The sequence below is a fragment of the Aminobacter sp. SR38 genome, from assembly GCF_014843375.1.
In the GTDB taxonomy this organism is placed as follows: domain Bacteria; phylum Pseudomonadota; class Alphaproteobacteria; order Rhizobiales; family Rhizobiaceae; genus Aminobacter; species Aminobacter ciceronei.
On the sequence record NZ_CP062112.1, the window covers coordinates 4,090,172 to 4,147,842 of the forward strand.

General features: G+C 64.7%; 51 protein-coding genes, 1 pseudogene and 1 riboswitch (2 of these 53 running past the window's edge). Of the genes and pseudogenes, 32 read left to right on the top strand and 20 right to left on the bottom strand.

Going from position 1 to position 57,671, the window contains the following annotated elements:
- Positions 1-1,492: the 5' portion of a TMAO reductase system sensor histidine kinase/response regulator TorS gene (gene torS / locus IG197_RS20095; RefSeq protein ID WP_192314527.1), read on the bottom strand. Its footprint begins 1,433 nt before the window's first position; only the first 1,492 of its 2,925 coding nucleotides appear in the window; its start codon is at positions 1,490-1,492; its stop codon lies off the left edge, out of view.
- A 111-nt stretch (positions 1,493-1,603) separates the two neighbouring features.
- On the opposite strand from torS, the gene torT reads away from it, so the two are divergent.
- Both torT and IG197_RS20105 read left to right on the top strand, forming a co-directional pair.
- Positions 1,604-2,680 (top strand): TMAO reductase system periplasmic protein TorT, encoded by a 1,077-nt coding sequence (torT, locus tag IG197_RS20100; RefSeq protein WP_192314530.1) that lies wholly within the window; start codon positions 1,604-1,606, stop codon positions 2,678-2,680.
- Between the two features lie 113 nt (positions 2,681-2,793).
- Positions 2,794-5,166 (top strand): DUF1989 domain-containing protein, encoded by a 2,373-nt coding sequence (locus tag IG197_RS20105; protein WP_192314533.1) that lies wholly within the window; start codon positions 2,794-2,796, stop codon positions 5,164-5,166.
- Positions 5,167-5,251: 85 nt separating this feature from the next.
- Here the strand turns inward: IG197_RS20105 and IG197_RS20110 are convergent, their stop codons facing one another.
- From IG197_RS20110 to IG197_RS20165, 12 genes are all read right to left on the bottom strand, one after another.
- On the bottom strand, positions 5,252-6,349 hold the full coding sequence (locus IG197_RS20110) for an ABC transporter ATP-binding protein (protein ID WP_192314535.1): 1,098 nt from the start codon (positions 6,347-6,349) through the stop codon (positions 5,252-5,254).
- Positions 6,346-7,863 carry an iron ABC transporter permease gene (locus tag IG197_RS20115; protein ID WP_246765408.1) on the bottom strand — a complete coding sequence of 506 codons (1,518 nt, stop codon included), beginning with the start codon at positions 7,861-7,863 and terminating at the stop codon, positions 6,346-6,348. The genes IG197_RS20110 and IG197_RS20115 overlap by 4 nt, the downstream gene beginning before the upstream one ends.
- 199 nt (positions 7,864-8,062) lie before the next feature.
- Complete coding sequence (locus tag IG197_RS20120; RefSeq protein ID WP_371746557.1) at positions 8,063-9,034, bottom strand: iron ABC transporter substrate-binding protein; 972 nt, start codon at positions 9,032-9,034, stop codon at positions 8,063-8,065.
- Between the two features lie 479 nt (positions 9,035-9,513).
- Positions 9,514-11,130, bottom strand: a complete 1,617-nt coding sequence (locus IG197_RS20125; protein WP_192314541.1) for a GMC family oxidoreductase — start codon at positions 11,128-11,130, stop codon at positions 9,514-9,516.
- Positions 11,127-12,665, bottom strand: coding sequence for an FGGY-family carbohydrate kinase (locus IG197_RS20130; RefSeq protein WP_192314544.1), 1,539 nt, complete (start codon positions 12,663-12,665; stop codon positions 11,127-11,129). Before IG197_RS20130 ends, IG197_RS20125 begins: the two co-directional genes overlap by 4 nt.
- A gap of 23 nt (positions 12,666-12,688) precedes the next feature.
- Entirely contained in the window at positions 12,689-13,531 is an 843-nt protein-coding gene (locus IG197_RS20135; protein ID WP_192314547.1) for a class I fructose-bisphosphate aldolase, read from the bottom strand.
- Positions 13,522-15,228 carry a glycerol-3-phosphate dehydrogenase/oxidase gene (locus IG197_RS20140; RefSeq protein WP_192314550.1) on the bottom strand — a complete coding sequence of 569 codons (1,707 nt, stop codon included), beginning with the start codon at positions 15,226-15,228 and terminating at the stop codon, positions 13,522-13,524. The genes IG197_RS20135 and IG197_RS20140 overlap by 10 nt, the downstream gene beginning before the upstream one ends.
- A gap of 19 nt (positions 15,229-15,247) precedes the next feature.
- Positions 15,248-16,243, bottom strand: coding sequence for an aldo/keto reductase (locus tag IG197_RS20145; protein ID WP_192314553.1), 996 nt, complete (start codon positions 16,241-16,243; stop codon positions 15,248-15,250).
- Positions 16,240-17,220 (bottom strand): sugar-binding transcriptional regulator, encoded by a 981-nt coding sequence (locus tag IG197_RS20150; protein ID WP_192314556.1) that lies wholly within the window; start codon positions 17,218-17,220, stop codon positions 16,240-16,242. The genes IG197_RS20145 and IG197_RS20150 overlap by 4 nt, the downstream gene beginning before the upstream one ends.
- A 24-nt stretch (positions 17,221-17,244) precedes the next feature.
- The gene (locus IG197_RS20155; protein ID WP_192319876.1) at positions 17,245-18,231 is read right to left on the bottom strand and encodes an ABC transporter permease; all 987 of its coding nucleotides are present in this window, start codon (positions 18,229-18,231) and stop codon (positions 17,245-17,247) included.
- A 19-nt stretch (positions 18,232-18,250) separates the two neighbouring features.
- The gene (locus IG197_RS20160; RefSeq protein WP_246765200.1) at positions 18,251-19,786 is read right to left on the bottom strand and encodes a sugar ABC transporter ATP-binding protein; all 1,536 of its coding nucleotides are present in this window, start codon (positions 19,784-19,786) and stop codon (positions 18,251-18,253) included.
- Between the two features lie 88 nt (positions 19,787-19,874).
- Complete coding sequence (locus IG197_RS20165) at positions 19,875-20,906, bottom strand: substrate-binding domain-containing protein (RefSeq protein ID WP_067966154.1); 1,032 nt, start codon at positions 20,904-20,906, stop codon at positions 19,875-19,877.
- Positions 20,907-21,285: 379 nt separating this feature from the next.
- On the opposite strand from IG197_RS20165, the gene IG197_RS20170 reads away from it, so the two are divergent.
- The 9 genes from IG197_RS20170 (at position 21,286) to IG197_RS20210 (ending at position 29,035) form a co-directional block, all read left to right on the top strand.
- Positions 21,286-22,302 carry an ABC transporter substrate-binding protein gene (locus IG197_RS20170; RefSeq protein WP_192314562.1) on the top strand — a complete coding sequence of 339 codons (1,017 nt, stop codon included), beginning with the start codon at positions 21,286-21,288 and terminating at the stop codon, positions 22,300-22,302.
- A 32-nt stretch (positions 22,303-22,334) separates the two neighbouring features.
- Complete coding sequence (locus IG197_RS20175; protein WP_067957912.1) at positions 22,335-23,105, top strand: ABC transporter ATP-binding protein; 771 nt, start codon at positions 22,335-22,337, stop codon at positions 23,103-23,105.
- Positions 23,102-23,917, top strand: coding sequence for an ABC transporter permease (locus IG197_RS20180; protein ID WP_067957915.1), 816 nt, complete (start codon positions 23,102-23,104; stop codon positions 23,915-23,917). The genes IG197_RS20175 and IG197_RS20180 overlap by 4 nt, the downstream gene beginning before the upstream one ends.
- A 21-nt stretch (positions 23,918-23,938) precedes the next feature.
- Positions 23,939-24,652 (top strand): GntR family transcriptional regulator, encoded by a 714-nt coding sequence (locus tag IG197_RS20185; protein WP_067957918.1) that lies wholly within the window; start codon positions 23,939-23,941, stop codon positions 24,650-24,652.
- Positions 24,649-25,563 (top strand): Ldh family oxidoreductase, encoded by a 915-nt coding sequence (locus tag IG197_RS20190; protein WP_192314564.1) that lies wholly within the window; start codon positions 24,649-24,651, stop codon positions 25,561-25,563. Before IG197_RS20185 ends, IG197_RS20190 begins: the two co-directional genes overlap by 4 nt.
- Before the next feature lie 37 nt (positions 25,564-25,600).
- Positions 25,601-26,941, top strand: a complete 1,341-nt coding sequence (locus IG197_RS20195; RefSeq protein WP_192314567.1) for an acyl-CoA thioesterase/BAAT N-terminal domain-containing protein — start codon at positions 25,601-25,603, stop codon at positions 26,939-26,941.
- A gap of 22 nt (positions 26,942-26,963) precedes the next feature.
- On the top strand, positions 26,964-27,851 hold the full coding sequence (locus IG197_RS20200; RefSeq protein ID WP_246765201.1) for a DUF1684 domain-containing protein: 888 nt from the start codon (positions 26,964-26,966) through the stop codon (positions 27,849-27,851).
- A 97-nt stretch (positions 27,852-27,948) separates the two neighbouring features.
- A complete protein-coding gene (locus tag IG197_RS20205) occupies positions 27,949-28,251 on the top strand; it encodes an XRE family transcriptional regulator (RefSeq protein WP_192314573.1) in 303 nt (100 codons plus the stop codon).
- A 55-nt stretch (positions 28,252-28,306) separates the two neighbouring features.
- Positions 28,307-29,035 (top strand): acetyltransferase, encoded by a 729-nt coding sequence (locus IG197_RS20210; RefSeq protein WP_067957936.1) that lies wholly within the window; start codon positions 28,307-28,309, stop codon positions 29,033-29,035.
- A 69-nt stretch (positions 29,036-29,104) separates the two neighbouring features.
- Here IG197_RS20210 and IG197_RS20215 read toward each other — a convergent pair whose 3' ends face one another.
- The gene (locus IG197_RS20215; RefSeq protein WP_154386388.1) at positions 29,105-29,992 is read right to left on the bottom strand and encodes a glycosyltransferase; all 888 of its coding nucleotides are present in this window, start codon (positions 29,990-29,992) and stop codon (positions 29,105-29,107) included.
- A 425-nt stretch (positions 29,993-30,417) separates the two neighbouring features.
- Between IG197_RS20215 and IG197_RS20220 the strand changes: the two genes are divergently transcribed.
- The 9 genes from IG197_RS20220 to IG197_RS20260 all read left to right on the top strand — a co-directional run bounded on the left by IG197_RS20220 (position 30,418) and on the right by IG197_RS20260 (position 39,414).
- On the top strand, positions 30,418-30,843 hold the full coding sequence (locus tag IG197_RS20220; protein ID WP_192314576.1) for a PqqD family protein: 426 nt from the start codon (positions 30,418-30,420) through the stop codon (positions 30,841-30,843).
- 48 nt (positions 30,844-30,891) lie between these two features.
- Positions 30,892-31,944, top strand: coding sequence for a serine kinase (locus IG197_RS20225; protein ID WP_192314578.1), 1,053 nt, complete (start codon positions 30,892-30,894; stop codon positions 31,942-31,944).
- Entirely contained in the window at positions 31,941-32,702 is a 762-nt protein-coding gene (locus IG197_RS20230) for a glycosyltransferase (protein WP_067957945.1), read from the top strand. Before IG197_RS20225 ends, IG197_RS20230 begins: the two co-directional genes overlap by 4 nt.
- On the top strand, positions 32,699-33,373 hold the full coding sequence (locus IG197_RS20235; protein WP_192314581.1) for a glycosyltransferase family A protein: 675 nt from the start codon (positions 32,699-32,701) through the stop codon (positions 33,371-33,373). The genes IG197_RS20230 and IG197_RS20235 overlap by 4 nt, the downstream gene beginning before the upstream one ends.
- Positions 33,373-34,854, top strand: a complete 1,482-nt coding sequence (locus tag IG197_RS20240) for a nucleotidyltransferase family protein (RefSeq protein WP_192314583.1) — start codon at positions 33,373-33,375, stop codon at positions 34,852-34,854. Before IG197_RS20235 ends, IG197_RS20240 begins: the two co-directional genes overlap by 1 nt.
- A 121-nt stretch (positions 34,855-34,975) precedes the next feature.
- Positions 34,976-35,167, top strand: a riboswitch (cobalamin riboswitch).
- 266 nt (positions 35,168-35,433) lie between these two features.
- Entirely contained in the window at positions 35,434-36,483 is a 1,050-nt protein-coding gene (locus IG197_RS20245) for an ABC transporter substrate-binding protein (protein WP_192314584.1), read from the top strand.
- A 62-nt stretch (positions 36,484-36,545) separates the two neighbouring features.
- Positions 36,546-37,649, top strand: a complete 1,104-nt coding sequence (locus tag IG197_RS20250) for an iron ABC transporter permease (RefSeq protein ID WP_192314586.1) — start codon at positions 36,546-36,548, stop codon at positions 37,647-37,649.
- Positions 37,646-38,419, top strand: a complete 774-nt coding sequence (locus IG197_RS20255; RefSeq protein ID WP_067957960.1) for an ABC transporter ATP-binding protein — start codon at positions 37,646-37,648, stop codon at positions 38,417-38,419. Before IG197_RS20250 ends, IG197_RS20255 begins: the two co-directional genes overlap by 4 nt.
- On the top strand, positions 38,419-39,414 hold the full coding sequence (locus IG197_RS20260) for an LLM class flavin-dependent oxidoreductase (RefSeq protein ID WP_192314588.1): 996 nt from the start codon (positions 38,419-38,421) through the stop codon (positions 39,412-39,414). Before IG197_RS20255 ends, IG197_RS20260 begins: the two co-directional genes overlap by 1 nt.
- Positions 39,415-39,421: 7 nt before the next feature.
- Here the strand turns inward: IG197_RS20260 and IG197_RS20265 are convergent, their stop codons facing one another.
- A complete protein-coding gene (locus IG197_RS20265; RefSeq protein ID WP_067957965.1) occupies positions 39,422-40,666 on the bottom strand; it encodes a TCR/Tet family MFS transporter in 1,245 nt (414 codons plus the stop codon).
- 293 nt (positions 40,667-40,959) lie between these two features.
- Here IG197_RS20265 and IG197_RS20270 point away from each other — a divergent pair.
- Positions 40,960-42,409: pseudogene (locus IG197_RS20270) on the top strand (aldehyde dehydrogenase family protein).
- Positions 42,410-42,621: 212 nt separating this feature from the next.
- Here IG197_RS20270 and IG197_RS20275 read toward each other — a convergent pair.
- The 3 genes from IG197_RS20275 to IG197_RS20285 form a co-directional block, all read right to left on the bottom strand.
- A complete protein-coding gene (locus IG197_RS20275; RefSeq protein WP_192319878.1) occupies positions 42,622-43,293 on the bottom strand; it encodes an MBL fold metallo-hydrolase in 672 nt (223 codons plus the stop codon).
- A gap of 50 nt (positions 43,294-43,343) precedes the next feature.
- Entirely contained in the window at positions 43,344-44,510 is a 1,167-nt protein-coding gene (locus IG197_RS20280) for a diphosphate--fructose-6-phosphate 1-phosphotransferase (RefSeq protein WP_192314589.1), read from the bottom strand.
- A 154-nt stretch (positions 44,511-44,664) separates the two neighbouring features.
- Complete coding sequence (locus IG197_RS20285) at positions 44,665-45,396, bottom strand: L,D-transpeptidase (protein ID WP_246765202.1); 732 nt, start codon at positions 45,394-45,396, stop codon at positions 44,665-44,667.
- Between the two features lie 179 nt (positions 45,397-45,575).
- Between IG197_RS20285 and IG197_RS20290 the strand changes: the two genes are divergently transcribed.
- The 3 genes from IG197_RS20290 (at position 45,576) to xylB (ending at position 49,199) form a co-directional block, all read left to right on the top strand.
- The gene (locus tag IG197_RS20290; RefSeq protein WP_067957979.1) at positions 45,576-46,199 is read left to right on the top strand and encodes a LysE family translocator; all 624 of its coding nucleotides are present in this window, start codon (positions 45,576-45,578) and stop codon (positions 46,197-46,199) included.
- Positions 46,200-46,209: 10 nt separating this feature from the next.
- Positions 46,210-47,532: a tetratricopeptide repeat protein gene (locus tag IG197_RS20295; protein ID WP_371746469.1), complete on the top strand. Its 1,323-nt coding sequence runs from the start codon at positions 46,210-46,212 to the stop codon at positions 47,530-47,532.
- A gap of 215 nt (positions 47,533-47,747) precedes the next feature.
- Complete coding sequence (gene xylB, locus IG197_RS20300; RefSeq protein WP_192314591.1) at positions 47,748-49,199, top strand: xylulokinase; 1,452 nt, start codon at positions 47,748-47,750, stop codon at positions 49,197-49,199.
- A 17-nt stretch (positions 49,200-49,216) separates the two neighbouring features.
- Here the strand turns inward: xylB and IG197_RS20305 are convergent, their stop codons facing one another.
- On the bottom strand, positions 49,217-49,576 hold the full coding sequence (locus IG197_RS20305; RefSeq protein WP_192314592.1) for a nuclear transport factor 2 family protein: 360 nt from the start codon (positions 49,574-49,576) through the stop codon (positions 49,217-49,219).
- A 151-nt stretch (positions 49,577-49,727) separates the two neighbouring features.
- On the opposite strand from IG197_RS20305, the gene xylA reads away from it, so the two are divergent.
- The 4 genes from xylA to IG197_RS20325 all read left to right on the top strand — a co-directional run bounded on the left by xylA (position 49,728) and on the right by IG197_RS20325 (position 52,813).
- Positions 49,728-51,038: a xylose isomerase gene (gene xylA, locus IG197_RS20310; protein WP_192314593.1), complete on the top strand. Its 1,311-nt coding sequence runs from the start codon at positions 49,728-49,730 to the stop codon at positions 51,036-51,038.
- Positions 51,039-51,163: 125 nt separating this feature from the next.
- Positions 51,164-51,652, top strand: a complete 489-nt coding sequence (locus IG197_RS20315; RefSeq protein WP_192314594.1) for a GNAT family N-acetyltransferase — start codon at positions 51,164-51,166, stop codon at positions 51,650-51,652.
- A gap of 109 nt (positions 51,653-51,761) precedes the next feature.
- A complete protein-coding gene (locus IG197_RS20320; RefSeq protein WP_067966164.1) occupies positions 51,762-51,992 on the top strand; it encodes a hypothetical protein in 231 nt (76 codons plus the stop codon).
- Between the two features lie 62 nt (positions 51,993-52,054).
- The gene (locus IG197_RS20325) at positions 52,055-52,813 is read left to right on the top strand and encodes a TIGR01458 family HAD-type hydrolase (RefSeq protein WP_371746470.1); all 759 of its coding nucleotides are present in this window, start codon (positions 52,055-52,057) and stop codon (positions 52,811-52,813) included.
- Here the strand turns inward: IG197_RS20325 and IG197_RS20330 are convergent.
- Positions 52,810-53,790: a GlxA family transcriptional regulator gene (locus IG197_RS20330; protein WP_067957993.1), complete on the bottom strand. Its 981-nt coding sequence runs from the start codon at positions 53,788-53,790 to the stop codon at positions 52,810-52,812. The genes IG197_RS20325 and IG197_RS20330 overlap by 4 nt on opposite strands.
- A gap of 76 nt (positions 53,791-53,866) precedes the next feature.
- On the opposite strand from IG197_RS20330, the gene IG197_RS20335 reads away from it, so the two are divergent.
- From IG197_RS20335 to IG197_RS20350, 4 genes are all read left to right on the top strand, one after another.
- Positions 53,867-54,784, top strand: a complete 918-nt coding sequence (locus tag IG197_RS20335) for a 3-keto-5-aminohexanoate cleavage protein (RefSeq protein WP_154386402.1) — start codon at positions 53,867-53,869, stop codon at positions 54,782-54,784.
- A gap of 37 nt (positions 54,785-54,821) precedes the next feature.
- Positions 54,822-55,913: a carnitine 3-dehydrogenase gene (locus IG197_RS20340; protein ID WP_154386403.1), complete on the top strand. Its 1,092-nt coding sequence runs from the start codon at positions 54,822-54,824 to the stop codon at positions 55,911-55,913.
- Positions 55,914-55,916: 3 nt separating this feature from the next.
- Positions 55,917-57,080, top strand: a complete 1,164-nt coding sequence (locus tag IG197_RS20345) for an acyl-CoA dehydrogenase family protein (RefSeq protein WP_182575219.1) — start codon at positions 55,917-55,919, stop codon at positions 57,078-57,080.
- Between the two features lie 82 nt (positions 57,081-57,162).
- Positions 57,163-57,671, top strand: the beginning of a protein-coding gene (locus tag IG197_RS20350) for an acetate--CoA ligase family protein (RefSeq protein WP_192314596.1). Its footprint extends 1,621 nt past the window's final position; only the first 509 of its 2,130 coding nucleotides appear in the window; it begins with the start codon at positions 57,163-57,165; the stop codon falls past the right edge of the window.

Consider the following 57,671-nt stretch of genomic DNA (forward strand, 5'->3'; position numbering starts at 1 on the left):
TGCCCAGCATACCGGTCATCGGCGTGCGGATCTCGTGGCTCATCGTCGCCAGAAAGGCCGACTTGGCGCTGCTCGCCTGCTCGGCCCGGGCGCGCGCCTCGTCATGGTCGATCGCCTCCTGGCGCAGGCGCGTGTTGACCAGCCTGATCTGCTCGGTCTGTTCCTCGACAAGCTGCTGCAGCTCCTCGCGGTGGCGTCGGAGCTCGTCGGTGATGCGGGCGCGTTCCTGCTCCAACTCGAGCCGGCGTCGCGACTCGTCGCGGAACTGATTGACGGCCACCGCCATGGTGCGCAGCTCGTCGTCGCCGCTGTCGGTGACGGTGACGTCGAGATCACCCGTCGTCAGCCGCTGCATCGCACGCGACAGGCCGCTCAAGCGGCGGACGAGGTTGCGCTCGACATAGAACCAGACGATGGCGCCCGAGGCGAGGATGGCGCCGAGCAGGGTGACGACAAGCACGATGACGCCGATGCGCACAGCATTGTCGGCGCGCTCGGCTGTCGTGCGGGCGAACTCGTCGGAGCGGTCGAGAATGTTGCGGGCGATCTGGTTCTGCGTCACGGCGAGATCGCGGTTGGCTTCGGCCATGGCGTTCAGGCTGCCGGCTAGGTCGATGACCCGCTGGCGGCGGCCGAAGATCGAGCCCGACACGGGCACGTCGCCGGCGGCGGCCTCGATGGCGCCAAAGAACTCGATGCCCTGCTTGCGCCGAACGGGATCGTCGATGCTGAGGATGCGGCGCCTGATGACCTTCACATGGTCCTGGAAGATGCCGCTGATCTCGCTGATCTCGGCCTTTGTCTCCGCGCGGCTCAGCCGGTTGATCAGCAGGCTGATCTGGGCGCTGCGGTGGCGCAGCTCGTACATGCGCTCCATCAGGTAGATGTCGTGCTCGATCAGCCGGTCGAGCGCGATGTAGGCATCTTCCCGGCGCCCGGGATCGCCGATCAGGCCATAGAGGCCGGCGGTCACCGCCGAAGCGCCGGCCGAGGCGTTGGAGATCAAAGTTTCCGAAAGCAGCAGCACCGACTGCGCCGCCGAGGTCGCCGCCTCGGCGCTGTCGCGATAGGCCTTGTCCTCGTCGAGACGCTGGCGCACCAGCTCGTTGTTCTGTTTGAGGTTGGCCAGCATCTTCTCGACCGAGCCGGCAAAAGCCTCGACGAGCTCGGGGTCGATCGATAGACGCCGGACCTCGGCGAGCGACTTGACGATCTCCTGCGACAGCGTTGCGAGCTTGGCCTGTTCGGCGAGCAGTTCGTCGCGCGAGGTGACGGCGGCAAGGGCAGGAGCGGTGGCGATCAGCTTGGCGCTGAGCTCGGCGGTGCGCTGGGTCGCCGCCACTGCGGGCAAGGCCTGGGCGTTCACCACGGCCTGGGCATCGGCAATGTTGCGCAGGATCAGCCAGCTGACGATGCCGGATGTCAGGGACAGTGCGGTGATGCACAGGAAGGCGAGAAACAGCCTCCCGCCGATGCCGAACCTATGAAGCATGGCTCATATAACCATGGTTTGCGCTGCCAGCGGAAGCTGCAGCTTTTGAGTGGGCATGATCCTTTTCGAAAATCGATTTCGATTTTCCGGGTCATGCACTAGCGTAAGACGATGCGTGCCCCCGCCCCAAGCCACTGCCTGAACCTGATCGCCACGGCTTTTGTCGCCTGCAGTATCGCCCAGTCCGCCGGGGCCGCTGAAACGACGTGGAAGCTGAACGCCTGGGAGCCGCCATTCGACTATTCCAGGCAGCCGGCGACGATCGATTACCAGCCGGTCGTCAAAGCGGCGAAGCCGTGGCGCATCTGTGCGTCCTATCCGCATCTCAAGGATTCCTACTGGGTCAGCGTCAATTACGGCATGGTCGAGCAGGCGCGTTCGGCGGGCGTCAAACTGACCGTCGTCGAGGCCGGCGGCTATCCCAATCTCGAGCGCCAGATCGAGCAGATCCGCACCTGCAGCGCCACCGCCGACGCGCTCATCGTCGGCACTGTGTCCTATGAGGGGCTGACACCGACGATCAAGGATATCGCCAGGCGCATCCCTGTCATCGCTGCGGTCAACGACATCGACGACGTCGGCATCTCGGCGAAATCGGGGGTCTCCTGGGAGGAGATGGGGCAGTCCATCGGTGCCTATCTGGCGCGGCTGCATCCGGCCGGCACCATGCCGGTCAGCGTCGCCTGGTTTCCCGGGCCAAAGGGTGCAGGCTGGGTGAAATTCGTCGAAGCCGGCTTCCAGCGCGCGCTGAAGCAGAGTTCGGCCGAGATTGCTGCGGTCAAATGGGGCGACACCGGCGTCGAGATCCAGCTCCTGCTGATCGAGGAGATGCTCGAAGCCCAGCCCGATATCGACTACATCGTCGGCAGCGCGCCCACGGCGGATGCTGCGGTCAGCATCCTCAGGGCGCAGGGCAGGGCCAACCACGTCCAGGTTCTGGCCGACTATTTCACCCATGGTACCTTCCGCGAAATCAACCGGGGCAAGGTGGTGGCGGCGCCGACCGACTCACCGCCGCTGCAGGGTCGGATCGCCATCGACCAGGCGATCCGGGCGATCGAGGGCACGCTGCACTACCGCCATGTCGGCCCGCCGGTCGAGGTGATCGACAGGAACAACATCCAGGCGCTCGACCTGGAACGCAGCCTGGCCCCTGCCTGGTTCAAGCCGACGTTCGACGTGCAGTAGCCGATAACAATTTTTCACATTTGCTGTGCTGATTTTCACATGCCGCGGCGGACCGGTTCACAGTCGGATGCTAATCTGGCAGGTGGCTGCGGCGTGCTGCGAGGAGGGCGGTGATGGTTGCGACAAATGTGGTCTACCCCGAAATTGTGGCTGGCCCTCCGCGTCCGAGCCTGGTTGTGCAGCCTGGCCTGTTGGTGCCCGGCATGGAGCGCTATCACGTGCCTGGTGGCGGTGCGGTGCTGATCGACATCGAGGCCGGCGATCATGTGACGGTGCGCAATCTCGAAGGCGGGCAGGCGTGCGAGCTGGTGGCGTTTGATGCTGCCGGCCGCGCCGATCCGGGTATGCTCGGCACGCGCTCGAACAGCGATGCCTCGGGGCTGAAGGCGCTGCTCGTCGATGGCGACGAGAGCCTGCAGAAGTTTCGGCTTGGCCTCGCCCGCCGCAAGCTCGAGCTTGGCCGGGTCGAGGCGGTGCGCTTCTTCGATGGTGCGACCGCTGCCGGGGTGGAGGAGCGTTTTGTCGTCTCGCGGCCAGGCTCGCTGGTGGTTGCCGCACCCGGTGCGCCGATGTCGGTCGACAGCCAGGACACGACGACGCCTCTGGTGGTGATGGTCAAGCGGGCCAAGGTCCGTGCCGTGTCAGGCGGCTTCGAGCTGCCCGATCCGCTCGCCGATCCGGTGCTCGATGTCAGGGTCAAGTCGAAGACGGCGGAGAGCTATTTCGTCAAGGCCGGCGACTACATCCAGATCATCGACGTCGATGGCCGCCAATGCACCGACTTCCAGTGCTTTTCCGCCCGCAAGCTCGACAAGGGCAGGGACCTCGCCCTCGACGTCACCGCCACCCGCTCGCTGATGGGCCACGCCTATCCGATGCCCGGCCTGCATGCCAAATATTTCGACCAGGATTTCGAGCCGCTTGTCGAGGTCGTGCAGGACACCTGCGGCCGGCATGATGCCTTTGCGCTCGCCTGCTACGCCAAATATTACGACGACATCGGTTATCCCGGCCACATCAACTGCTCGGAGAACTTCAACGGCGCGCTTGTCCCGCATGGCGTCAATGCCCGTGCCGGCTGGATGGCGGTCAACTTCTTCTTCAACACCGGCATCGACGCCCATGGCGTGATGTTCTCGGACGAACCCTGGTCGCGACCGGGCGACTATGTGCTGCTGAGAGCGCTGACCGACATCGTCTGCGTCTCCTCCGCCTGTCCCGACGACACCACGCCGGCCAATGGCTGGAACCTCACCGACATCCACGTCCGGACCTATTCCGGCTCCAACACATTCCAGCGCGCGATCGCCCGACGCACGACCCCGGAGGCAGAACCCAAGATGACCCGCGAGACCGGCTTCCACGCAAGCTTTGCCAAGCACACCCGCAACTTCATCGAATACAAGGGCTTCTGGCTGCCGCAGGAATTCGCCAAGGAGGGCGCCATCGCCGAATACTGGGCCTGCCGTGAGAAGGCGGTGGTGATGGATCTCTCTGCCCTGCGCAAGTTCGAGGTGACGGGCCCTGATGCCGAAGCCTTGATGCAGTACACGCTGACCCGCGACGTCAAGAAGCTCGGTGTCGGTCAGGTCGTCTACACCGCCATGTGCTACGAGCATGGCGGCATGGTCGACGACGGCACCTTGCTGCGTCTGGGCAAGGACAATTTCCGCTGGATCTGCGGCGACGACTATTCCGGCGTCTGGCTGCGCGAGCAGGCAGAGAAGCTCGGCCTCAAGGTGCTGGTCCGCTCCTCGACCGATCAGATGCACAACATCGCCGTCCAGGGCCCGAACAGCCGCGACATCCTGAAGGAGATCGTCTGGACGCCGCCGCACCAGCCGGCACTCGGCGAACTCGAATGGTTCCGCTTCACCATCGGCCGCATCGGCGATGCGACCGGCGTGCCGATCGTCGTCTCGCGCACGGGCTACACCGGCGAGCTCGGTTATGAGGTCTGGTGCCATCCGCGCGATGCCGAGACTGTCTTCGACGCGGTGTGGGCAGCCGGCCAGCCGCATGGGCTGAAGCCGATGGGCTTTGCCGCACTCGACATGGTGCGCATCGAGGCCGGGCTGATCTTTGCCAATTACGAGTTCTCCGACCAGACCGACCCGTTCGAGGCAGGCATCGGCTTCACCGTGCCCTTGAAGACCAAGACCGACGACTTCATCGGCCGCGAGGCGCTGATCCGGCGCAAGGACAACCCGATCCACAAGCTTGTCGGGCTCGACATCGATAGCAATGTCACTGTCGGCCATGGCGACTGCGTCCATATCGGCCGCGCCCAGATCGGCATCGTCACCTCGTCGATGCGCTCGCCGATCCTCGGCAAGAACATCGCACTCGCCCGCATCGAGGCAGCACATGCCGAGATCGGCACCGAGGTCGAAGTCGGCAAGCTCGACGGCCAGCAAAAGCGCCTGCCGGCCAGGATCGTGCCGTTCGCCCACTACGACCCCAAGAAGGAACGCCCACGGTCGTAGGCGTCCAGCATCACGCGCCCACAATCACCCCGACAACGCAAAAGCCCCGCAATCGCGGGGCTTTCTGTTGATGACGGCGGCCTGCTCACCCCGCTCCGTCGAAGACATGGGCCTTGCCGAGGACGTTGATGCGCACGATCGCGCCCACCGTCGGCGCGTCGACGAACGAGCGGCGCAGGATGAGCGGGTGGTTGCCGATGACGGCGGCGTCGGGCGGGTCGAGGCTGTTGAGCACACGCAGTGCGACCGTGCTCACAGAGCCGGCGAACTCTGCCTCGACGACCTCGCCGAAGACCACGTTGGGTGGCGGATTGGCAACGTCTGCACGCAACGCCGGTTCGAGGAAGACCTGCTCCGGGCGCAGCATGATGCGGGCGACGTCGCGCGGCCTCGCACTGTCCGCGCCGATGTGGCCGATGGCGCATTCAGCGATGCCGCCGCCAACAATCCGCGCCGGCATGATGATGCTGTCGCCGAGGAACTCGGCGATCATCCGGTCCTTGGGGCGCAGGTAAAGGTCGCGCGGCGCGCCGACCTGCGAAAAGGCGCCGTCGCGCATGACAGCGACCTGGTCGGCGAAGGACAGGGCCTCGGCCTGGTCGTGGGTGACGAGGATGGTGGCGATGCCGGCCTGCTCGAGCAGTTCGGCGACCGCCTTGCGCATCGAGGCGCGCAAACCCGTGTCGAGCGCCGAGAACGGTTCGTCGAGCAGCATCAGGCGCGGCTTGCGCGCCATGGCGCGGGCAAGTGCGACGCGCTGCTGCTGGCCGCCAGAAAGCTGATGCGGGCGACGCCTGAGGATGGCCTTGTCGAGACCGACGACATAAGCGAGCTCGGCGATGCGCTCGTCGCGCGCATGCTCGTCTAGTTTCATGCCGAAGCCGATGTTGTCGGCGATGCTGAGATGCGGAAACAGCGCGCCGTCCTGCGCCACCACGCCGATGCCGCGGCGATACGCCGGCATTGCATCGCCATTGCCCGCAAGTTCAGTGCCATCAAGCACGATGCTGCCGGCATCGGGGGCCTCGAAACCGGCGATGAGGCGCAAAAGGGTGGTCTTGCCGCAGCCGGACGGACCCACGATGGCAGTGCGGCTTCCGGCTGCCACAGCAAGCTCGATGCCGTCGACGGCCGTGACATTGCCATAGGCTTTGCGCAGGCCATGCAGTTGAAGGAAACTCATCGGCCGGCCATCCGTCGCGACTGTACATAAAGGAGCCAGGTCAGGGGCAGCGACATCACCACCATGATCAGGGCGTAGGGTGCGGCAGCGGCATAATCGAGTTCGTTGCTCATCGCCCAGAAGGCCATGGCGAGCGTGCGCGTGCCGTTGGGTGCGAGCATCTGGGTGGCGGTGAGTTCGTTGGTGACGCCAAGCCCGACGAGTGCGACGCCGGCGGCGGCACCTGGGGCGGACAGCCGGACGGTCGTCGACCACAGCGCGCGCAACGGGCTGCGGCCCAGGCTGCTGGCTGCCTGTTCGAGCTCGACCGGGGCTTGGGCGATGCTGGCGCGCAGCGACACCAGCGCCCGTGGCAGGAACATCAGCGCATAGGCGGCAAGGATGGTGACGACGGTCTGGTAGAGTGGCATGGCGACACGCACAGTGACCGTGACCAAAGCGAGCGCGATGACAACGCCGGGCAAGGAGCCGACGATGTAGTTGCAGCCTTCAAGCAGCCGCGGCAGCGGGCCGGGGCGGCGGATCGACAGCCATGCCATCGGAATGGCGATGGCGACGGTGAGCAGCGCGCCGCCAAGCGCCAGCACGAGCGTTTGCCCCAGCGCGAGGCCGATGACATCGAAGCTCCAGACGCCGGCGCCACCGGCGACGAGCCAGCGACCGACGGTCAGGAACGGCACGCCGAGCGCCAGCAATGCCGTGACGAGCGGCAAGGCGAGGCAAGGCACGGTGGCGCGGCCGAGGCTTGTACGCACAGCCGTCCGCGCCGCACCTGCGCCGACGCGGGCGTAGCGCTCGCCGCCACGCAGCATGGCTTCGAGCGCCAAGAGAACGAGGCAGCAGATGACCAGCACGCCGGCCAGCATGTTGGCCGCCGGCCCGTTGAAGGTCGACTGGAACTGGTCGACGATCGCCGTTGTGAAGGTGTCGAAGCGGATGAAGACATAGAGGCCGTATTCGGCGAGCAGATGCAGGCCGACGAGCAGCGCGCCGCCCAGCATCGCGAGCTTGAGCTGGGGCAGCACGACGCGAAGGAAGACACGCCAGGGCGTGTCGCCGAGCGAAGCGGCAGCATCTTCAAGCGCCGGGTCGAGCCGGCGCAGCGTCGCTGCTACAGGCAGATAGATGAAGGGGAAATAGGCGATGACCGAGATCAGCACGCCGGCGAACAGGCCGTGCATCGATGGAAACAGGGTGATCCAGGCATAGGAATGGACGAAGGCCGGAACGGCGAGCGGTGCCACCGACAGCCCCGACCAGAAGCGGCCTCCAGGCAGGTCGCTGCGTTCGGTCAACCAGGCCAGCGCTACCGATAAGACTACCGTGATCGGCACGACGAGGATGACGAGCGACAGCGTGTTGACCAGCAGTTCGCCGACACGCGGTCGGAACACCAGCTGGGCAACGGTGGTCCAGCCGGTCTGGACCGCGACCCAGATGATGAAGCCGAGCGGCAGGAGGGCAAACAGCGACACGAGCACCGCCGCGACCGCGATCCCGGATGTCGGCAGCAGGCGGGACCAGGCCGCGGCCGGGGTCGATAGCCGCGAAGGATGATATTCAGCCGACGAAGGCGTCACTCCATGCTCCCGGTTCGCCTTGTGGCGAGGAATAGGTGATCATCCGGTGAAGGAATTCCGCCGTCTTGGCAAGCCCTTCAGGTGCAAAAGCTCCCGCGACAGTGTCGCGGGAGCTTGGTAGTTGCTGCGGCATTCAAAGCAGCCCGGCTGCCGTCATCAGCTCGGACACCTTCTTGCTGTCGAGCTTTGATGCCTCGACTTGCGGCGCCTGCAGGTCCTTGAGCGGGGTGAGTGCCGGGTTGGACTCGTCGCCGGAGCCTACGGCATATTCGAAGGAGGTGCCGGTCTTGAGGATGCCTTGGCCGGTCTTGCCGGTGATCCACTTCAGGAACGCCTGAGCCTCCTTGGGGTGCTTGCTCGACGCAAGGACACCGCCGCCGGAGATGCTGACGAAGGCGCCCGGATCCTGGTTCTTGAACAGGTGCAGCGAGACGTTCTTGCTGTTCTCACCCGTCTTTGCCTGATCGCCGTAATAATAATAGTGGTAGATCACGGCGCCCTCGACCTCGCCGGCATTGACCGCCTTCATGGCGGTGCTGTTGCCGCGATAGGCGGTGAAGTTGGCCTTCATGCCCTTCAGCCATTCGGCGGTTGCCGCCTCGCCCTTGAGTTCGAGCAGTGCGCCGACGATGGCCTGGAAATCGGCGCCTGAAGGCGAGGCTGCCCAACGGCCCTTCCAGCTCGGATCGGCCAGATCGAGCAGCGATTTCGGCAGCTTGTCGGCGGTCAGCTTGGTCTTGTCATAGGCAAAGACGGTGCTGCGCGCGGCAATGCCGGTCCAGTGGCCGTTGGCGGGACGGAATTCTTCCGGCACCTGGGCCAGCGTCTCGGCATCGACTGCTGCAAACAGTCCGGCATTGTCGACCAGTGCCATGGCCGGCGAGTTCTCGGTCAGGAAGACGTCGGCCGGCGACAGCTTGCCTTCGGCGACGATCTGGTTGCCGAACTCGGTGTCGCTGCCCTTGCGGATCGTTACCTTGATGCCGGTTTCCTTGGTGAAGGCTTCGGCCCACTCTTTGGTCAGGCTTTCATGCTGGGCGTTGTAGACGACGATGCCGTCGGCATCCTGCGCCAAAGCGGTCGAGGCGTAGAGGGCCGTCAGCAGGGCGGCGCTGGTGAGGGCGAAATGGGGGGGCTTCACGGGGGCACTCCTTGGATGCTGAGGATGCGTGCTGGGGCCAGGCTGGCGGCAGCAATACATGAGTAGCGTAGTCAACATGGGCATGTCGACGCCAAAGGAGGCGGGGAAGCGGCGGCGGCAGTTGCGTCGGGCTGCCAAAGCGACGGTCTTCGTCGTCGTAAAAACGCGGTAGGAATGTCTTGCAGACCTTCTGATCTTCGGTGGGCCAGATATTTCGTGAACATGCCGGGCCGGCCGGAAATGTGTCATGGTGATCGGGAATGAAGACGGATTGAAATCTGCCGGAAGTATCCGTTTCTATTCGATGTTCCTTGGCACGTTGTATTGGCGCTGCACCATGCGGCTTGCCGGGCAAGACAATCCGCTTCAATCGTGACCCCGTTCCAGTGGGTCACGATTGCATTACCCCAAACGATTTTCTGTTGGCCCAGACCATTTGCGGGCTAGGCGCGGTGATCCGCGAGGATCATTTCGGCCGCCTTCTCGGCAATCATGATGACGGGCGAATTGGTGTTGCCTGAGACGATCGTCGGCATGATCGAGGCGTCGACGACATGCAGGCCATCGAGGCCATGGACGCGCAGGCGATCGTCGACCACGGACATGGTGTCCGATCCCATCTTGCAGGTGCCGACCGGGTGGAAGATCGTCGTGCCGATGTCGCCGGCCTTGCGGATGAGATCGGCGTCGCTGTCGTATTGGGTGCCGGGCAGCATCTCCTCCGGCGCGAAGCGCTCGACGGCCTTGGCCTTCATCAGCCGGCGGACATGGCGCAGCGAGGCAATGGCGGTGTTGCGGTCGCCGTCGGTAGAGAGGTAGTTCGGCCTGATCTTCGCCGCCTCGCGCGAATCTGCCGAGGCCATGTGCACGGTGCCGCGGCTTTCAGGGCGCAAATTGCAGACCGACACGGTGACGGCGGGAAAGCGGTGCAGCGGCTCGCCGAGCCGGTCGGTGCTGAGCGGCTGGACGTGATATTCGAGGTCGGGCGTTTCGAGACGCGGATCGCTCTTGGCGAAGATGCCGAGCTGGCTCGGCGCCATCGACAGCGGGCCGCTGCGCTTCACCGCATATTCGAGCCCCATGGCGGCGCGGCTGAACAAATTGTGGTAGCGCTGGTTGAGCGTGGCCGTACCTTTCACCTTGAACACGGTGCGGATCTGCAAATGGTCCTGCAGGTTCTCGCCGACACCGGCCAGCGCATGGCGGATTTCGATGCCGAGGTCGGAAAGCAGCTCGGGCCGGCCGACGCCGGAGAGCTCCAGGATCTTCGGCGAGTTGATGGCGCCGGCGGCGAGGATGGTCTGGCCTGCCTTGACCCGCTGCAGCTGGCCGTCCTTGCGGAAGACGAGGCCGGTGACGCGGCGGCCGTCGAACTCGAGCCGTTCGGTCTCGGCGCCGGTGACGACACGCAGGTTGCTGCGGTCGGCGATGCCGCGCAGGAAAGCCTTGGAGGTGTTCCAGCGCACGCCGCCCCGCTGGTTGACCTCGAAATAGCCGGAACCTTCATTGGTGCCGGTGTTGAAATCGTCGGTGCGAGGGATGCCGAGTTCCTCTGCGGCGTCGCGAAAGGCATCGAGGATCGGCCAGGACAGGCGCTGCCTCTCGATGCGCCACTCGCCGCCCGAACCGTGCATGGCGCTCTTGCCGCCATGATGGTCCTCCGACTTCAGGAAGTAAGGCAGGACGTCGTCCCAGCCCCAGCCGACATTGCCGGCCTGGCGCCAGCCGTCATAGTCGGCGGCCTGGCCGCGCATGTAGATCATGCCGTTGATCGACGAACAGCCCCCCAGCACCTTGCCTCTGGGATAGTTGAGGCTGCGGCCGTTGAGGCCGGCTTCCGGCTCAGTCTTCATCAGCCAATCGGTACGCGGATTGCCCATGCAGTAGAGATAGCCGATCGGGATGTTGACCCAGTGATAGCGGTCGCTGCCGCCGGCTTCGAGCAGAAGCACGCGATTGCGGGGATCGGCCGAGAGCCGGTTGGCAAGCACGCAGCCGGCAGAGCCGGCGCCGACGATGACATAGTCGTAGTCGCCAAATGAAGAGGATGCTTCGGTCACGATCGTGTCTGCCCGGATGCCTGCCCAGATTCCTGCTCGCTGGCGATGCGTTGCCAAATGGAGGTCATCGCCTGGTTGATCTCGCCATACAGGCGATAGCGCCTGGAATAGGCCGGCGCAATCGCGCCATTGGGCGTATAGTGGCGGGCGGGCGAAGTCATCGCTTCAGCACCTTCACCATAGTCGGTGAAGAGGCCGGCGCCAGTGCCGGCGCATATGGCGGCGCCCAGCGCGCCGGTCTCGCGGCTGCGAGCCACGGTGACCGGAACGCCGAGCACGTCGGCGAAGATCTGCGGCCAGACGGCGCTGCGCGAGCCGCCGCCCGACAATGTGACCTCGTCGAAGATGGCACCCGCCTTGCACAAGGTCTCGACGTGACGCTTGTGCTCGAAGGCAACGCCCTCGAACAAGGCGCGCAACATATGGCCGCGCGTGTGCCAGCCGGCGACGCCGTAGAATCCGGCGCGGGCGTGGCCGTTCTGCTGCGAGCCATAGAGGAAGGGGTGGTAGATCGGAATGTCGCCATCGGGGTCGACAGACGCGACGAGCTCACTGCACAGTTCGAACGGAGAAGCGTCGCCGTCATGGCCATGCTCGAAGAACTCGCGGACGATCCATTCGAGATTGGCGGCCGAGGTGGCACTCGATTCGATCGCCAGATAGCGCCTGGGGTCGAAGGTCGACAGCATGAAAATCGAAGGGTCGCGGATCGGCTCGTCCGTAATGACCTGGTTGATGCTCCAGGTGCCGGCGATGATCGAGGCTGCGCCCGTGCGGGTGACGCCCGAGCCGACAGCGCTGGCAACGACATCGAACAGGCCTGCCACCACTGGCGTGCCGGCTCGCAGGCCGGTCTGGGCCGCGACCTCTGGCGTGACGTGGCCGGCGATCTCGGCCGATTCCAGCACAGGCGGCAGAAGCTCCATGCAGTCGCCAAGCCCGTAAGCGGCAAGCAGGTCTTGAGCGTAGCGGCGGCTGGGCATTTCAAGCAGGCCGCAGCCAGACATATCAGACGTATCGGTGGAGCGTGCGCCGGTCAGCCGGTTGACGACAAAATCCTTGCACAGAAACACCGTGCCGATGCGGCTGAAAAGCTCGGGCGCATGGCGCTTGATCCAGGCGAGCAGGGTGGGCGTCTGTGCCGCCCACGGCTTTTGCAGGCAATGGGCGTAGGTGCGGTCACCGACATTCTGTTCGGCCCATTCGTCGACGATGCCTATGGCGCGCGTGTCGAGCGACTGGATGCCGATCAGCGGAGCGCCGTCGCGGTCGAGCGCATAGAGCCCGTTGCCATGTCCGGCACAGCCGATGGCAACGATGTCACCGGCGTCGATGCCGGCCTGGTCGATGCACTGGCCGATGACGGCAATGGCGTTGCGCCAGAGCTCGTCGAGGTCGCGTTCGACATGGCCTGGCTTCGGCATGCAGGAGCGGCCGTCGCGGGCGGCGAGCGCAAGTTCGCGCCCTGACGTGTCGAAGATGATCGCCTTGATGACGGTGTTGCCCGCATCGAGGCCAAGAATGTACGTGCCCATTGGCTCCTCCCGATGCCGCTGCTTCAAGCCTGCTTGTACAGGTCGAAGGCTGTGGCACCATCCGCGCCGTCGTGGATGATCGCCATCAGTCCGCGCACGACCGCGCTCGGATGGGCATGCTGGTAGATATTGCGACCATAGACCATCCCCATCGCGCCTTGCGCCATCAGCGCCGCCGACTTGTCGAAGACGGCGCGCAGATCCTCCTTGCCGCCGCCACGCACCAGGACCGGGCAGCGTGCCGCCTCGACCACGCGGTGGAAGTCGTTGGGATCGGTGGTCGGGTCGGCCTTGATGATGTCGGCGCCCATCTCGCGGGCGAGGCGGGTCAGCGTGACGATCTTTTCGGCATCGCCGTCGACCATGTAGCCGCCGCTCTGGTCGACGGGCAGCATCGCCAGCGGCTCGATCATCAGCGGCAGGCCGTATTTCTCGCAGTCGGCGCGGACGCGCGCGATGTTCTGGACGCATTGCCGGAACAGGTCGGGCTCATCCGGCAGCATGAACAGATTGACCACGACGCAGGCCGCATCCATCTCGATCGCACCGAGCAAAGGCTCGGCCTCGTTCTGAAGCACCGCCCACATCGCCCGATGGCGGATCTTGTTGTAGGGGTTGCCCATATCGATGCGCATCACGAGTGCGGGCTTGTCCTTGCCCGGAACGGTCTGCAGCAAGTCGGCCTGGCCGTAGTTCATCTGGATGGCGTCGGGACGAGCCTTGACCAACTGACCGACGACGCTTGCCATGTCCTCAAGCCCGTTGAGGAAACTCGGTTCGTTGCAGACGCCGTGATCGATGGCGACGTCGAGGCAGCGGCCACCGCCGAATAGCCTGTTCATGCGGACTTTGTGGTTCAGGCGCATAGGGCGCTCCTTTTGTCGTTCGTCTGGGAGAGATCGGAAAGTGCGATGCCATGCTGATGGGCGAGCAAGGCGAGAAAGGCGCTGCGCTCGGCGGCGGCCTCGGCGGCGCTCCAGCCTTTGTGGTTGGCCAGGATGGCGAGCACGGCCTCGATGAGCTGGAGGTTGAGCCCGCCCGAAATGGCGATGGTTGTGCGGCGCAGGAATATGTCGGCGAGGCATTCGACCTGCTCGCGCTCGACGATCATGCGGATTTCGCCGGTCGAATAGTCGGAGCCCACCAGCATCGGGTCGGAGGCAGCCGCGAAATCGACCGCCGAGGTGCCGTAACGCTCAAGCAGGGCATGCGCGCGTTCGATATTGAGACCGTGCTTTTCCGCCAGCTTTGCGCACCATGCATCCGAGGCGGCGGGAAATTCTCGTCCGCCGCCGATGGCGAGGTCCTGGGTACCGGTATGGCGCGTCAGGCCGAGGCGCTCGAGCGCCATGTCGGCCGCCATCTCGCCGAAGGAGCGGAAGGTCGTCCACTTGCCACCGATCATGCACAGGGTCGCCGGCAGGCCGCCGCTTGGTTCCACGAACTCGCAGAAATGGTCGCGCGGGATGCGCCCGGTGAAGCTGTCGTCGCTGGCAGGCAAGGGGCGCACGCCGGCAAAGCGGAAGACGATGTCTTCTTCGGCGATCACGATCGTGGGGAAAACAAAAGCGAGCGACTGCAGGATGTAGCTGCGTTCGTCGTCCTCACAGCGGACCTGGTCGGGATCATCGACGCGGATATCGGTCGAACCGATCAGCACCTTGCCGAGATAAGGAAACAGGATGCAGATGCGGCCATCCTCGTTCTCGTAGTAAACCATGTGGCCGCCAAGCGCGTCATGCAACTCGGCATTGTCGACGATCAGGTGCGAGCCCTTGGTACCGCCCATCATGCGCGGGGCGGCCGCGCCAATGGCCTTGTTGGTGAGGTCGATCCAACCACCGGTGGCGTTGATGATCAGCTTGGGGCGGAGCTGCAGGACCTCGCCGGTCAAGCTGTCGGTAAGGGCGAGGCCGTCGTTGGATGCGGCGACCGCGGCGTAGTTCAGGGCGTGCGCGGTGGGGCTCGATGCCATTGCGTCGAACAACATCTCCAGGCCGAGGCGCTCGGGACGGCTGACCCAGGCGTCGTAATAGGTGGCGGAGCTGCGGATATCGGAATTGATCGCGGGCCATGTCTTGAGGGTTTCGGCACGGCCGCGGAAGCGGTGCTTCGGCATCAATCGCCGTGCTGCCGTGAACAGGTCGTACATGGTCAGTCCGGCCTTGATCACCAGCGCGCCGCGGCGGCTGGGATTGCGCGTCAGGCCGAGGAAGCGGACCGCGCCGTTGGCGATGCCGGAGAAGGTGTCGAAGATCGGCACCGTCGTCGGCAGCGGCGCAACATAGTGCGGGGCGTTCTTCAACAGCCGGTCGCGCTCGACCAGCGATTCTCGCACCAACTTGAACTCGCCGTTTTCGAGATAGCGCAAGCCGCCATGCACCATGCGCGACAAGGCGGCACTGGCGCCGGAGCAATAATCGCCCTTGTCGGCGAGCACGACGTCGACGCCTTGCAGCGCGAGTTCGCGGAACACCGAGATGCCGTTGATGCCGCCGCCTATCACCAGCACGGCAATATCGGGCCGCTCTCGCAGAGCGGCGAGTGTGTCGTTGCGGTTCATGTGGGCTGTGCCTTTTCGCTCAGGCATCCATGGCGGTGAGATGCGCGGCGATTGCCGTGTCGATGATTGCCAATTCGTTCGTGCCAAGCGTGATCTCGCCGGCCCGTGCATTGTCGAGCGCCTGTTCGGCTGTACGCGCGCCGCACAAGCCGAAAGTGATACCGGGCTGGGCGAGTGTCCATGCGATGACGATCTGGGCCATCGACGCCTTGTGCTGTTCAGCGACCGGCGCGATGGCCTGCTTGAGCTTTGCCACCTTCTGCCTGTTGGCGGCGGAGAAACGTGGATTGCCCTTGCGCTGGTCATCGCCGGTGAATTCACGCGAAGGATCGATCATCCCGGTCAACAGGCCGAGCGCCAGCGAGGAGTAGCTGAGCGTGGCGATGTCGTTGCGCTGGGTGATCGGCAGCAGGCTGGTCTCGATCTCACGATCGATCATCGAATAGCGTTCCTGGATCGCGTCGATCTGGCCGGCGGCGACATAAAGCTCGAGGTCCTCGGCGCTGACGTTGGAAGCACCGATGGCGCGGATCTTGCCCGATGCCTTGAGCTTTTCCAGCGTCGCCATCGTTTCAGCAATTGGCGTCGTCGGATCCTGCCAGTGGGTGATGTAGAGGTCGATGTAGTCGGTGCCGAGGCGGACGAGGCTCTGCTCGATCTCGTGGGCGATGCCGTCGGCGCCGAGATAGCGGTGCACCGGCTTGCCATCCTGGTCGAAGAAGTGGTTGCCCTTGCCGGAATGCCAGTTGAGACCGCATTTGGTGGCGATGACCACCTTGTCGCGCTTACCCTTGATCGCCTTGCCGACAATCTCCTCGCTGCGGCCGAGGCCATAGGCAGGCGCGGTGTCGATCAGGCTGACGCCTGATTCAATCGAGGCTTCGATCGCGCGGATCGAGGCCTGCTCGTCGGTGCCGCCCCACATCCAGCCGCCGATCGCCCAGGTGCCGAGGCCGACGGCCGAAGCAGAGACGCCGGAGCGGCCAATGGGGCGTTGGATCTGTCGGGAGCTCATGCTGCCTCCTGTTCGGCAAGGTCGAGAATCTGGAGGCTTGTCGCCTCGTCGGTGACGATGGTGTCGAGATGGTTGCCGCGCATGGCGCTGAGGATGGGCGCGGCCTTGCTCGGCCCGCTGGCGATGCCGATCGAGCGCGGGATGGTGGCGAATTCATCCAAGGTCAGCGACACCAGCGACCGGTTGAGGGCGTAGCCGCAGAGCTTGCCGCGACTGTCAATCAGGTGGGCGAGCAACTCGCCCGATGCGCCCGACTGCTGGATGGCCTCCCGGTCGGCGCTCGATGATGGGTGCAGGTCGTAATAGCTGGAGTCGTCGGTGAGGATCGAGCCGATGCCGACAACCGCCACATCTGCCTCGCGCGCCTTGCGGAAGACATCGGCAACGGAACGCACGCCCATCAGCATTTCGCGCTGTTCCGGCGTGTCGGCAAACAAGGGCGCATGCACTTGGTAAGCGCGGCCGCCGAGCTTGTCGGCCATCAGCGATGCGACGTGGTTGACGTCGGTGTAGTGCTTGCCCTGGACGAGACCGGTGGCCGGGATGACCTCGACATCATAGCTGCGACCGGGCTTCAGCCCGGCAACAAGTGCGCTGACGCCTTTGCCGCCGGTGATCGAGATGGTGTCGCCATCCTTGATGGTGTCGAGCAGCAGACGGGCGGCGGCCTCGCCGACCCGCTGCAGCGCGGTCTGCGGATTGTCCGATACCGAGGGCACGACGACGGCGCGTTCGATGCCGCCGAGCGCCACAAGACGCGTCTCGATGTCGACGAGATGGTCTATCGGCGACTTGATCTTGATCTCGACGAGGCCGAGCTGGTGGCCGCGCTTGATCAGCCGGTTGACGGTGGCATGTGAGATGCCGAGTTCTTTGGCAATCTCGGCCTGGGTTTTGCCTTCGACATAGTGGAGCACAAGCGCCTGGTGCATCTGGCGGACGGTCGATATGTCGTCGCGGGTGTTGGGAGGTGCCATGATGGTGTGTCTCGTGCTTGATGCTCAGGACTTCTTGCGGTGCAGGAAGTGGTCGATGGAGACGGCCGCCAGAAGGATGCAGCCCTTGATCATGTCCTGCCAGTAGACGGAGACGTCGAGCAGGATCAGCGAGCTGGTGACCACCGAGAGCAGTGCCATACCGAGAATGGCGCCGAAGATGGTGCCCGATCCGCCATTGAGCGAGGCGCCGCCGATCACCGCCGCCGCTATGATGTTGAGTTCCATGCCGGCGCCGAAGGTGGGCGTCGCAGCACCAAAGCGGGCCATGTAGATGACACCCGCCAGCCCGGCGAGGGTCGAGCACAGCACCGTCACCCAGAACTTCACCTGCTTGGTTTTGATGCCGGAGAACTGCGCCGCCTTCTCGTTGGAACCGGTGTAGAACACCTTGCGGAAGGCGGTGGCGCGGCGCAGCAGGAAGTCGAAGATCGCAACGACGACGACGAAGATGATGATGACATACGGCAGGCCGTGGATGCTGCCCTGGCCGATGGCCTTGAATTCCGGTGGCAGCGAAAACAGCGACAGCGGCGTGCCCTTGGTGATGACCAGGCACAGGCCGCGGACGATGACCATCGCCGCAAGCGAAGTGATGAAGTGGTTGAGCCCGACCACGGTGACGAAAAAGCCCATGGCAGCGCCGATCAAGGCGCTTGTGCCGATGCCGATCAGGCTCGCCGTCCACGGGTCCAGCCCGGCGAGGAACAGTGCGCCCGACACCACCATCGAGAAGCAGACCACCGAGCCGACCGACAGGTCGATGCCGCCGACGATCAGCAGGATGGTCATGCCGACCACGACGATGCCCTCGATCGAGAAGCTCATCAGCATGGCGCGAAAATTGCCCCATGTCAGAAAGTGTGGCGAGGCAAAGCTCATGGCGATGCACAGCGCCAGAATGATGACGATGAGGCCGGCTTCGCGCATCGAGGCGAGGCGGGCGAAGTTGATGCGCCCGGCGGTGTCGGGTGCCTTGATCTCGGCGTGCATCACGGTTTCTCCGGCTTCCCTAGGCGACATTTTGAGCCTGCTTTTCTTGATTTGAAGAGTTCTGGACGCCTGAGGCGAGCATGATGATGGCTTCCTCGCCGAGTGCGTCGGCGCCGAGTTCGCCGGCGATGCGGCCCTCGCGCACCACGATCACGCGGTCGCACAGGCCGATCAGTTCCGGCAGTTCCGAGGAGATGACGACGATGCCGGTGCCCTTAGCTGCAAGCTGGCGCAGCAGGCGGTGGATCTCGACCTTGGCGCCGACGTCGATGCCGCGCGTCGGTTCGTCCATGATGATGACCTTGGGATCGATCGACAATTGCTTGGCGATCGCCACCTTCTGCTGGTTGCCGCCGCTCAGCGTCGACACTTTGGCATCGATGCCGGCCATACGCACGCCGAGGCGCCTGGTCAGGTCCGTCGCTTGATTGTCCTCGGCCTTGCGGTCGAGCAGGCCGAGCGCACCGGTCAGCTTGCCCAAATCGAGCGCGGAAACATTGGCCGCGATCGACATGTCGAGGAACACGCCCGAGCCCTTGCGGTCTTCGGAGAGATAGACGAGGCCAGCCTTGACGGCATCGCTGTAGCTCGAGATGCGCAAGCTCTGGCCGTCGAGCGCGACGGTGCCCGACATCACGGGCCTGAGGCCACAGATGCTCTGGGCTATTTCACTGCGGCCAGCGCCGATCAGGCCGCCGATACCGAGGATTTCTCCGGCCCGGAGCTCAAGATTGACGCCGCTGAAGCGGTCGCCATCCGATAGGCCTTCGACCGAAAGCAGCTTGTGGCCGGGCTCCTGAGCCAGCTTGTCGGGATAGAGCTGGGTGATCTCGCGGCCGACCATCTTGCGTACGACGTCGTCGGGCGAACTTTTGGCAATTGGGTCGGTGGCGACATAGTGGCCGTCGCGGAAGACGGTGACACGGTCGCAGAGCGAGAAAATCTCGGCCATGCGATGGCTGATATAGACCACCGAAATGCCGCGATCCCTGAGGCCGCGGACGATGGCAAACAGCCTTTGCGCTTCGCTTTCGGTCAGAGCCGCGGTCGGCTCGTCGAGCATCAGCACCTTGCAGTCGAGCGTCAGCGCCTTGGCGATCTCGACGAGCTGCTGGTTGGAAATGGAGAGGTCGGCGACCTTGGTGCGCACCGGAATGGGCGCGAGCAGGTCCATCACCTTCTGCGCGTCGGCATAGAGTTTCTGGAAATTCATCAGCGGCGCGCGACGGGCATTGATCGCGGCCATGTAGATATTTTCGGCGACCGTCGCGTCCTGGCAGAGCGCAATCTCCTGGTGGACGAGTGCTACGCCGAGGCGCTGGGCTGCCGCCGGCGAGGGGATCGAAACACTTGTGCCGTCGATCAGGATCTCGCCCCGGTCGGGCTGCAGCACGCCGGCGATCATGTTCATCAGCGTCGATTTGCCGGCGCCGTTTTCGCCGCACAGCGCATGGATTTCCCCGCGCTTGAGCTCGAACTGCACGTCGCTGAGCGCCTTTACCGGCCCGAACGCCTTGGACAGGCCGCGTATTTCAAGAATGGGCGTCTCGGTCACGCCATGCTCCTGCGATGGGCGCCACAAAGGGGAAGGGGACCAGGGTCCCCTTCCGGGTTTTCTGCCGCGAGCGGCAAGGGATGCGAGCTTATTCCTCGATACCCTTGGTGCCGCGACGCTTGAGATACTTGTCCCAATAGAAGTCGTCGGCATTTTCGGCGGTCACGATGGAGAAGCCGTTGTCGACGAAGGGCACGCTCATGCCGTTGGCGCCTGACCGCTTCGTGTCGTTCATCGGGTCGATCAGGTTGGGATGCGCGGCCAGCCACAGCAGCATGAAGCCCATATAGCCCTGCATGCCCTGGTTGGGGTTGACCGAACCGTAGATCTCGCCGGCCTTGATCATGTCGAGGATCTTGGCGTTGACGTCGGCGAGCATGACCTTGATCTTGCCGCCGCCTTCCTTGGCCGCCTGGGCAGCGCCGATGGCCGAGTTGGCTTCCGGCATGAACACCGCACCGAGGTCAGGATGCGCCTGGGCGAGGCTGAGAACGGCCTGATAGGCCTTGGTCGGGTCCTGGTTCGAGGCAGCGCGGCCGACTAGCTTCATGTCGGGCCATTTGGCTTCCATGCGGGCGATGAAGGCCGAGATGCGCTTGTCGTGGTTGTCCTGGCCGGGATTTTCCAGCACGGCATACTCGCCCTTGCCGTCCATCGCCTTGGCGACGGCATCGGCGGCATAGGTGCCTTCGGCCAGATTGTCCGAAGTGATGAAGGAGGTGCGCTTGGAGTTGGGTGAGTCGGCCGCGAAGGTGACGACGGCGGTGCCCTGCTCGATGGCGCGGTTGATCGGCTCGATGAACGGGTCGGAGTTCATCGGGTGGACCAGGATGCCGGCCGGCTTCTGGGCGAGCGCCTGGTCGAAGGTGGCGATCTGCTTGTTGACGTCGTATTCGGGCGTGCCGGTGTATTCCGTCTCGCAACCGAACTGCTGGCCGGCCTGCTTGAACATCTCATAGACCGGGAACCAGTATTCGACGCCCGAGACCATGACGTTCATGACGTATTTCTCACCCGGCTCGCATTTGAACGGGTTGGCGGTTTCGGCAAGCGCCTGGGTCGAAGCCAAACAGGTCGACGCAGCCGCCGCGATTGCGAGCGTGCTCAAAAATTTGCGCAAGTTTCCTCCCTTGGCCGAAGCCATCCTCAATGACCGTCGCGGGCGCCCCAGGCGCCGCTATGTGGATTGATTGCCGCCGGACTTCCTCCCGAAAGCCGACGGTCTGGAGATTACAGCTCACCCAGCATATGTCAATAAAATTCATATATTGAAATATATTTCAGATCAAGCCTCGCGATTTTGCGCCGGGGCTGGTCGGGTCTCTGTGGTCGCTACAAAGCTAGACCTTTGTGCCGGCGTGCTGCCATGGCCAACGTTCGCGGATGAGATTTTTCCACTTGCCAATTCAATTAGAAAATATCACCTTCGCCATGTGATGCATCAGTTGCAAAATCCAGGACATCAAAGTCTGGCTGATCGCTCAATGGAGAGGGTTCTTATGGTTGCCGTCAATCGTCGCGGGTTTATTGTCTCGGCTCTCGCCGCGGGCCTTCTGGCCGGAGCCGCCAGCGGCGCGCTGGCTGAGGACAAGCCGAAGATCGAATTCCTCTATTCGCCCTTTGCCGACTATGCGCCGTTCTTCCTCGCCGAGGACCTCGGCTATTTCGACGAATACGGCGTCGACGTGACCCTGTCGCCGAAGAGCGGCACTGCCGAGACGATCCAGATGCTGGCCTCAGGCAACGTCCAGGCGGGCGCTGCGACCTGGGGTGCCGGGCTGTTCAATTCGATCAATGCGGGCGCCACGGTCGCCATCGTCGCGACCTCGGCCAAGATGCCCGACACCGTGCCGTCGCCGTCGCCCTTCATGGTCTCGCAGAAGGCCTGGGACGAAGGCATCAAGACGGTCGCCGACCTCAAGGGCAAGCGTGTCGGTATTCCAGGGCCTGGCGGCTTTGGCATGTATTCGGTCGCCAAGGCGCTGGAAAAGGGTGGTCTGACCGTCGACGAAGTCGAGGCGATCTACCTGCCGCCGCCTGCGACTGCCGCCGCCTTCGCCAATGGCGGCCTCGAGGCCGGCTGGAGCATCGAACCCTTCGCCCTGCAGCTCGAGCGCGAAGGCTTGGGGCGTCGCCTCGTCGAGGACCATACCTTCGGCACCGAACTTGGCTTCATCGCGTTCAACAAGGAGTTCGTGGAGGGCCACGAGGATGCCGTCGTCAATTTCCTCGCTGCCTATCTCAAGGCTGCGCGCCAGCTCGACAATGGCGGTTGGAAGGACGAGAAGGTGCTCGACATCGTCGCCCGCTACACCGGCACGGAAAAATCGCTGCTGCAGGGCATAGCCTACACCATTCGTTCGGAAGACGGGTCGATCGACTTGAACTCCGTGCGTGAGCAGGAGGCATTCTTCCGCAAGCGCGGCGACCTCGAATACAAGGGCGACGTCGACATCTCCTCGGTCTATCGCAGCGACCTGCTGAAGCGCGCCAACGAACTGGTGGGCAAGAAGTGACCCAGGCCGCGTTGCCGCAAGGGGCGGGTACGATGAGCGAAACGGCGATCGAGGTGCGCAACCTCACCAAGGCCTTCTACGACGCCGACAGCGACCGCACGACCGTCGCTGCCTACGAGGTCGAGTTCGAGGTCAAGCGCGGCGAATTCGTCTGCATCGTCGGTCCCAGCGGCTGCGGCAAGACGACGGTGCTGCGCATCCTCGCCGGGCTTGAAAGCAAGCTCGGCGGCAGCATCGACATGCGGAGCGAAAACCCGCCAGCGATGGTGTTCCAGGAGGCGTCGGTGCTGCCCTGGCTCACCGTGCGCGAGAATGTCGGCTTTCCGCTCAGCCTGAAGGGCGTTTCTGCCGAAAAGCGGCGGATGCGCGTCGACGAACTGCTCGAACTGACTGGGCTGACCGACTTTGCCGATGCGCTGCCGCACCGGCTGTCCGGCGGCATGAAGCAGCGCGTCTCGGTGGCGCGCGCGCTTGTCGACGACCGCGAGATCCTGTTGATGGACGAGCCGTTCGGCGCACTCGACGAACAGACGCGGCTGGTGCTGCAGCAGGAATTGCTGCGCATCTGGGAGACGACGGGCAAGACCGTCGTGTTCATCACCCACAGCGTCGACGAAGCGCTGACACTGGCCGACCGGGTGTTGGTGATGTCGCCGCGCCCCGGCACCATTATCGCCGATCTCACTGTCCCCTTCGACCGGCCGCGCGACGTCGTAGAGATGCGCCGCGACAAGCGTTTCTGGGACCTCACCTATGAGGTCTGGCGGCTGTTGGCCTCAACTTCGCCGGAGCGCCACGCATGAGCCTCATCACCGCAAAGCTGACCGAAGAACAGATCCGCCAGCTCAAGGCTCCGGCCCAGCGTGAGCGGCTGTTCCGCACCATCTCCTATTTCAGCCCGATCCTGTTGTTGTTGCTGTGGGAGATCGCCTCGCAGCTCAATGTCATCGACCGGCGCTTCTTCCCCCCGCCGAGTGCCATTGCCGGCACCGCCTGGCAGATGATCGCCAGCTTCGAAATCTTCGACCATATCGGTGCCACGCTGCGCCGCGTCTCGGTCGGCTATGTCATGGGTGCCGTACCGGGCATTCTGCTCGGCCTGATCCTCGGCCTGTCGCAGCCGGCGCGGCGGGTGCTCGGGCCGATCTTTGCCGCACTCTATCCGGTGCCGAAGATCGCCATTTTGCCGCTGATCCTGTTGATCTTCGGCGTCGGAGACGCCTCGAAATTCGTCGTCATCGCCATCGGCGTGTTCTTCCTCTTGCTCTACAACACGATGGGCGGGGTGATGCAGACGCCGCAGATCTATCTCGACGTTGCCAAGAACGCCGGCGCTACGCGCTTCCAGACATTTTTCCGCATTGCACTGCCGTCGGCTCTGCCCAACATCTTCACCGGGCTCCGGCTGGCCGCGGGGTCGTCCTACATCATCATCGCGGCGGCGGAATTCCTTGGCGCGCGCAGCGGCGTCGGCTTCTTCATCTGGGCGTCGTGGCAGACCTTTGCGGTGTCGCGCATGTTCGTCGGCATCGTGGTGATCTCGGCCCTGGGTTATCTCACCATTCTCGCGCTCGAGGCGCTGGAACGGCGTTTCGTGCCCTGGGCAAAACACTGAGGGGCTGAGGAGCACAAGCTCATGATCGTCGACGCCGACCCCACCGTGAATGCACCCGTTTCCGAGCGCATCTATCTGGCGCTCCGCCAGGAGATCATGCGTTGCGAGATCGTGCCGGGGACGACGCTTGATGCTGCCTCAATCGCCGGCAAGTACGAGGTGTCGAAGACGCCAGTGCGCGATGCCATGCAGAAGCTTGCCGCCGATGGACTGGTGACGATCCTGCCGCGCAGCGGCTATCGCGTCGCTCCCATCACCTTCCAGGCGGTGCACGACATCCTCGACATGCGCGCCGCGATCGGACCGCATGCGGCGCGGCAGGCGGCACGTTACGCCACGCCGGCGGAAATCGCGCTGCTGCGCCAGATCGTGAGGGAATATGCCGAGCCGATGGATATCGGCACCATGCAGCAGGTGGCTCGGCGCTTTCACCTCGCCATTGCCCGCTGTAGCCGCAACAAGCGTGTCGTCGCGCTTTCGGAGACACTGTTCGACGAGCTCGAACGCCTGCTGCGCTTTGCCATCGATTTCACCGTCAAGGCAGGCGAGCATTCCGACGAGCACACGGCACTGGTCGATGCGATTGCGGCCGGCGACGGCGAGCGGGCCGCGGCGATCGAGTTCGCCCATATCAAGCACTCCAGGGAGTTCCTGATCGAGCGTCTGATGACGCTGGGCTACCTCTCGGCAAGCGAGATCCAGCTTGGCGGCGCAGCGCGGAGCCCGGCCGAATGATCGCGATCCCTGATGCGGCCGGCCGGTTGGCGGCAGCACTTGGCGGCGGCCCGGCAGCGCAGCTCGCGGCTTCGGCGCTGGTCGAGGCCGATGCGCTCGGCCTGCCGCGTTTCGGCATCGCCATGCTCGACGAATGGACTGTCGATGCAGCGCCGGTGCCGGCACGCGAGAGCTCGCAGGCCATAGGCTGGCTCGACTGTGCCTCATGCTTTGCGCCGCTGGCGGTCGCCAGCGCCACGCTCGACCTTGCCGAGGCCGCCAGGCAGTTCGGCGTCGCCGCGGTGTTCCTGCGCGGTGTCAGGGGCTTTGGCCGGCTCGCACCCTTTGTTCGCCATCTCGCAGATGGCGGCCTGCTCGGCATCGCCGGTGCGGAAGGCCCGCCTTTCGTCGCGCCACATGGCGGTACCCGTCCGGTGATCGGCACCAATCCGCTGGCGCTTGCCATAGGGCAGGGTTCCGAACGCGTCGTCATCGATGTCGCCACCAGCACGGCAACCATGGCCGATATCCGCAACGCCCGTGCTTCGGGCGCGCCCTTGCCTGAGGGGATCGCCCTGGAAGGCGAAGGACGGCCGACCAGAATCGCCGCCGAGGTTGCGGCATTGCTGCCGCGTGGCGGCCAGATCGGCTCGCTGCTCGGATTGGTGGTCGAGCTCATGGCCGGCGTCGCGGGTGGCGGCAGGGGAGATCCGAAAGGCCGGGGCGTGTTCCTGCTTGCCTTCGATCCGTCACGCGCGGGTGAAGGCATCGACTGGCAAGCCAGGCTGGCCGGGCTGAAGGGCGACTGGATCGAGGGCGGCGGTCACTGGCCGCGTGGCGGCCGCGCGGCACCCGAGGCCGTGCTGGACGACGATTTCGTCCAGCGTCTCGACACCTCTCTCGCCCGCATGACGATCCAGCCAGGCCGATGACCACGCCGGTCAGCCAGATGCAGAGTTTGTAAGCCAGATGACCACAAAGCCCGTTTCAGCACCTGTCTTTTCCATCGATGCCTTGGACGGCCTGATCGACGAGCCGCGGCAGATCGTCGTCTCCGGCCTCGTCCCTGACGAACTCGTCGCCGTCTCTGCCCGCACCGAGCGGGCGCATGGCGTGACCTGGATGAGCCAGGCGACCTTCATGGCGGACGCCGACGGCGTGGTCGACCTGGCCCGCGACGCGCCGGTCGGCGGAGACTATGCCGAAGTTGCAGCCATGGGCCTGATCTGGAGCCAGCAGCCGGTCGACAGCACCAGCGCCGAGCTCTTCGCCGACGATATCATGCAGCCCATGGCGACGACGCTGACAGCCGAAACCGCCGGTGGCGTGCGGGCCGAGGCCAGGCTTTTTCAGGCTTTCGCCGCGCCTGGAGTGGAGCGTTGCGAGATCCGCGACGACGGATTGGTCGGCACGCTGTTCACGCCCGCCGGGCCGGGACCGCATCCGGTCGTCGTGGTGCTCAACGGCTCGGGCGGCGGCATCAACGAACCACGCGCAGCACTGCTTGCGTCCCGTGGTTACCAGGCCTTTGCGCTCGGCTACTTCAAGGCACCGGGGTTGTCGCCCTTCATCACCGAAACACCGCTCGAATATCTCGAGGCCGGCCTGCGCTGGGCGCGTCGAGAGCTCCAGCCGAAAGACGGCTTCGTCGCTGTCAGCGGCCAGTCGCGCGGCGGCGAACTCGCGCTCCTGCTCGGCGCCACGTTCCCTGAACTGGTCTCCGCCGTGATTGCTTTCGTGCCAGGTGCTGTGGTCCATGGCGCCCAGGGCGCGGGCGATCCGGCACGTGGCGGCTGGCAAGGCACGACCTGGACAAGGGGAGGCGTTCCGCTGCCCCATCTGTGGCAGGACAATGCCGCCGTGCACTGGCATCCCTGGGCCGGCGAGGCTCCGCCCAACCGGCATCACTCGGTCTTCTTCGAAGGCTTGAAGGACACCAAGCTTGCGGCCCGCGCGCGCATTCCAGTCGAGAACATTGCGGGTCCGGTGCTGCTGATCTCGGGCCGTGACGACCGCGCCTGGCCGTCCAGCCTCTATTCCCGCATGGTCGCTTCGGCCTTGCGGAAGCACGACCATCGTCATCTGGTCAGGCATCTCGATTTCGACGATGCCGGTCACGCCATCAACCTGCCGATCGTGCCGTCGACCCAGATCAGTCGCCTGCATCCGGTGTCGAAGGTCCCTTACACCAATGGCGGCACGCCCTCCGGCAACTCGAGGGCCGACACCGGCTCTTGGCGCGGCATGCTCGCCTTCCTGGACGAGATCACCGGGGCCGCCACCCACCAGAATGCCCACGCAAAAAGCTGAATTCTTCGAAAGGGAGACGAACATGCCCACAAGAGAACATTTGGAAGGCCAGTGGCGCGAATGGCGCTACGCTCATGTCGCCAAGATGTTCCGGCCTTATGGCTGGACCTCGCTCGTCGCCCAGTACTGGCTGGAAGCCGGCGACAAGGACGTCAGCTTCGACCTGCTCCCCGGAACCTGGTCGGTCGAGGACAGCAAGGTCATGTTCACCCCGCCCGCTTCGGGGCCGAACCTCTCCGTCAATGGCACCTATCCGACCGAGCCGGTCGAGATCATTCCGGGCCGCAACCAGACCTATGGCCACGGCAAAAGCGAGCCCGTCTATTTCGGTGTCAACGAGGTCGAAGCCATCCTGCGCAGCAGGAATGACGGCAAGTCGCTTTATGGTGTGCGCGTGCGCGATCCGCGCGTGGCGACGACGGTGGAGGAGGCGGGCGTTTCCGCATTCGACTACGATCCAGCATGGCGTATTCCCGGCGTCTACACGCCGACTGATATCACCGAATACGAGGCGGAAACCGTCGAAGCCGGCGTGCGTGAATCGACGCCGCGGATCGGCACCTTCACCTTCGAGCACAATGGCAAGAGCTATACCATCGAGCTGATCGGCAAGGACACGGCAACGGGCGTGCAGCCGGTGGCCCACGTCCGCGACAAGACCAGTGGCCCCGTCACCTACGGTGCCGGCCGCGTCATCGAACTGCAGTTCACCGACGGCACCAACAGCCGCATCGACTGGATCGATTTCAACTATGCGGTGGCGCTGCCATGCGCCTTCACCAACTTCGTCACCTGTCCGCTGGTCCCGCGCGAGAACCAGCTCGATTTCGAGGTTCTCGCCGGTGAAAAGCGCCCGGCGCGGGACGTGGTCAGGACGATGACCTATCAGGCTGGCACAGACGCCGCCTGACAGGCATTTGCCGCTCGCGCGTGCGGTTCCCGATGTGGTGGGGTGACAGACACCTCGCCATTTGCAATCACTTCTGTTTCGACAGGAGGCGCGGGCGATGATGACGGGAGCGATGTGCAGGGCGGCGCGTGCGCTGGTGGAAATCAGCCGGCAAAGACTGGCTGTGGCCTCCAGCGTCGACGAGGCCGATATCGAGGCCTTCGAACGCAAGACCGGCATCCCGGACGATGCCGCCATTGGCGCGCTTCAGGCGGCATTGGAACATTACGGCGCCGTCTTCATCCCCGAGGAGGGCGGCAATGGCGCGGGCGTGCGCCTGAAGTTCAGCCGGTCGGTGACCAAAAGACTGTCGATGCTCGAGGGCGAGGGCGGGTCTGCCGCCAGCGACGACGTTCCCTGAGGCGGCTCATGATCTCGTCCTTGAGGCTATCGGGCAATCCGGTCTAGCTTCGCGCATGCGACTGTTGTCTGCCCTGTTGTTGTCGCTGATGTCGTCGGCCGCCTTTGCGCAAGACTGCGTCGTGCTGCTGCATGGCCTCGCGCGCTCCGACGTGTCCTTCCTGCTGATGGAAGAGACATTCACCAAACTCGACTACGCCGTCGTCAGCGACACCTATCCTTCGGTCGAGGCGCCAATCGGGCAGTTGATCGCCCATGTCGGTGCGTCGGCGGCAAAGTGCGGTCCGGCAGCCAGGGTCAACTTCGTCACCCATTCGATGGGCGGTATCCTGCTCCGGGCCTGGCTGAAGGACAACCGGCCGCCAAATCTCGGCCGGGTGGTGATGCTTGCGCCGCCCAACCACGGCTCCGAGGTCGTCGACACGCTCGGCGGACTCAAGTTGTTCGAGATGCTCAATGGCCCCGCCGGCATGCAGCTCGGCACGGGGCCGGACAGCGTTCCGAACCAGCTCGGTGCTGCGGATTTCGAGGTCGGCATCATCGCCGGTGACCGCAGCGTGAACCCGATCCTGTCGACGATGTTCGACGGGCCCAATGACGGCAAGGTGTCGGTGGAAAGCACCAGGCTCGCCGGCATGGTCGACCACATCGTGCTGCCGACCACCCACACCTTCATGATGAACAATCCGCTGGTCATCGCCCAGACGATCAACTTCCTGCGCGACGGACGGTTCGACCACCAACTGACATTGGGCGAACTGCTGCGGCGCGGGCTGGGCAACTGAGCGGGGAAGGCCCGGCGGGTTGGTTGCTGCAAAAGTCCTGAACAGCTGGCAGGAAGTACCGCATCGGCGTCACTCGCTGTGGTAGTCGTCGATGAGCATGCGCTCGAAATCGAGCCCGCGCTGCCAGTTGTTGAGACGGCGATAGACGGCGTGGCCATAGTCGTCAGGCAGGTCGACCCGGCCATCGGTCTCCACCAGGACGCAGGCGCGCAGCCGCTTGCGATGTTCGTGGACCTTGGCAAGCGTGACGGCGCGGACGCGCTCGCGCGGCACGTTCCGCGCTTTCATCTGAGCGACGCCGTCGCGAACCGCTTCTTCAGTGGGTTCCACCGTCAGCCATGTCTCGGGGTCGCCGAAGATATGGCGGCCGCCGATCGAGGGCGTCGAGACGACGGGCAGGCCGGCAAGCAGGTATTCGATGCTGGCATACATCGCGCCTTCTTCCGCCGACAGGCACAGGCCGGTGGCGCTCGCCGCCATGACGGCGTTGATCGCCTGCCAATCGAGCTTCTCGATGCGGTGGCCATCGTGCGGGTTGAGAAAGTGATGCGCTGGCATCATGCGCTTGAGCTCGTCGAGCAGATCGGCGGTCTTCTGTCGTCCGGTGAGGCGCGATTCGTAGAAGACGTGCGCGGCGCTTGGCACCAACCGGGCCAGGTGACGGCGTTTCCAGGGACTGATCATGGCGTTGTAGAAGGCATCGTAGGTGTTCTCGACACCAGATACGGGCTTGAACGTCTGTTCGTCGGCCAGGGCATTGTGGCTGCAGAACAGCGCGTTCAGTCCATTCTCGCGAAATAGCGCGACTTCCTCGAGTTCGTTGCACATGAAGACGAAGCGATGCTCGGGAAAGCGGCGGCGATAGAGCCGCTCAGCGGTCAGTGTCCGCAGGACCTGCCGCTCCTTGCGCATCGCCCAAGTGAACCAAACGAGAAACAGGGCAGGGCGGGCGGCCAAGCGAGATCCAAGATAGTTCGCAACGCCGAGTGGCGCGTGATTGAGCATCGAGGAGGTAAATACGGGGCACGTGCCGTCGTCGAGCCGCCCCGCTGCCATCCTGAGTTCTGCTCCAGCCCTTGTCGCTGCATCAGGTGCAAAGCCGGGTCCGGCGTGGATTCGGGTTCGGTAAGCTAGCCTCAGCTTGTTCTTCAGTCGCATGTTGCCCACAAGCCGTGCCCATCCAAGGCTCACCTATCGCATGGGAACCACCCGACAGAGAAGGGCCACGGAGAGGTGCCGAAAATTGCCACCAAAAACAATCTGGGCGCGAGTGTTGCGTTTTGCAATGCAACCCTATAGATATCCCGGCCCGCAGCTGTTGCTTGTATGTGCATTTGCTTGATAAGCAGTTTGCCGGGAAAAAACCTAGGGGTAGGGCAGGCGTGGGGTATTCGACAATTTACGAGGTCTCGGGCAACGACATCGTCTATGAGACGTTCGATGGTGACGCGGTCGTTCTCGACCTCGCCAGCGGCAGGTATTTCGGCTTCTCCGACAGCGGCAGCTGTGTATGGGAAGCGCTGATCGCACAGGTTCCGCCGGCAAGTCTGGTCGGCCGCACCTGCGGCAGCGGACAGCTTTCCGCCGCCGACCTGGATGCTTTCATTGCCAGGCTGAACGAGTATGGACTGCTTTCGCCTGCGACCGGCATGGCATCGGCCGCATTGTCGCCCGAGCTCGCGCAGCGCCTGGCGGCGGCCCGCGAGGCGCTCAAGATCGACATGCACGACGAGCTCGCCGACCTGGTGATGGTCGACCCGATCCACGACGTCGACGAGCCTGCCGGCTGGCCGGCGGTGAAGCAGTAGCGCCGGTTTCCGGCGCATTTCGATACCACTTGCTGCCTTCAGGTTCCGATGCGACGTGTAACCCTTGACGATCTTGCCGACTATGCGCGCGAGCTCCTCGCCGCCTGCGAGGCGAATGCCGATGCCTTTCCCGGGAAAAGCCGGGTCGAGCTGCCCGGCCTGGCGATCGACGTGTTTTCCGATCACGGCGAACTGGCGAGGGCGCTTGGCCATGGCATGGTTGCAGAGATAGCTGCCGGACGACCGGCGACGCCGGGGCGGATTTTTCTCGCCCACCCTGGCATTGGCTCGATTCCGCAGCCGGCGTTGTGGGGCGAGGCGCTGTTTCATCCGAACATGTTTTCCGAGCGGCTCGAAGCCAACGGCCTGCGCGGCCATTACTTCCACGACCTCAGCTACTGGCAGTTCTACGATGTCGAAAAGCGGCTGGGCGTGCAGCTCATGCGGTCCGCCGACGGCTGCCCGCCATGGGAGTTCGGTGCCCCGCTGCGCTGCTTCCTGCATTGGGAATATGCGGCGCGCGGCATGCGCCTCACGCATGCCGGAACGCTCGGCAAGGGCGGCAGGGGCGTGCTGCTGGCCGGGGCCGGCGGCGCCGGCAAGTCGGGCACGGTCGCCTCGGGCCTGCTTGCCGGGCTCGACAGCGTCGGTGACGACTACGTGCTGGTCGAATTCGACGGTGACCGTTCGCTGGCGCGCCCATTGTTCACGACGCTGAAGCAGGACCAGGCGGGTTTCGACCGACTTGGGCTAGCCCGGCTGTTGCCCGATCCAGGCCTGCTCAACTGGCAAGGCAAGTACCAGTTCAGGGTCCAGGATCTTTGCCCGCGTGGCGTCGCCAGTGAACTCGACATCGTGGCGCTGCTTGTGCCGCAGATATCGGGCGCCGCGCAAAGCACCATCACGCCGCTTGCGCGCAAGGACGCGCTTATGGCGCTGGCGCCGTCCGGCATCGCGCAGATGCCGGGCGAACGCGAAAGCGGATTTCGTTTCTTTGGCGAGCTGACACGTCGGTTGCCGTGCTACACTCTGACACTGGGCACGCGCGGCAACGAGATCGCGGAGACGATCGCCGCGTTTCTGGACAGGGGCAATTCATGAAGCTGGGCATCGTGCTGCCCGTCTACAACCGCGAGAGCTACATCGGCTCGGCGCTGCGCTCGGTTTTGCGACAGAGCGACGCCGCGCAGCTCGACATCATCGTCATCGACGACGGCTCGGTCGACGGTACCGTGGCGGCTGTGCGGTCATTCATCGCCGACGGCGCGCCGATCCGCCTGTTCTCACAAGCCAATTCAGGCGTGACCAAGGCGCGCAATGCCGGCCTGCGCCGGCTCTCTGACGACACCGAGTTCGTCTCCTTCATCGATTCCGACGACATCTCACCCGCCGGGCGCTTTGCCGCCGACCTTGCCTATTTCAAGACCGATCCCGCGCTCGAACTCACCTATTCCTACATGCGCATGGTCGACCAGATCGACGACGAGACGCTCGAGCCGGTTGCAGGATGCGACGACCGCATCTTTCGCGGCGTGCATCTGTCGGCCGGCATCTATCGGCGCAGCCTGATCGCGCGGATCGGCGATTTCGACGAGGAGCTGGCGCAGGCAGAGGACACCGACTTCCTGTTTCGCATCTTCGAGCAGAGGGCGCGATTTGTCTTTCCCGACACGATCGCGCTCTACTACCGCCGCCATGAACACAATCTGACCCGGAACGTCGCAGAGTCGCGGCGGGAGTTCCTCAAGGCGATGCAGAAATCGATGCGCCGCCGCAAGGCCGACCCGACGCTCGGCGACCTCAGAGGTTTCATCCAGGTGGCGCATCCGTCGGGCGATGGAGCGCCGCTGCGGTCATGAGCTACAGCGTCGTCATTCCCGCCTGGAACGCGGCCCGCACGATCGCCGAGACGCTGCGCTCGGTTGCCGCGCAGACAGTGCCGCCTGCCGAGATCATCGTCGTCGATGACGGCTCGACCGACGAGACCGAGGCGGTGACGCGGCAATCGGGCGTTCCGGTCCGATATGTCAGGCAGGACAACTCCGGACCGGGCAGTGCCACGACGCGCGGCTTCGCGCTGGCCAGGGCGCCCTTCATTGCAACTGTCGACGCCGACGATCTGTGGCTTGGCGACAAGATCGAGCGTCAGTTTCGCAGGCTGGAAGAGGCGCCGCAGCTGGCTGCCGTGTTCACGCAGTGGCGAACCTTTCGGCATGGCGAACCAGACGATGGCACCGGCAAGGTGACGCCCGGCTGGTCGCGCACGACGATGTTGGTCCGCAGCGAGGTGGCGCTTTCCGTCGGCCCGGTGATCGACCCGCCAGGCAACCGCGGTGACATGGTCGACTGGCTTGGCCGGGCCCGCGAAGACGGCCACCAGCTCGGCATGATCGATGAGGTCCTGGCCCTGCGCCGGATCCTGCCGGGAAGCATGTCCTACGGCCGCGATCCCGAGCGCGACCGTGGCTATCTCGAGGTCGCAAGAATGGCCATGCTGCGGCGCAAGCTCAAGAACGCCGGACAGGGCTGATGGCATCCACGTCACGCCGCATCGGCCGGCGCTTCCCCGACTATGGCTGGGCATGGCCAACCAACGGTCTCGACCAGTTGCTCAAGGCGGTGCTGTTGCCGGACCATGCGGTCGCGCAGACGCAGGCCTTGCGGTGGCTCGATGCCAACGACATCGATGCCGTCGAGTTCCGCGAGCACAGGCTGCTTGCCGCGATCGCCGACCGGTTCGGCAAGGCGCTGGCGATGCATCCCGCCTATCCGCGTCTCGCTGGCCTGCAGAAGATGCTGTGGACCAAGTCGCGGCTTGCCATGCGCGAGGCCGAGCCCGCACTGAGGGCCATCGTCGCGGCCGGCGTGCCGATCATGCTGCTCAAGGGCGCGAGCCGCATCGCGGTGGAGCCGGCGGCACAGCGCGGCCGGGTGGCGCACGACATCGACATCCTTGTGCACCCCGAGCACATGGTGGCCGCCTTCGACATGCTGCGTCATGGCGACTGGCAGGTGTCGACAGGGGTCAGTCCCCAATATCTCAAGCCGCGGTTAGCTGCGGTGCGGTCGATGAATTTCTTCAAGGGCAGCTATGGCGACATCGATCTGCACCAGGTCGCTTATGACTGGTCGCAGGCAGATGAGGCGGACGACGCTGCGGTTTGGCAGCGCGCCACGCCGGCCTCCTTCACCAGTCTCGACGTGCTGGTCCCTTCGACCGCCGACCGGGTGACGCTGGCGATCGGCCATGGCGGCCTCGACGCTCATACCCACAGCGACTGGCTGGTCGACACAGCCTCGGCGATCCGCGCCGGCGGCGTCGACTGGGCCGTGCTTTGCGACGTCGTCGCCCGCAGGCACCTTGCCGTGCCGACGGCGGTGGCGCTGAGCTATCTGAAAGCAGAGATGTCGGTGCCGGTTCCCGACGATGTGCTGGAGCAGGTGGTCGACATGGCCGATCGCGCCGGCGCCGCCCGTATCGCTGCCTTGCTGCAGGCCAAGCCGCGGACCGACTTCAAGGGTCTGACCTGGCTGTCACGCGGTGTCGCCAAGCAGTTGCGCATGCGCAAGAAACGCGCTGTCCGTGAGCGCGAGCTGCCCGGCGTCGTCTGGCACGGTCGGCGCACACAGGCGGGCGATGGTGCGGGGCAGGTCACCCCGGCACTGGCGCAGCAGGTGCCGTTGCCGCCGGCGGCAGTTGGCGGTGCGCCTGCCGAGATCGACATCGTCGTGCGGCTGGACGTGCCGCCGGTGCGCCGTCGCATCGAGATGGAGCTGAATGGCGGCGAATGCCATTTCGCGCGGCTGCGCTATCGCAAGCTGGGTAAATCAGGCGGCCGGCTGACTTTGCGGTTTCGCGGTACCATCCGGCCGGACCAGGCGGATGGCGCGTTGGTGCTGTCGGCGCGGCCGTCGCGACAGTTCCGCGCGTGGGAGCATCCCCAGACGGTCGCCACCTATGGTGCGGTGCCGTTCCAGATCGTCTCGGTGACCGTTTCGCCGGTTCGCTGAGTTGGAGAACAGTTTGCGCTGCCTGCAGTTCCGCGCAACCTGGTCTCCAGCATCGTCGCGGCTCAGGCAAATGCCGCCCTGTATAGTCCCGGATGGCAACTTGACTTTACCTTGGCCGTCGATAGGTTGGCGCCGTCATGGTCTTCCGCCGCGAGGTGGAAGCTAAGAGGGAATCCGGTGCGAAACCGGAGCTGTCCCGCAACTGTAAGCGGTGAGCCTATTGCCCCTGTGTCACTGGCATTCGTGCCGGGAAGACGGGCGACAAGGCTAGGACCCGCGAGCCAGGAGACCTGCCTGACAGAGTGAGATTCCGTGGTCGGGGTGTGCCACAGGAATGCCGGTTCCCGTCCGGAGGCCCGTTTGCGGCTTTCGCTAGGTCTGCATTTCCGCATCCCCGCCAGGGCAGGCAGAGGTTGGCGCGGCGATGTCGGGAAGAACGGTTTCCCAAGAATATCGAAAGCTTGGGCAGACGCATTCGTCGCCTGCTGCCGTGGCATCGCGCCTCTACCTATTGTCCCGGACGCCTTCCGGGCATGGCAACGCCAGGCGTTGCGCACCCCTTTCAAGCAAGGAGAGATCATGAACATCAGACATTGGATCCTTTGGCTCGGGCTCGCCGCGGCATCCGCCATTGGCCTTGCGCCGGCGGCCGCGGAAAGCTTCACCGACGATGCCGGCCGCAAGGTCGAGCTGGAACTGCCGATCAAGCGGGCGGTGATCTTCAACCGCTACGCGGTCGAGTTCGCCCGCGCCATTGGCGCCATCGACAAGGTCGTTGGCGTCGATGCCAGCACGATGCGGGATCCGACCTACTGGCCGCAGTTCAAGGAAGCCGACATTGTCGGCCAAGGCCAGACGCAGCCCAATTACGAGGCGATCGTTGCGCTCAAGCCGGACCTGGTCATCATCCCTCGCAACGGCGTCTATGAGGAGGCAGCCAAGCAGCTCGAAGCCTTCGACATTCCGGTGCTGGTCGTCACCGCCTGGGACACGCTGCAGCATGTCGAAAACGTGACATTGTTCGGCAAGCTGTTCGACGAGAAGGAAAAGGCCGATGCGCTGAACGCCTACTACACCAAGTACATGGACCTGCTGGCCGAGCGTCTGAAGGGCGTCGAGCGCAAGAAGGTTTATCTTGAAGAGGTCCGTGATCTCGTGACCGTCACGCCCGGCTCAGGCTGGCACGACATGATCGAGGCCGGCGGCGGCACCAATGTCTTCGGCGACATCGACATCAAGAAGGAGCCATCGTCGCGCGGCAACGAAAACAGCTTCACCGTCGATCCCGAGGAGATCATCGCGCGCAAGCCCGACCTTGTAATCAAGCTGCAGCCCGGCTCCTACCAGACCATCCCGGAGGCAAAATTCGCCGAGAGCTGGAGGGCGATCGTCGCGCGCGAGGAAATATCAGGCACGCCGGCAGGGCAGGCGGGCGATGTCCGCCTGATCAACTACTACCTCGCCGGCGGATCCTCCAAGGTCACCGGCGCGCTGCAAGTCGCCAAGTGGCTCTATCCCGACCTCTTCACCGACGTCGATCCCGAGGCTGCGATGAAGGAGTGGATCGAGCTCTACCAAGGCCTGCCGTTCCAGGGCGGCATGACCTACCAGGGCACAGCCTCCAACTGATCGACCAGTACGCCGCCGCCCGTCAGGCGGCGGCGTACCCTCTCAATCCGGAGCCTTAGACCATGGACATCGCAAGCAGTGCCGGTTTGGCGCGTGGCCAATCCGACGGCATTTCCAGCCTCTACCGCCGAGCCGGCTATCGCAAGGCGGCTGTCATCCTGTGCGCGCTGCTTGTGCTGCTGCTCGTCGCCGGCGGCGTTGCCATCGTCGGCATCGCCGAGACGGGGCTGGTGACGCTGCTCATGGTCATCCTGCAAAAGGTCTCGTTCGGCCATTTCGTCGCCGAGGTCGATCCGCAGCAGGCGCGGGTGCTCGTTTATCTGCGCCTGCCGCGCGTCGTCATGGCCATGGTAGCCGGTGGGTCACTGGCATTCGCCGGTGTTTTGATGCAGGCGATCACCCGCAATCCGCTGGTTAGCCCCTACACGATCGGCGTGTCCTCGGCGGCGGCCTTCGGTGCCTCGATCGCCATCATGTTCGGCATAGGCTTCAGCGCCGCCGGGCTCTATTTCGTGCCGCTGACGGCATTTCTGTTCGCGCTCGGCTGCGCCGTGCTGGTGTTCTCCATGGCTTGGCTGCGCGGCATGGGGGCACAGACGATGGTGTTGACCGGCATTGCCCTGATGTACCTGTTCAGCGCCATGACCGCAGCCGTGCAGTTCGTCGCCACCCAGGAGCAACTGGCCCGGGTCGTGCACTGGACGTTCGGCAGCCTGAACGGCATCGGCTGGGATGCGGTTGCCGTCTCTGGTGCGGCACTGCTGGTCGCCCTGCCGCTGGCTCAGTCGCGGGCCTGGCAATTCAACGCGTTGACGAGCGCCGGCGACGACGTTTCGCGTTCGCTCGGCATCAATGTCGCGCTGCTGCGCGGCATCGCCGTCGTGCTGTCGGTGGTGGTCTCGGCGGTGGTCATCAGCTTCACCGGCGTGATCGGCTTTGTCGGGTTGATCGGGCCGCATGTCGCCCGGCTGCTGATCGGCAGCGACCATCGCCATCTCATCCCGTTTTCGGCGATCTGCGGCGCCATGCTGCTGCTTCTGGCCGACACTGTCGGGCGCATGGCGTTCAGCCCGACAGTCATTCCGGTCGGCATCGTCGTCGCCTTCGTCGGCGTGCCGCTGTTCCTGCACCTGATCCTGTCCAGGCGCTCGGAGTATTTTTCATGAGCGACTATCTTTCCGTCGACAAGGTCAGCTTCGGTTATGGCAGCCGCCCCGTGCTGCGCGAGGTCTCGGTCGGGCTGACGAAGGGCGACATACTCGGCCTCATCGGCCCCAATGGTGCCGGCAAGTCGACCCTGGTGCGGACCGTGCTCGGCCTTGCCACGCCGTCGTCGGGGCGGATCCTGCTCGACGGCCACGACATCCGCGCAATGTCGCCCAAAGTCCGCGCCCGCCGGATCGCCTATGTGCCGCAATCCTCGCCGCTCAGCTTTCCAGCGACGGTGTTCGAGACCTGCCTGCTCGGTCGCACACCGCATATGGGGGCGAGCCCGAGCCGTGGTGATCTCGCCGTCGTCGAGGACATGCTCAGGCGGCTGCGCCTCGAGGATTTCGCCTTCCGTCCGATGTCGGAGCTCAGCGGCGGCGAACGCCAGCGTGTGATGCTTGCGCGTGCCCTGGCGCAGGAGACCGAGGTGCTGGTGCTCGACGAGCCGACGAGCGCGCTCGACATCGGCAACCAGCTATTCACCCTGCGCGTGGTGGCCGAGATCGCGCGCGAACGAGGTGTGACGGCACTGGTCGCCATCCATGACCTGTCGCTCGCCGCCCGCTTTTCCGACAGCCTGCTCCTGCTCGACAAGGGCGCCGTTGTCGGCCATGGCAACTGGCGGAGCACGTTGACCGAACAGACGGTGCGCGACGTCTATGGCGTCAATGTCGAGATCGGGCTGCTGCGCGACATTCCCGTTTTTGCCCCGCACGAGCTGACCTGATGCGGCTCGACATTACAGGCTTTGCGCGAGGGGGAAGGGCCGAGAGCCACGCTTCGATGTTGCGGCTCTGCGAAGACGTCGAGCGCACGGGCTTCGACGGCATCTGGTTCAACGAGTTTCATTTCCAGAACCCGCCGCAGGCTTATCCGTCGACCTTGATCCTCGCCTCCGCCATCCTTGCCCGGACGCAGCGGCTGCGGGTCGGCACCTCCATCGTGGTGACGCCGCTCTACCATCCATTCCTCTTGGCTGAGGAGGTGGCACAGTTGCACTGGCAGAGCGGCGGCCGCATCGACCTGGGCATCGGCCGTGGCACACATCCGGCGACGCTTGCCGCGCTGGGCATCGCCGCCGAGAGCACCAGGGCTCGTTTCGAGGACTCCTACCGGATCATGCGCGATGCCTGGACATCAGGCGCAAGGATCGAAGAGGGCGCGTGCTGGCCGGCTTCGGAGGTTTCGGTTGGACCGCTTCTTCCAGGCGAGACGGTGCCGGTCTATGTCGCCGGCACTTCGCGCGACACGCTTGGCTTCGCCGCCCGCGAGGGATTGCCGTTGCTGCTCAGTCTCGATCCGCCTGAAGTCGGGCAGCTTGCCACCTACCAGGCAATCCTCGAGGAGGAGGGCCATGCCTGCCGTCTGCGGGCGTCGCAACTGTCTCGCTATGTCTGCATCGCTCCGACGAAGGTGCAGGCGATGGGCAAGCTCGACGAGCTCGTGCCGCGGCTGTTCGAACGTCGGGTTGCGTCGGCAAAGGCCGCAGGGCGGTCTACTGACCAGATCGTGATGCCCGACCGGCAGACGGCCATGGCGCGGCAGGTGATTGCAGGCTCGCCGGACGATTGTGTGGCGCAGCTCAAGGCGCTGGCGGCAGTTACGGGTATCGATGCCATGCGCCTGGTCTTCAACGGCAACGGCATCGTCGACATGGCGGCGGCGCTCGCCGACATGGAGTTTTTCGGACGCGAGGTGCTGCCAGCCTTGCGGCCCGCCTGAGCGCGTCTCAGGCGGCCTTGTCGGCTGCATCGGCACGGTCTGCCTTGCGCGCCACCACCCAGCCCAGCAGGGCCGCGCCGAAAAGCACGACCGCCGCGAGGTAGAAGGCGAGGCCGGGATAGGGCAGCGGCGTGCCGTCGCGCACCGTCCAGGCATAGACCGCGCCGAAGAACAGCGGCGAGGCGACGCCGGCGATGCTCGCCACGCTCATGTTGGCGCCTTGCAACTGGCCCTGCTCGAATTCGGAAACGCGCTGGGTCATCAGCGACTGCGTCGTCGGCATGGCGAGGCCCCAGAGCGCGTTCGGAATGATCGCCAGCGAGAACCAGAATCCCGTAGGCGCAAGGCCCATGCAGGCGATGCCGAAGGCGCCGGCAAACAGGCCGAACACCATCGTAGCGCGATCGCCGAAGCGCTTGACGGCCGGGCCGACGATCAGACCCTGGACGATCATGTCGAGCACCCCGACCATTGCCAGCAGCGTGCCGACCTCCCAGGCATGCCAGTTGTAGCGATAGGCGGCATAGAGCACGAACACCGCCGAAAAGACGTGATGGGCGAAATGCAGCAGGAAGGTCACTGCGGCGAGCCCGGTGAGCTCAGGGTGCGAACGCAGCAGCATCATCGCGCCGAACGGATTGGCGCGGCGCCAGGAAAACGACATGCGCTTTTCGCGCGGCAGAGATTCCGGCAGCACGAAGGCACCATAGAGGAAGGCGAGCCCGCTCATTGCCGCCGCCACCCAGAAAGGCGCGCGTGGCGATATCTCGCCGAGGAAGCCGCCCATCAGCGGACCGGCGACGAAACCGGCGCTGAAGGCAGCACCGATCAGGCCGTAGGCGCGGGCGCGGCCCTCGGGCGGAGTAATGTCGGCCATATAGGCGAAGACGGTTGTGAAGCTCGACGAGGTGATGCCGGCGACGATGCGGCCAAGCGCCAGCCACCACAGGTTCGGCGCCAGCGCCATCAGCACGTAATCGGCGGCAAGGCCCGCCGTCGACAAAAGGATGACGGGACGGCGACCATAGCGGTCGGACAGCGAGCCGATGATCGGCGAGCAGACGAACTGCATGAAAGCCCACAGCGCGATGAAGACACCGTTGATCCAGCCAGCATCGGCGTTGGACCCGGCGAACTCCTCGATCAGCGAAGGCAGCACCGGAATGATGATGCCCATGGCGACGATGTCGAGAACGGCGGTGACGAAGATGAAGGCGATTGCCGCCTGGCGCCGCGACGCTGTGATGGACATGATGGTGGCCTCGATGGACGTGCCTTATAAAACAACCTGACGCGCGATCCAGCCGTGGCGGCGTATATTGTCCAAACCTACTGACATTGGGGCAAGAGCACCGAAGCGCTGAACCAAGTCTTCACGCCTTGAAAAAGCCGACCTACAAATGCGGTCGGATTCGAGACACGGGCGCGCCGCGCGCCGTTCTACAAGACTGCCGACACTACTGCGCCGCGCGTCGAATTGGGTGCGCAAAGGACGCTGTAGCATTGTGAAACCGTGCATGATCCCCATGCACCAAGGAGCCTGCCATGCTGCGCAAGACGGATTTCTTCATCGACGGAAAGTGGGTCGCGCCGACGGTCGCCAAAGAGCTCGACGTCATCAACCCGGCCGACGAGCAGCCCTTCGCGGTGATCTCGCTGGGATCCGCCGCCGACGTCGACAAGGCGGTTGCCGCAGCGCAGCGCGCCTTCCCGGCGTGGAGCGCCACAAGCCGCGAACAACGTATCGCGCTCTTGGAAAAGCTGCTCGCCGCCTACAACAGGCGAGTGCGAGACATGGCCCAGGCGATTTCCTGGGAGATGGGCGCGCCGATCAAGCTGGCGCTGGAACAGCAGGCAGCCAGCGGCTCGGGCCACATCAAGAGCTTCATCGAGGTGCTGAAAAGCTTCGAATTCGAGGAGCCGCTCAACGACAAGAACCCGCAGGAGCGCATCGTGCGCGAGCCGATCGGTGTCTGCGGGCTGATCACGCCGTGGAACTGGCCGATGAACCAGGTGGCGTTGAAGGTCGTGCCGGCGCTGGCAGCCGGCTGCACGGTGGTGCTGAAGCCGTCTGAGATCGCGCCGATGTCGTCGATCGTGTTTGCCGAGATGATGGAGGAAGCAGGCTTCCCGGCCGGCGTCTTCAACATGGTCAATGGCGACGGGCCGACAGTCGGCGAGGCGATGTCGCGCCATCCCGGCATCGACATGATGTCCTTCACCGGTTCGACCCGCGCGGGCGTGGCCGTGACCAAGGCTTCCGCCGAGACGGTCAAGCGCGTGGCGCTGGAACTGGGCGGCAAGTCGCCCAACATCGTCTTCGACGACGCTGACCTCACCGACGCGGTGACGCGTGGGCTGGCGCATTGCTTCGAGAATACCGGCCAGTCCTGCAACGCCCCGACACGTATGCTGGTGCAGCGCCCGGTCTATGCCAAGGCGGTCGACATCGCGGCGAAATATGCCGCTACCGTCAAGGTCGGCAACCCGGCCGAGGATGGCGACCACATCGGCCCGCTGTCGTCCGACGTACAGTTCGAAAAGGTACAGGGCATGATCGATGCCGGTATCAAGGAGGGCGCGCGTGTCGTTGCCGGCGGCCTCGGCCGGCCCCGAAGGTTTCAACCGCGGCTATTATGTACGCCCGACGGTGTTTGCCGACGCCAACAACGACATGCGCATCGCCCGCGAGGAGATTTTCGGCCCTGTCGTGGCGATGATCCCGTTCGAAACGGAAGAGGAAGCCATCGCCATCGCCAACGATACGCCCTACGGCCTGTCGGCCTATGTCCAGACCGGCGACAAGGCGCGCGCCCAACGCGTGGCGCGCAAGCTCCGTGCCGGCATGGTGCAGATCAACGGCACCGACCGCCCCTATGGCAGCCCCTTCGGCGGCTACAAGCAGTCCGGCCTCGGCCGCGAGGGCGGCAAATGGGGCATCGAGGATTTCCTCGAGGTCAAGGCGATCAGCGGGTTCGAGGAAGGTCTGGGCTGATCTCTTTTCGTCTCAAGAGGTTCCCCCTCTCCGTCTCCCCACGTTGTGGGGGCGAGGAACCCAAGTTTCTGCGAGGTCGCACTCTACCTGTGCAGGCCAGTCAATTTGGCTAGGGCCTGCGTGATTGGCGTTTCCTCTCCCTCACGGAGTGGGGAAGAGGTGGCTCGGGCGAAGCCCGACACGGAGAGGGGCTTCAAGCGAAACCGCCTCTCTTAACCCCCGTTCCGCCTCAGATATTCCATGGCAATCTCACGCATCCTTGTGCCATCGATGCTGTCGGCGTGGCCGCCATGGGCGATGCATACCGGCAGATCGATGAGGCGCCGCATGGTGGCGCAATAGGCTGTGCGGTCGGAATCCGGCATGTCGTCGACCAGAAGCCCACCATGGATGGCGTCGCCCGAGAACAGCGTGCCGTCATGGCAGTCGAACAGGCCGATCGAACCGGGCGAATGGCCGGGCAGATGCAGCACGGTAAAGCTGCGATCGCCAAGCTCGATGACATCGCCCTCATCAAGCAGGCGGTCAAGCGGCGCCGGCACAATGGCATAGTCGGCGGAGCTCCAGCCGGGCCAGGGCAGTTCCGACACCGCGCCGGGAAAATTGCGGAACATATTTGCATAGGTGGCCTCGTCGGGCATCGTCGCGAAGAATTCCGCTTCGACGCTGGGGCCGGCACGCCAGGCAAATTCGTGCAGCGAACCGACATGGTCGAGATGCACGTGGGTTGCGACGGCGAGCAGCGGCTTGCCCGGCGTGATGTCGATTTCGGGCGCGAGCGCACAGATGCCCATGCCGGTGTCGACAAGCATGTCGAGGTCGCGGCCGCGCACCAGCCACATATTGGCGCGACAATAGTCAGTGACGAAGGGCTCGCTCAGCATCGTCGTCGTCGCGTCGACGATGGTTCTCGAAAACCAGCCGGGACGGGGCTTCACACGAAGGGCCTGCCGATCTTGAAGCGGCCGGGCACCAACCGCCTGAGATAGTCCATGCCCTTTTCGGACAGATGGTTGACGTCTGGCAACATGTAGTCGTCGGGCATGTGCCGGGTCTTGCCGGCGACATTGGCCAGCGGCACCAGCTTCAACACGGTCTTGCCGCCCTCATATTTCAGCGCCACCGAGCCGCCGCCCTTGTCGGCCGCATCGACGGCGAAGATGCCGGCGTCGAAGGCCTCCTGTGCGTCGACGGCATTGACCGCGCCGATGTAGCCGCGCGGCATGTAACCGAGCGCGTCGACACGGGCGCGCTTGCCCGGCAGGCCTTCGGCGAGCGCGTTCTCGAAGGCGCGGCTCAGGTCGCTGCCCGAAAGCTTGATGTTGCCATGGGCGTCGCGCTCAAGCTTGTCGGCAGGCACGATGCTCTCGACCAACGCCTTGCCGTCGGCGGTGCTGACGCCTTCGGAAACCGCAACGACGCAACGACGATGGCGGGCCAGCGTCTCCTTCACCTCGTCGATGAAGCGCGGCACGGAGAAGGCACGCTCCGGAACGTAGATCAGGTGCGGCCCATCGGTGTCTTCGTCGCGCCATGCGGCGGCGGCGGCGGTCAGGAAGCCGGCATGGCGGCCCATGACGATGCCGACATAGATGCCGGGCAAGGCGCGGAAATCGAGATCGACCGAGAGGAAGGCGCCGGCGACGAATTCCGCCGCCGAAATGAAGCCCGGAGTGTGGTCGTTTTCCTCGAGGTCGTTGTCGATGGTCTTGGGCGCGTGCACGAAGGCGATACTGCCCTGGGCCGCATCGGTCAGGATCTGCTGGGTGCCGGCGGTGTCGTTGCCGCCGATATAGATGAAAGCGCGCGCATCGGCCTTCTTCAGGCCTTCGAGCACGAGATCGCAATAGGCGGCATCAGGCTTGTCGCGCGTGCTGCCGAGGGCCGCGCCCGGGGTCGCCGCGATGCGCAGCAACTGCTCCTCAGGGATGTCGGTCAGGTCGACATAGTCACCGTCGCGGATACCGCGCACGCCGTGCCGCGAGCCGAGGACCCGCGCCTTGGGATGGCGGCGGCGGATTTCGAGCACGGCACCCGCCATGGTCTGGTTGATGACGGCGGTCGGTCCGCCGCCTTGCGCAATCACGAATGTCGAGGGCATGGTCGTCCTCCCCAAGGGTGCCGGAAATCGCCGTCGGAATGGCGCTGTTTTCCGGCACATTCGCCCTTCTGGGGAAGCGACGCAATGGGAGATTCAACCGGTTCGCAAGGTTTCGGAGATGAGCGGGCCGGAGCTTCCGCTCCGGCCGTCTGCTTTAGCCGACGACGATCGGGGTCTTGCCGTTGACGCGGCTGTAGAGGTCAATGACGTCCTGGTTGATCATGCGCACACAACCCGAAGACATCGCCTGGCCGATCGTCCACCATTCGGGCGAGCCATGGACGCGGTAGCCGGTGTCCTGGCCGTTCTGGAAGATGTAGAGGGCACGCGCCCCGAGTGGATTGTCGAGGCCGCCTGGCTGGCCGCCGGCCCATTTCACCAGCTCCGGCTTGCGCGCGATCATCTCGCGCGGCGGCGTCCAGGTCGGCCACTTCTTGCCATACTGGATGTTGGCGCGTCCGCTCCACAGGAAGCCGTCGCGACCTATGCCGACGCCGTAGCGGATGGCTTCGCCGCCGGGCTGGACAAGATAGAGGAAACGTTCCTGCAGCTTGACGACGATGGTGCCGGGGGCTTCGCCGGTCGGATCGACGACGATCTGGCGGCGGAATTTCGGATCGACCTTGGCAAAGGGGATTTCCGGCAGCTGGAATCCTTCGTCGGTGAAGGACGCATACATCACATTCGGGCTGGTGACCTGCTTGTCGACGCTGATCTGCGGGCGGACCGAACCGGTGACGGTGTTGTCCAGGCCCATCGCCGGCATCTCGAAGTCCATGGCACGGCTGCAGCCGGCGACCAGGCCAGCGGCACCGAGGCCGAACAGCACGTTGCGACGCGAGGCAAGTTTCGAAAATTCGGTCTTCGGAGCAGGCGACTTCGACACGGCACAATTCCACTCTATACGCGGGGCGGCCAGGCACCGGAGTGAAACTCCGGCTGTGGATCGCGTGTATTTTCACCATTCATGGTTGAAAAAGCATGAACGCGGCCTGCCGCGCGTTAAGGGCTTTACATCGGCGCGGAGCCGGAGCTTGATCCCGCATCCAATGAGGGAGAGTTGCCATGTCGTTTGAAAGCTGGGCCGCCTTTGCCGCCGCGTCCGCGGTGCTTCTCGTCATCCCGGGGCCCACGATCCTGCTCGTCGTATCCTACGCGCTCGGCCAGGGCTGGCGCACGGCACTGCCGATGGCCGTCGGCGTGGCGCTGGGCGATTTCACCGCCATGACGCTGTCAATGCTGGGCATCGGCGCGCTGCTTGCCGCGTCCGCCACAGTCTTCACCATCGTCAAGTGGATCGGTGCCGCCTATCTGATCTATCTCGGCATCAAGCTGTTCCGCGCCGGTGGCACGCTGGACGCCAAGCCGCGCACGGATGCCGCGTCTGCCGCCAAGATGATGGCGCATGCCTGGATCGTGACCGCGCTGAACCCCAAGAGCATCACCTTTTTCGTGGCCTTCCTGCCGCAGTTCCTCGACCGCAGCGGCGATTTCTGGACGCAGATGGTGATCTTCGAACTGACCTTCTTGACGCTCGCCTTCGCCAACGCCTTCGGCTACGCGCTGGTGGCTGCACGGGCGCGAAGTGTCGTGTCCAATCCTCGCGCGATCCGCATTTTCAACCGTACCGGTGGCACGCTTCTGGTCGGCGCCGGCATTGCCGCTGCGGCCACCCGCTCCGGGCACTGAGGAAGCTGTGATGGTGAAGGACGGGCTCGGGCTTACGCTGAGCGGCGCCGATGCGGCGGCGGCTGCGCACTACGAGCGCGGGGTGAGCGAACTCCAGCGCTTTGTCGGCGATCCGGTCGGATCGGCCGACAAGGCGATCGCGACCGCGCCCGACTTTACCATGGCGCATGTACTCAAGGGCTGGCTCTATGGCCTCTCCACTGAACTTGAGGCGATGGCGGTGGCGCGGGATTGCCACGCTGCGGCTGCAGGGCTCGCGGCCACGGCGAGGGAAAAGGCCCATGTCGCGGCTCTCGGACGCCTCGCTAGCGGGCATTGGCATGAGGCCGGGCGTATCCTCAGCGAGCTGACGGCGGAGCATCCCACCGATGCATTGGCGTTGCAGGCCGGGCACCAGATCGATTTCTTCACCGGAAACGCCCCGATGCTGCGCGATCGTATCGCCAGGGCGCTATCGTCATGGGGCATGGGCATGCCCGGTTATCACGCCATACTCGGCATGCAGGCCTTCGGTTTCGAGGAGATGGGCGACTATGCCAGGGCCGAGGCGTTGGGGCGCGAGGCGGTCGAGCTCGAGCCGCGCGACGGCTGGGCCCAGCATGCGGTGGCGCATGTGATGGAGATGCAGAGCCGCCAGCGCGATGGCATCGCCTGGATGCGCGGCAACACCGACGCGTGGACGAAGGAGAGCTTTCTCCAGGTCCACAACTGGTGGCACTTGGCGCTGTTTCACTACGATCTCGGCGAGACCGACGAGGTGCTGGCACTTTATGACGGACCGATCTACGGCGGGCAATCGAAGCTGGCGCTCAACATGGTCGATGCCTCGGCGATCCTGTGGCGGCTCAATCTCGGCGGTGTCGATGTCGGCGAGCGCTGGGCGAGCCTTGCCGCCAACTGGGCACCGAAGGCCGCGGCCGGCAACTATGCCTTCAACGATGCACACGCGATGATGGCCTTTGTCGGCGCCGGGCTGGAAGCGCCGGCTAAGGCGATGCTCTATGCCCAGCGCGAGGCGATTGCCCGCGACGATGACAACGCCGCATTCACCCAGGATGTCGGCCATCCCGTCACATTGGCGATCAAGGCCTTCGGGGAAGGGCGTTATGGCGAGACGGTGCGGCTGCTCGAGCCTGTCCGGACCATCGCCCACCGTTTCGGTGGCAGCCATGCCCAGCGCGACGTGATCGAACTGACGCTGATCGAGGCGGCCCTGCGCGATGGCAACGATGCGCTTGCCGTGAAGCTTGCCTCCGCCCGTAACAACGCGCGGCCGGCCAGTCCGCTCTCGGGCCTGTTCGTCCAGCGCGCCGCGCTGCTCGCGCATGGCTGATCTGGGCTGACAGCGCTTTCCGAGGCGTCTGATTTTATTTTTTGCGAGTTCCGAAATAAATGTCGACCCGACCCCGGAATGTTTGCTAATAAGCAGCGTCCGTCGGAGGAACGGGACGATGGCCTGGCCGTTTCTGCCTGTTGGCGATGAAGGCCGGCCAATGACGTGAGAGGATGGACGCTTGCCGTCCGCGTCGCTCATTCGGGAGGAATGGCATGTATCTGGGGCTCGATCTCGGCACGTCAGGCGTGAAGGCACTGCTGATGGACGCCGACCAAAAGATCATTGGTTCCGGCCATGGTTCGCTCGACGTCTCCAGGCCGCATCACGGCTGGTCCGAGCAGGACCCTGCCGAATGGATCCGCGCCGCAGAAGAGGCGGTCGCCGAGCTCAGGTCCGCGCATCCAACAGAACTTGCCGCCGTGCGTGGCATCGGCCTCTCCGGCCAGATGCATGGCGCAACGCTGCTCGACGCCGCGGGAAAGGTGCTGCGCCCCTGCATCCTCTGGAACGACACGCGCAGCTTTGCCGAGGCGGCCAGCCTCGACGCCGATCCGCGCTTCCGCAAGATCACCGGCAACATCGTATTCCCTGGCTTCACCGCCCCCAAGCTCGCCTGGGTGCAGGCCAACGAGCCCGACATCTTCGCCAAGGTGGCAAAGGTGCTCCTGCCCAAGGACTACCTCAGGCTCTGGCTGTCAGGCGAATACATCTCCGAAATGTCCGACGCGGCCGGCACTTCCTGGCTCGACGTCGCGGTGAGGCGCTGGTCGCCGGAGCTGCTCGCCGCCACTGGCCTTGGCACCGAACACATGCCGTCTCTGGTCGAGGGCACCGACAAGGCAGGCATGTTGCGCGGCGAATTGGCTTCGAAATGGGGCATGGGGCAGGGCGTGGTGATAGCAGGCGGCGCCGGCGACAACGCGGCTTCGGCCTGCGGCATGGGCACGGTCAAGCCGGGTGCGGCCTTTGTCTCGCTCGGCACGTCGGGCGTGCTGTTTGCCGCCAACGGCGCTTACCTGCCCAATCCGGAAAGTGCCGTGCACACTTTCTGTCATGCGTTGCCAAATGCCTGGCATCAGATGGGCGTCATCCTGTCGGCGACGGATTCGCTCAACTGGCTGAGCACCATATCGGGCAAGGACGCGGCCGAGTTGACACGCGAACTCGGCGACGAATTGCGCGCTCCCTCAGGTGTCACCTTCCTCCCCTATCTCTCGGGCGAACGGACCCCGCACAATGACGCGGTGATCCGCGGCTCGTTTACCGGCCTGGCCCATGAGATCGACCGCGCGGGCCTGACCCAGGCCCTGCTCGAAGGCGTCGCCTTCGCTTTCCGCGACAGTCTTGAAGCGCTGGCGTCGGCTGGAACGACGCTGACGCGGGTGACCGCCATCGGCGGCGGCTCACGCTCGCGCTACTGGCTGAAGGCGATCGCCACTGCCCTCAGCGTGCCGGTCGACATTCCCGCCGACGGCGATTTCGGGGCTGCCTTCGGCGCTGCGCGTCTCGGCCTGATCGCTGCCGAAGGTGCTGACCCGCACCAGGTTTGCACGCCGCCTGATACCGCCGAAACCATCGAACCTGTGGCAGCACTGGCAGGCGCCTATGACGAGGCCTACCAGCGCTATCGCAAGCTCTATCCGGCGATCCGGGGGACAATGTGAACGCCGAGCGTGCCAGATCAGCCCGGCACCTTGTCAAGAAAGCCGGTGATGAGGCTCAGGCGCCCGTCCTTGATGGTGGCGAAGTCAGAGCCTTCTATCACGGCTTCCGCGCCATCGGGACCAAGGCCCCAGGAAAAGCGGATGTTGTCGCTGAAGCCGTCGGCCTTGCCCTTCAGCTTGAAGCGGAAGCCGGGAAACTGGCCGTGCACGCCGGCGATGAGCGCGTCGATGCCGGCATGGCCGTCGCCCTGCATGATCGGGTCGCGATAGCTGACGCCGGTGGCGAAGGCAGCTTCGACAAGTCCCTTGCGGGCGGCGGCGTCGGTCTCGTTCCAGGCGGCGAAATAGGCCTCGGCGATGGCGTTGTAGTCGGTCATTTCTGCTCTCCGTCTGACACGTCTTGGTTGACGCCACCCTTGTCGCAGCGGGCGCGAATGAAACCAATTACGCCTGAGGTAATCGAACACGGAAATTCGGCGACCGCCCCAAAACGGGCGGTCATGCGTACTCACTGAAAGGAGTTTTGCCATGAGCACCGGCTATTTCGGCGACATCAAGCCCGTCCGCTACGAAGGCCCCGACAGCACCAATCCGCTGGCCTATCGCCATTACAACGCCGACGAGGTGGTGCTGGGCAAAAGGCTGGAAGACCATCTGCGCTTCGCCGTTGCCTACTGGCATACATTCGCCTGGCCGGGCGGCGATCCGTTCGGCGGCCAGACCTTCGAGCGGCCCTGGTTTGGCGAGACGATGGAGAACGCCAGGCTGAAGGCCGATGTCGCCTTCGAGCTGTTTTCGCTGCTGGGCGTTCCCTACTACTGCTTCCACGATGCCGATGTGCGGCCGGAGGGTGCCAACTTCACCGAGAGTGCAAAGCGCCTCGACGAGATCGCCGACTATTTCGAAGAAAAGATGGCCAAGACAGGCGTCAAGCTTTTGTGGGGCACTGCGAACCTGTTCTCCAACCGCCGCTTCATGGCGGGTGCCGCGACCAACCCCGATCCCGATGTCTTTGCTTATGCGGCGGCGACGGTGAAGCATTGCATGGATGTCACCAAGCGGCTCAAGGGCGAGAACTACGTGTTGTGGGGCGGTCGCGAGGGCTACGAGACTCTGCTCAACACCGACATGGGCCGCGAGCTCGACCAGCTCGGGCGCTTCCTCAATCTGGTCGTCGACTACAAGCACAGAAGCGGCTTCACCGGCACCATCCTGATCGAACCCAAGCCGCAGGAGCCGACCAAGCACCAGTACGATTACGACGTCGCCACCGTCTATGGCTTCCTCAGGAAGTACGGGCTGGAGAACGAGGTGAAGGTCAATATCGAGCAGGGGCACGCGATCCTGGCCGGCCACTCCTTCGAGCACGAACTGGCGACCGCCAATGCGCTCGGCATCTTCGGCTCCATCGACATGAACCGCAACGACTACCAGTCGGGCTGGGACACCGACCAGTTCCCCAACAACGTGCCCGAAATGGCGCTTGCCTATTACCACGTGCTTGCCGGTGGCGGCTTCAAGTCAGGCGGCACCAACTTCGACGCCAAGCTGCGCCGCCAGTCGCTCGACCCCGAAGACCTGCTGGTCGCCCATATCGGCGGCATGGACGCTTGCGCGCGCGGCCTCAAGGCCGCGGCGAAGATGATCGAGGACAAGGCGCTGTCGGGTCCGCTCGAGGCGCGTTACGCCGGCTGGAATTCGGCTGAAGCCAAGGCGATGCTGGCTGGCGAACGCAGCCTCGAGCAGATCGCCGCGCGCGTCGTCGCCGCCGGCATTGAGCCGCAGCCGAAGTCGGGCCGGCAGGAATATCTGGAGAACGTCGTCAACCGCTACGTCTGACGGCTTCGCACGACGATGAACGACGGCGCCGGCCCCGAGGGCTGGCGCCATTTCTTGTCCGCACTGTCCGATGCCCAAACGCAGTCCTGCTGCTAGATGGACGCCTGGAAAGCAGGAGAGAGAGCATGGACATGCGCAACATCTTGGTGCGGCCGGCGAATACAGATGACTTCGCCGCGGTAAAGCAGGTGTTGGCCGATACGTTCGAGAGCACCTGGCGGCCGGAGATCACCGAAGCGGCTGCCGAACGCTACCTCTCGTCCGATGTCGGCGGCCGTTATGTCGATGAAAACGGCCCCGCCTTCTGGGTCGCGGAAGTCGACGGCCAGGTCGCCGGCATGGTCCACTGGAGTGGCGACTTCATCGAAGCATTGCACGTCTCCGGCAGATTCCAGCGCCTCGGCCTCGGCAGGCTGCTGCTGGCGCGGGCCGAACAGGAGATCGGCAAGGCCGGTTTGCCGAAAGTACGGCTCGAAACCGATACGTTCAACCAGCAGAGCCAGGCCTTCTACCGCGCGCTCGGCTATGTCGAGACGGCAAATTATCCCGACGAGGAATGGGACAGCGGGCTGACCACTGTGCTGTTCGAAAAGTCGCTCGGTCGCGGACGGTGACAGGACAGGAATCGCATGGGTTGAGCCCCGGTGCGCAGTTGCACGCCTGCCCCTGAATTGCCTCTTTCTCGCCCTCAAGATGCCAGTCGAATCAGCGACTTACCGCGCCATGAGACGGGAACAAGAGACTTTCATCACACATGGCCACGAACCGGCGATCGACGCCCTGCTAAACAGGTCGGAGACCGGGTCGATCGTCGACCGGCTGATGGCATTGCCGCCGTTGCTGGAGCCTGAGCTTTCCGACGAATGGACCCGGGCGGTTGCGTCACGCCTCGAGGCCATATTGGCCCAGAGCATGCGTTCGCGCATCGACGGCGTCGTCAACCAGGCGGCCTGATCCCAACAGCGTGGTTTGACGAAGCCAGGGCGGTCGGCCATCCTCCTTGCATGATACGCGCGGTGCTGCTCGATCTCTCGGGCGTCGTTTATGACGGCGACACGCCGATACCGGGCGCGGTCGCTGCCATCGGGCGGCTCCGCGCCGAGGGCTTGCCGATCCGCTTCGTCAGCAACACGACGCGTTCACCGCACGGGACGATCGTTGCACAACTTGCCAACCTTGGCGTCTCCGTCAGCAGTGACGAGCTGTTCACGCCGGCGCGTGCTGCGGTCGATTGGCTCGCCCGCGAAGGCTGCGCGCCCCATCTCCTGGTGCATCCCGACCTCGTGCCCGAATTCGCCGGCAACATGTTCGGCGACAGGAAGGCGGTGGTGGTTGGCGATGCCGCCGAGGCCTTCACCTATGCAGCGATGAACGCCGCCTTCCGCCAGCTGATCGATGGTGCTGAGTTTCTCGCGCTTGCCGTCAACCGCACCTTCAAGGATGCCGATGGCGGGCTCAGCCTCGATGCGGGCGCCTTCGTCGCGGCGCTCGAATTTGCGGCCGGCAAGCAGGCGACGGTGCTGGGCAAGCCTGCGCGGGACTTCTTCCATGCCGCGTTGGCCGGGTTGGACTGCCTGCCGGGACAGGCGGTGATGGTCGGCGACGATGCCGAAAGCGATGTTGCGGGTGCCTTGAGGGCGGGTGTCGGCTCGGCGCTTCTGGTGCGCACCGGCAAATATCGCGCCGGCGACGAAAGCCGCCACGCGCCGCACCCGAGCGCGGTCGTCGACGATCTCGCTGCGGCGGTCGACTGGCTCCTGGCCCATCGCGGCTAGCTCTTGCGCATCCTCACCGGCGGCGTGCCGAAGGCATGCGAGAAACTGCGCGAGAATGCGGCGGCCGATGAGAAGCCGGTGCGCTCCGCCACCTCGGCCATGCTGACGCGCGTGTCGACCACCAGTCTTCGCGCGGCATTCAATCTCAGCCTGAGATAATAGGCGCCCGGAGTTTCGCCGATCGAGGCGCGGAAGATGCTTTCGAGCGTGCGTGCGGTCACGCCAGCACGTTTTGCAATCGCGGCGATGGTCAGCGGCTGGTCGACATGTGCTTCCATCAGCCGGATCGCCTGGGCGAGGCGCGGGTCGTAGCCGTCGAGCCGGCCAAGCGAGACCAGCGGCTGCGCGTCGGTGGCGGCACGCGACTGGTCGTAGATGAAGACGCTGGCGACATCGAGCGCGGTGGCCATGCCGAGCCGCGAGCGTACCAGATGCAGCATCAGGTCGAAGGTCGGAGCCGCACCGCCCGAGGTGAACACCGGGCCATCGATGATGTAGCGGTGGGGGCGGACCTCGACGTCGGGGAAGGCGGCGGCGAAATCCTCCATGTCTTCCCAATGGGTGGTGGCGGCACGGCCTTCCAAAAGCCCGGCACGCGCGACCAGCCAGGTGCCGGCCTCGATGCCTCCGGCCGCTCGCGCCTGGCGGGCACAGCGCCTGATGCCGCCGAGCAGCTTCGAGGTGGTGTAGCCTTGGGTGCCGAAGCCGGCGATGACCATCAGCACGTCGCAGGGCTCGTCTGGGTCGAAGGCGCCGGATACCGCTACCGGCAGGCCGCAGGTGGTGATCGCCGGCTCACCTGTGGCGGATACCAGCCGAAAGTCGAAATGCGTCTCACCTGATATGCGGTTGGCCGCACGCAGCGGGTCGACGGCTGATGCCACGCACATGATCGACGCGCCGGAGAAAACCAGCATCGTCACCTTGAGCGGCGAGCGCTCCTCGCGAAAGATTGTCGGCTTTTCGCTTTTTGCCATTTGGCTTTCGTAAAACGCAAAACAAGACGACGCAAGCGGCGCAATGATCCGTCAAGTTTCGTAAGGGAGGAATGCGATGCCGCTCGAGATGAACCGTGAGGTTTTCATTACCTGTGCCGTTACCGGGTCCGGCGGCACGCAGGATCGCAGCCATCTGGTGCCGCGTTCGCCCAAGCAGATCGCCGACTCGGCCATCGAGGCAGCCAAGGCCGGTGCGGCGATCGTCCACTGCCACGTCCGCGACCCGGAGACCGGCAAGCCGCGCCGCGACATCCATCTCTACCGCGAGGTGACCGAGCGCATCCGTGAAGCCAATGTCGACGTGGTGTTGAACCTCACCGCCGGCATGGGCGGCGACATGGTGTTTGGCGGCGTCGAAAGCCCGCTGCCGCTCAAGGAAGCCGGCACCGACATGGGCGGCGCCACCAACCGCGTCGAGCATGTGCGCCAGTGTCTGCCGGAGATCTGCACGCTCGACTGCGGCACGATGAACTTCGCCGAGGCCGACTACGTCATGACCAACACGCCGGGCATGCTGCGCGCCATGGGCGGCATGATGACCGCGATGGGCGTGAAGCCCGAGATCGAGGCCTTTGACACCGGTCATCTATGGTTTGCCAAGCAGCTGGTCGAGGAGGGCGTGCTTGCGCCCGACGCGCTGGTGCAGCTGTGCATGGGCGTGCCGTGGGGTGCGCCCGACGACCTCAATACCTTCATGGCGATGGTCAACAACGTGCCGAAGAGCTGGACCTTCTCGGCCTTCTCGCTGGGCCGCAACCAGATGGCCTATGCGGCCGCAGCGGTGCTGGCCGGCGGTAATGTGCGCGTCGGCCTCGAGGACAATCTCTGGCTCGACAAGGGCGTGCTCGCCACCAATGCGCAACTGGTCGAGAAGGCGGTCGCCGTCGTCGAGACCCTGGGCGCGCGGGTCATCGGACCGGAAGAGGTGCGTAAGAAGCTCAACCTCGTCAAGCGCGCGCCGCTGGCGGCCTGATGGCCGCAAGTCCAAATCTGCCGGGAGGGGCATGTTCATGAACACAATTTCCAAAGCAGCCGCCATTGGCGGCGGGGTGATCGGCGCGGGCTGGGTGGCGCGGCTGCTGCTCAACGGCATCGACGTGTCGATCTTCGATCCCGACCCGGAGGCAACCCGCAAAGTCAGCGAGGTGATGAAGGGGGCGCGCCGCGCCTACAAGCAGATGGTGCCCGGCGGGCTGCCCAAAGAAGGCAAGCTGACCTATGCCAAGACAATTGCCGAGGCGGTGGCAGACGCCGATTTCATCCAGGAAAGCGTGCCTGAGCGACTTGATCTCAAGCACAAGGTGCTGGCCGAGATCGACATGCACGCGCCAGCCAATGCGATCATCGGCTCGTCGACCTCGGGGATCAAGCCGTCTGACATGCAGGTGGCGATGAAGAAGCACCCTGAAAGACTGGTTGTCGGCCATCCGTTCAACCCGGTCTATCTTCTGCCGATCGTCGAGATTGTCGGCGGTATCAAGACGTTCCCCGAGGCCATCGAGGTCGCCAAGGAGATCTATTCTTCGATCGGCATGAAGCCGGTTGTCATCCGCAAGGAGATCGAGGCCTTTGTCGGCGACCGCCTGCTCGAAGCGGCCTGGCGCGAGGCGCTGTGGCTGATCAAGGACGGAATCTGCTCGGTCGAGGAACTCGACGACATCATGCGCTACGGGTTCGGCCTGCGCTGGGCCCAGATGGGCATGTTCCAGGTCTATCGCATTGCCGGCGGCGAAGCGGGCATGCGCCACTTCATGGCCCAGTTCGGGCCCTGCCTGCAGTGGCCGTGGACCAAGCTGATGGATGTGCCGGAGTTCAACGACGAACTCGTCGACCTGATCGCCGGCCAGTCCGACGACCAATCAAGCAAGTGGTCGATCCGCGAGCTGGAGAAGATCCGCGACGACAATCTTGTCGCGATCATGGATGCGCTGTCGAAGCAGAACAAGGGCAAGGGCTGGGGCGCCGGAGCGCTCTACAAGGACTACACCAAACAGCTCGCCGCCCAAGCCAAGCCGAAGGTCTCGAAGGCCGCCGAAAAGGCCAAGGCGAGCAAGCCGGTTAAGAAGGCTCTGAAAAAGGCTCCGGCCAAGAAGAAGGGCTAAGCCATGCATTTCGGTCTGTCCGAGGAACAGCAACTCATCGTCGACACGACGCGTGCCTTCGTCGAGAACGAGCTCTATCCGCATGAGCAGGAGGTCGAGCGCACGGGTCATCTCAGGCGCGAGCTGATCGAGGACATCAAGGCAAAGGCGATCACGGCTGGGCTTTATGCTGCCAACATGCCGGCGGATGTCGGCGGTGCCGGGCTCGATACGCTGACCTGGCTGCTTTACGAAAAGGAGCTCGGCCGCGCCAACTATGCGTTGCACTGGACCTGCGTGGCGCGCCCGTCCAACATCCTGCTCGCCGGCACGTCGGAGCAGCGCGAGAAGTATCTTTTCCCTTGCATCCGCGGCGAGAAGTCGGACTGTCTAGCCATGACCGAGCCGGGTGCGGGTTCCGACCTGCGCGGCATGAGAGCGACTGCCGTCCAGGATGGCAGCGACTGGGTGCTCAACGGCACCAAGCATTTCATCTCCCACGCCGACATTGCCGATTTCGCCATCGTCTTCATGGCCTCGGGCGAAGAGGACAGTCCGCGTGGAAAACGCAAGAAGATCACCGCGTTCTTCGTCGACAAGGGCACGCCTGGCTTCACCGTGCGCGACGGCTATCGCAACGTCTCGCATCGCGGCTACACCAATTCGGTGCTGGAGTTCGACGACTGCCGCCTGCCGGCGAGCCAGGTCCTTGGCGAGGTGCACAAGGGTTTTGAAGTCGCCAACAGCTGGCTGGGCGCAACGCGCCTGCAGGTCGGCGCCACCTGCCTCGGCCGCGCCGAACGCGCATTGAACCATGCCGTCGAATACGCCGCCCAGCGCCAGCAGTTCGGCCAGCAGATCGGCAAGTTCCAGGGCGTGTCGTTCAAGCTGGCCGACATGGCGACGGAGCTCAAGGCTGCCGAGCTGATGGTGATGGAGGCGGGCTGGAAATACGATCAGGGCACGGTCACCGACCAGGACATGGCGATGGCCAAGCTCAAGGCCACGGAAATGCTAGCCTTCGTCGCCGACGAGGCGATCCAGATCCATGGCGGCATGGGCCTGATGGACGACCTGCCGCTGGAACGCATCTGGCGCGACGCCCGCGTCGAGCGCATCTGGGAAGGCACTTCAGAGATCCAGCGCCACATCATCTCCCGCGCGCTGCTCAGGGCGGTGGGCGGATGATCTCGGGGCTGCGCAGGCGGCAAAAAAAGTTTGACCTTGCTCCTCGGGGCAAGGTGGCCCGCAGGGCCGGGTGGGGGTGGAAATGAGTAGCTCGACTTTGCCCACCTCCACCCCGAAGCTTTCAGGGCGAACGCGGCTCGAGCACCTGCTGCGGCCGAAGTCGATTGCCGTCTTCGGCGGCTCGCAGGCCGCGGCCGTGATCAGGCAGTGCCTGAAGATGGGCTTTGCCGGCGACATCTGGCCGGTGCATCCGACAAAGGGTGAGGTCGAGGGCATCAAAACCTTTCGCTCGGTGGCAGAGCTGCCGGCGGCGCCCGACGCCGCCTTCGTTGGCGTCAACCGCTTCCTGACCATCGAGGTGATCGCGCAACTCGCCGCGCGTGGCGCGGGCGGGGCGATCTGCTTTGCCTCGGGCTTCCTCGAGGCAGGCAACGACGACGCCGATGGTGAGCGGCTGCAGGCCGAGCTGGTCGCGGCCGCCGGTGCGATGCCGGTCATCGGCCCCAATTGCTACGGCCTGATCAACTATGCCGACGGTGCGCTATTGTGGCCCGACCAGCATGGCGGCCAGAGGCTTGCGCCTGAGGGGCG

Bases quoted from the DNA above. Each gene is read 5' to 3' on its own strand.
- torT (WP_192314530.1), top strand. From the start codon at position 1,604: ATGCGTGCCCCCGCCCCAAGCCACTGCCTGAACCTGATCGCCACGGCT.
- IG197_RS20105 (WP_192314533.1), top strand. From the start codon at position 2,794: ATGGTTGCGACAAATGTGGTCTACCCCGAAATTGTGGCTGGCCCTCCG.
- IG197_RS20110 (WP_192314535.1), bottom strand. From the start codon at position 6,349: ATGAGTTTCCTTCAACTGCATGGCCTGCGCAAAGCCTATGGCAATGTC.
- IG197_RS20130 (WP_192314544.1), bottom strand. From the start codon at position 12,665: ATGGGCACGTACATTCTTGGCCTCGATGCGGGCAACACCGTCATCAAG.
- IG197_RS20135 (WP_192314547.1), bottom strand. From the start codon at position 13,531: ATGCGCCTGAACCACAAAGTCCGCATGAACAGGCTATTCGGCGGTGGC.
- IG197_RS20140 (WP_192314550.1), bottom strand. From the start codon at position 15,228: ATGAACCGCAACGACACACTCGCCGCTCTGCGAGAGCGGCCCGATATT.
- IG197_RS20145 (WP_192314553.1), bottom strand. From the start codon at position 16,243: ATGAGCTCCCGACAGATCCAACGCCCCATTGGCCGCTCCGGCGTCTCT.
- IG197_RS20150 (WP_192314556.1), bottom strand. From the start codon at position 17,220: ATGGCACCTCCCAACACCCGCGACGACATATCGACCGTCCGCCAGATG.
- IG197_RS20155 (WP_192319876.1), bottom strand. From the start codon at position 18,231: ATGCACGCCGAGATCAAGGCACCCGACACCGCCGGGCGCATCAACTTC.
- IG197_RS20170 (WP_192314562.1), top strand. From the start codon at position 21,286: ATGGTTGCCGTCAATCGTCGCGGGTTTATTGTCTCGGCTCTCGCCGCG.
- IG197_RS20175 (WP_067957912.1), top strand. From the start codon at position 22,335: ATGAGCGAAACGGCGATCGAGGTGCGCAACCTCACCAAGGCCTTCTAC.
- IG197_RS20180 (WP_067957915.1), top strand. From the start codon at position 23,102: ATGAGCCTCATCACCGCAAAGCTGACCGAAGAACAGATCCGCCAGCTC.
- IG197_RS20185 (WP_067957918.1), top strand. From the start codon at position 23,939: ATGATCGTCGACGCCGACCCCACCGTGAATGCACCCGTTTCCGAGCGC.
- IG197_RS20190 (WP_192314564.1), top strand. From the start codon at position 24,649: ATGATCGCGATCCCTGATGCGGCCGGCCGGTTGGCGGCAGCACTTGGC.
- IG197_RS20195 (WP_192314567.1), top strand. From the start codon at position 25,601: ATGACCACAAAGCCCGTTTCAGCACCTGTCTTTTCCATCGATGCCTTG.
- IG197_RS20200 (WP_246765201.1), top strand. From the start codon at position 26,964: ATGCCCACAAGAGAACATTTGGAAGGCCAGTGGCGCGAATGGCGCTAC.
- IG197_RS20205 (WP_192314573.1), top strand. From the start codon at position 27,949: ATGATGACGGGAGCGATGTGCAGGGCGGCGCGTGCGCTGGTGGAAATC.
- IG197_RS20210 (WP_067957936.1), top strand. From the start codon at position 28,307: ATGCGACTGTTGTCTGCCCTGTTGTTGTCGCTGATGTCGTCGGCCGCC.
- IG197_RS20225 (WP_192314578.1), top strand. From the start codon at position 30,892: ATGCGACGTGTAACCCTTGACGATCTTGCCGACTATGCGCGCGAGCTC.
- IG197_RS20230 (WP_067957945.1), top strand. From the start codon at position 31,941: ATGAAGCTGGGCATCGTGCTGCCCGTCTACAACCGCGAGAGCTACATC.
- IG197_RS20235 (WP_192314581.1), top strand. From the start codon at position 32,699: ATGAGCTACAGCGTCGTCATTCCCGCCTGGAACGCGGCCCGCACGATC.
- IG197_RS20240 (WP_192314583.1), top strand. From the start codon at position 33,373: ATGGCATCCACGTCACGCCGCATCGGCCGGCGCTTCCCCGACTATGGC.
- IG197_RS20245 (WP_192314584.1), top strand. From the start codon at position 35,434: ATGAACATCAGACATTGGATCCTTTGGCTCGGGCTCGCCGCGGCATCC.
- IG197_RS20250 (WP_192314586.1), top strand. From the start codon at position 36,546: ATGGACATCGCAAGCAGTGCCGGTTTGGCGCGTGGCCAATCCGACGGC.
- IG197_RS20255 (WP_067957960.1), top strand. From the start codon at position 37,646: ATGAGCGACTATCTTTCCGTCGACAAGGTCAGCTTCGGTTATGGCAGC.
- IG197_RS20260 (WP_192314588.1), top strand. From the start codon at position 38,419: ATGCGGCTCGACATTACAGGCTTTGCGCGAGGGGGAAGGGCCGAGAGC.
- IG197_RS20265 (WP_067957965.1), bottom strand. From the start codon at position 40,666: ATGTCCATCACAGCGTCGCGGCGCCAGGCGGCAATCGCCTTCATCTTC.
- IG197_RS20275 (WP_192319878.1), bottom strand. From the start codon at position 43,293: ATGCTGAGCGAGCCCTTCGTCACTGACTATTGTCGCGCCAATATGTGG.
- IG197_RS20280 (WP_192314589.1), bottom strand. From the start codon at position 44,510: ATGCCCTCGACATTCGTGATTGCGCAAGGCGGCGGACCGACCGCCGTC.
- IG197_RS20290 (WP_067957979.1), top strand. From the start codon at position 45,576: ATGTCGTTTGAAAGCTGGGCCGCCTTTGCCGCCGCGTCCGCGGTGCTT.
- IG197_RS20295 (WP_371746469.1), top strand. From the start codon at position 46,210: ATGGTGAAGGACGGGCTCGGGCTTACGCTGAGCGGCGCCGATGCGGCG.
- xylB (WP_192314591.1), top strand. From the start codon at position 47,748: ATGTATCTGGGGCTCGATCTCGGCACGTCAGGCGTGAAGGCACTGCTG.
- IG197_RS20305 (WP_192314592.1), bottom strand. From the start codon at position 49,576: ATGACCGACTACAACGCCATCGCCGAGGCCTATTTCGCCGCCTGGAAC.
- xylA (WP_192314593.1), top strand. From the start codon at position 49,728: ATGAGCACCGGCTATTTCGGCGACATCAAGCCCGTCCGCTACGAAGGC.
- IG197_RS20315 (WP_192314594.1), top strand. From the start codon at position 51,164: ATGGACATGCGCAACATCTTGGTGCGGCCGGCGAATACAGATGACTTC.
- IG197_RS20320 (WP_067966164.1), top strand. From the start codon at position 51,762: ATGAGACGGGAACAAGAGACTTTCATCACACATGGCCACGAACCGGCG.
- IG197_RS20330 (WP_067957993.1), bottom strand. From the start codon at position 53,790: ATGGCAAAAAGCGAAAAGCCGACAATCTTTCGCGAGGAGCGCTCGCCG.
- IG197_RS20335 (WP_154386402.1), top strand. From the start codon at position 53,867: ATGCCGCTCGAGATGAACCGTGAGGTTTTCATTACCTGTGCCGTTACC.
- IG197_RS20340 (WP_154386403.1), top strand. From the start codon at position 54,822: ATGAACACAATTTCCAAAGCAGCCGCCATTGGCGGCGGGGTGATCGGC.
- IG197_RS20345 (WP_182575219.1), top strand. From the start codon at position 55,917: ATGCATTTCGGTCTGTCCGAGGAACAGCAACTCATCGTCGACACGACG.